We start from the raw sequence: 57671 nt of genomic DNA, 5'->3' as shown, positions 1-57671 counted from the left end.
GGTCGCGATCCGCGTGACCAGACCGCGACCGCTGAGCCGCCCGCGAGTCGGACCACCGGCCGACGCCAGTTCGCACGGCGGCGGTCAAGGGAGCGGCAGCTGTCAGTTGGACCAGCAGCCGCCGGCCGGACGCGGCGAGCGCCGCCTCGACGCACTCGGCGCCGAACCGGGCGAACCGGTCCCGGTGCTCGACGACGATCGTCGTCACCCGCGGGTCGCGTAGCAGCGCGAGGAACTTCCGGCGATGGCCGTTCAACGCCGATCCGACCTTGGTGCCCACCTCATTCCGTTGGTTTGTTGTGCCGTCGGCGGGTGGCTCCGGGATCCGGGTGGCTCAGGATCGACGACCCGCCGCGTGCGGTCCACACTCTGACCCGCAATCCTTAACGGATTCCGGGTCGAAACCTCTGGGAGTTCTTGGGGTGTTCCGCGGGGATTCGCGTCGAGATTCCTGTGAATGGGCTGTGGATTTACTGTGCGCGGGCCTCCAGGTGTGCGCGCATTCGACGCAACACCGGCCGGGCGAGTTCGTAGACCGTGGTCGCCACCTTCAACCACACGTGGTCACCGAGGTGGTAGTCGTCTGCCGGCACCATCCGCGCGGCAAGGTCCGGACGCTGGCGGAGCAGGTACCGCCGACCTCGGGCGGCGTGCAACGGGTCGGACGCGATGGCGACGGTGCGCGCCGACTCGACGAACGGCTGCGCGAAGGCGATGTTCTCCCAGGTCGTGCTGGCGGCGGTCTCCAGCCGGATCCGCTCGGCTGGAACGCCGAGAACCTCGCGCGCGTACGTGGCCATCGCCTCCGCCTCGGTGGGCGCGCCGGGCGGCCCGCCGCCGGTGAAGACGAGCCGGCCGTCCTCGCCCGGGGCCAGCGACCGCACCGCGATCTCGGTACGCCAGCGCTGCAGCGGGTGCGGCTCTCCGTCGCGCCCCGACGGAAAGCCCAGGACGATCACGGCCTGGGCGCCGCCGCGCGGTCGACCCTGGCGGAGGTCGAGATGACGGCGGGAGGCTCGCCAGTGCAGCGCCTCGGCGACGGCGATCGTTCCCGCCGCACCCGCGGCAGCCACGCCCACGGCCTTGCCCAGGCCCGCGCAGCCCAGGCCCGCGCAGCCCAGTCCTGCGTGGGCCGATCGGCTCCGCCGCCGCGCACGGCGGTGACGGGGTCTGATCGCGGCCATTTTCCCATCCAACTCCCAGCGGCAGTCGACCGTGCCCAACCATGCGGACGATTTGGGCACAGGCCCGCGCTGGGGGCGGCGGGCCGGGCGTAGGCTGCGCCGAGAGGTGTCCGCGCGGCGTGACCGAAGGGCCGCGCAGCGCGCCCGTAGGAGCAGCGACATGCCTGTGGGAGGTGCTGTGCGCCCGTTCCGGTTCGGCGTGAACATGCTGGCGGTCTCGGAACCGGCGTCGTGGTCGGCGACGGCGCGCCGCGCCGAGGACCTGGGGTACGACGTGCTGCTGGTGCCCGACCACCTGGGCCTGCCCGCGCCGTTTCCCACGCTCGTCGCGGCCGCCGCCGTCACCAGCCTGCGGGTCGGCACCTTCGTCCTCAACGCAGCGTTTCACAATCCCGCCCTGCTGGCCAGGGACGTGGCGACCACCGACACGCTGGTCGGCGGCCGCCTGGAACTGGGGATCGGCACCGGCTACGTCGCTGACGAGTTCGCGGTGGCCGGCATTCCGTTCGGCTCACCCGGCGAGCGGGTCGCGCACCTGGAGCGGATGATCGACGCGCTCGCGGCACATCTCGCAGACCCCGCCGGACTGCCGCGCCCGGTGCAGCGGTCGGTTCCGTTGCTGATCGGGGGCAACGGCGACCGGATGCTCAGCCTGGCGGCCCGCCGGGCCGACATCGTCGCGTTCACCGGCGCGGCTGCCGATCCGACCGCGACCGGTGGGATGCGGCTGCTGTCCGCGGACGCGTTCGCGGAACGGATCGCCTTCTACGAGCAGGCCGCCGGTCCGCGTGGGGTCGACATCGAGCGGAATCTGCTGCTCCAGGTCGTCGCACCCGGCGACAGCCGGGAATCGGCGCTCGCGGAGTACGGCGCGGCGCATGGACGTGACGGCCGCGGCGAGCGCGCGACGGCGCCGACGCTGCTCGCGGGTTCGCCGGACGAGATGGTCGCCCAGGTTCACGACCTCCGGGACCGGTTCGGGATCACCTACCTCACCGTTCTACAGCCGTCGATGGAGACGTTCGCCCCGGTGATCGACGCCGTGCGCCACGGCTGACCGGATCGTTGCGCCCGGCCGGCGCGGTGGGTTTGACCTCGCGTGCGCTCGAGGACATAGCGTCCTGCCGAAAGATCACGGCTGCATGAAAGGACGAGTGACGCGACATGACGGCCGATACGCTCGCGGGAACGGTGGCGCTGGTCACGGGTGCGAGCAGCGGGATCGGTGCGGCGACCGGGCGGGAGCTGGCCCGGCGGGGGGCGGCCGTCGTGCTCGTCGCCCGCCGCGAGGACAGGCTGCGGACGCTGGCCGCCGACATCGAGGCCGAGGGCGGCCGGGCGATCGCCCTCGGCGCCGACCTCACCGAGCAGGCCCAGGCGATCGACGCGGTCGAACGGACCGTCGCCGAGCTCGGCCGCCTCGACACCGTGGTGAACAACGCCGGGGTGATGCTGCTCGGCCCCATCCTCGACGCCCCGACCGAGGAGTGGGACCGCATGATCGACCTGAACCTGCGGGGCCTGCTGTATGTCTCCCGCGCCGCCCTGCCGCACCTGGTCGCCGCCGCGGACGAGGGGCCGCGCCGGGTGGCCGACCTGGTCAACATCAGCTCGGTCGCGGGGCGGCGGGCGACGCCGATGGCAGGCGTCTACAACCTGACGAAGTTCGGCGTCAACGCGTTCACGGAGGCGCTGCGCCAGGAGATCACCCAGCGGCATGTGCGGGTCTCGGTCGTCGAACCAGGTGCGGTGACCACCGAACTGACGGATCATCTGCGCCCGGAGATCCGCGAGCCGGCGCTGCGCGCCCTGGCGGACGTCGAGAACCTGCACGCCGAGGACATCGCCGACGGCATCGCCTACATCGTGACCCGGCCGCGGCGCGTCGCCGTCAACGAGCTGCTGATCCGCCCCACCGAACAGACCCGCTGACGGGAACGACGGGAACGGTCCGGGTCAGCGCCGCACCGTCCAGCGGCGGGGGCCGTCGGCCGGCGGAATGTAACGGCAGGTCAGGCCGGTCACGATGCTGGCGGACAGCTCGGCGCCGAGATCGGGATCGGCGGTGGTGACGGCGTCGAGGGCTCGTTTGACCGCCTTGCGCACCGCCGTGCGCGCCCGTTCGGCGGACGTGGGGAACGCCCGGCTGCGCCCGGCGAGGCCGACGGCCGTGCGCAGATGTCCCAGCAGCACCTCGCGTTCGGCCGCGAGCTCGCGGGCGCGCTCGGACTCGCCGTCGGACTCGGCGTCCTGGCGGGCCTCGTCGAGGTCGCGCAGGCGCCGCCGGTAGGCGTCGGCGGCCTGGCGGTCGATGACCTCGTGATGGCCGGCGTCGAACGCGTTCGCCCCGCACAGGGCGAGGGCGGTCACCCCCTCACCGGGCCGTTCCAGCAGGACGGCGAGATGATGCAGGCCCTGCAGGTCGGGCAGGATGACCTGCCGTCCACTGGCGAGCAGGCGCCATCCGTCAGGGTCCCGCGCCAGCGTCGCGACCCGGGTGGGTGACTCGCCTTCGGACTGCCCGGTGTCGGACTGCCCGGTGTCGGACTGCCTGGGGTCGGGCCGCGCGGGGTCGGGTCGCACCGGGTCGGACACCGTGGCGGTGGCCAGGGACTCGAGGCGGGCCGACCACCGCGTGACGTGGGAGGGCAGGTCCATCGCGGCGGCCTCGTCGCGGGCGGCGCTCAGCAGCGCGCGGGCACGGGCCAGATCGTCGGGCGCGTCGCGGGTGAGCAGGGCTTCGGCCAGATCGGCGCGGGACAGCGCGGCGGCGGGGCGGTTGCCCAGGCGGCGGTTGGCGGCCAGCGCGCGCTCGTGCCGGCGCACCGCGCCGTCGGCGTCCCCGCAGGCCAGCGCGACCAGGCCGAGGGCACGGTGAGCCGAGCCGAAGCAGGCCACCGCCAGCGAGGGCATCACCGGCCGGTCGGCGAACGGTTCCACCAGCCGTCCCGCCCGCTCGGCGATCGCACGTTCCCCGAGCAGGCAGGCCGTCTCCGCGATCGCCACCATGCCCGTCAGCCAGGAACTCGACGTCGGCAGCGCGTCGGGCCGTTCCCCCGGGGCGAGCAGGCGCAGCAGGCCGTCGCGGGCCTCGTCCGCCCGGCCCGAGCGGGCGGCCATCAGCGCGGCCCCCGCGGTGAAGGCGAAGTCGCCGGCGGCGAGCTGCGGGGAGGCGGCCGCCGCGGCGGCGAGCTCGTACAGCTCCCCGTCTCGGCCCTGCACCCAGCGGATCGAGGCCAGCTGGGCGCCGAAGTAGGCCGTCGCGTCGGCGTCGCCGACGGTGAGCCCGAGCTCCAGGCAGGTGCCGGCCGCCGTCTCCGCCTCGGTCAGCCGGCCGGCCCGCACGAGCGTCATGACGTCCATCGCCGCCACGATGTAGAGGACGCTCTGGCAGGCGAGCGTGTCCGCCCGGGCGCGCAGCTCGGCGAGGGAGCGGGTGGCCCGCGGGTCACCGAGGTGGAACAGGTCGACGGTCCGCCACATCAGGCCGAGCAGGGCCAGCAGCCCGTCGTCGGCCGCCGCCGCGACGGTGATCAGCTCCTCGGCGAGCGGGAGCCGTTCGCGCAGACGCTGCGGATCGAGCATCGCGTGATGGGTCAGCGAGAGCGCCTCGGCCAGCGCGGCGGCGTCGCCGAGGCTCCGGACGTCCGCCAGGGCCGCCAGCGCGGCGGTGGGGGAGTCGCCGTCGTAGACGGCCTCACCGGCGAGGCGGACCGCGAGCCGTCCCCGTAGCGCGCGGTGCCGGCGGCGTGTCCCCTCATCCACGGCGTCGGCGTCGGTGGTGGTTCCGTCCGTGGTCAGAGCGGCCAGCGCGGCACGTTGACGGGCGAGCACGCGGCGTCGCACGACGGGGTCGCGGTGCTCGTTGAGCCAGACGCCGCCCAGGCCCAGTGCCGCGCGGGCGAGCAGACCAGGGTCGGCGGCGTCGCCGAGGGACTCAGCCGTGGCGTCGGCCGTTGCCAGGCTGCCGGCGGTGTCCAGGCTGCCGGCGGTGTCCAGGGCGTCGGCTGCCCGGGCGAAGGCCGCGCGGGCGTCGGCGAGCCGGCCGCAGGCGAGGATCGCCTCGGCCCGCTCGACGAGCAGCCGCGCGCGGCCCGCCGTGACCGGCCACGGGTCGGAGACGGCGACGGCGGCGTCGAGCAGCGCGGCGGCCTGCTGGTAGTCGGATCCGCGCCGCATGACCTCCGCGGCGGCGCGGCAGGCGGCCACCGCGATCCGGGTGTCGTCGGCGGACCGGGCCGCCGCCCGCAGCGCGTGGTGGGCGTGCAGGGCGCGGCGGTCCGTCCGGTCCGACGCGCCGAGCAGTGCCGCGGCGGCGGCGTGCGCGTCCAGGCGCTCGACGGGGCTGAGAGTCGCCTCGGCGGCGGCGACGATCACGTCGTGCCCGAACCGGAACCCATGCTCGCCGGCCGGTTCGACGAGCCCGGCGCGGTGTGCCTCGGCGAACGCGTCGAGGACGGCGTCGAGCGGATGGCCGGCGAGGGCGGCGACGTCGTGCGGGGCGACGGTGCGGCCGAGCACGGCGGCGAGCGCGAGTGTGCGGCGGGTCCGCGCGCCGAGCCGGGCGACGCTGTGCGCGACCGCCTGCTCCACGCCGGCGAGACCCGCCCGCGGCGAGCCGTGCGCGAGCAGCCGCCGGACGAACAGCGGGTTGCCGCCGGTGACGGCGAGCACGGTGCGGGCCAGGTCCGCGCTGTCGGCGGCAAGGGCAGCAGGGGCAGCAGGGGCACCGTGGGCACCAGGGGCGCTGCCGGCGCCGCCCCACGCCGCGAGGTAGTCCTCGGCGTCGGCGAGGGAGAACCGGTCGAGGGCGATGACGGTCGCCTCCCGCTCGACGTCGGCGGCGAGGTCTGCGAGCAGCGGGTCGGGCTGCCCGTCGGGCCGGCGGGCGAGTACGAGCAGCAGCGGCACCCGGTCCAGCGTCCGGGCCAGGAACCGGGTCAGCAGCAGGGCGTCGGCGTCGGCGGCGTGGGCGTCATCCAGAATGATCATGATGGGCTGGTTGGTGAGCCGGCGGGCCAGCAGGTCGGCGACCGCCTGGAAGCGGGCGAAGCGTTCCGGCGCGGCGGCGGGTCCGGTGCGCCCGGCGGCGAGCGGATGGCCGTCGGGTGAGCCGGTGAGCTCGGCGAGCACCGCCGGCCACGGCCACAGCGGCGGCGCCCCGCCGTACGGCCAGCAGCGTCCCCACACGACCCGCAGTCCCGCCTGTTCCGCCTGGGCGGCCGCCCGCTCACACAGGACGGTCTTGCCGATCCCCGCCTCGCCGGACAGGACGGCCACCTGCCGCCGTCCTGCGGCCGCGCGCTCGGCGAGCCCGGCGAGCAGCGCGAGCTCGCGGCGCCGGCCGACGAACGGCTCCGCGCCCCCCGCGACCGACCCGGACCGGACGTCCAGGTCGGGCGCGGTGACCAGCCGCGCACCGCCGTGCGGGAGCGCCTGGGGGGACGGCCGGTCGAGGAGCGCCGTCGGTATCCGGCCCGGACAGGTCGGCTCCGTCCTGCTGGCCCCCATGCCGTCGTCTGCCAACCCTGCCCACTCCCACCCATGCCCCGGGGCCCGTCGAGGCGGCCCCAACCGGGGCACCCGAAGAAATCCTAGGAATGTCCGGGGCCGCCCGATCCGTCCTGTCGGCAGGATGACGGACCGTACGACGCCGCCCGCCCTCGCGGCACGAGCGCGGCACGAGCGCGGCACGCCCAGTGGGTCGACGGAGTCAGTGCGCAGCAGGAGGACTTACCCGTGACGCATCCCCGATCGGCCATGGTGGGCACCTTCGTCGAACCCGTCGGAATGATCCGTTCCACGGTCGGCAGCGCCATCGGTGGCGCGGTGGGTGCCGCGGTGGCGGGCGGTGGGGACCGCGGCGGGGCCGTACTCGCCCGCGGCCAGCTCGGCTACCTGGGCGTCTTCACCACCGACGTCGTCCTGTTCGCCGCCCGGCGCGGCGCGCTGCGTCCGAAGCCGACCGAGTCGGTCATCGCCGCCGCCGACCGGTCCATGGTGCGGGGGGCGCATCTCGAGCGCGGCCGGGTGGCCGGTGTGCTGGTGGTCCAGCTGACGGACGGCACGTCGTGGCGCTTCGAGGTGCCCCGGGTGCACCTCGGCGGCGCCCAGCGCATCGCGGCGCTGCTCACCCCCGGCATCTGAACGCCCGGCCGCCGGGCGCCGCCGCCGGCGGGCGCGCGCCAGAGCCGACCGGTGGTGGAGCATGCGCAGCGCCGTCCGGGTGAGCAGGAACAGGACGCACAGCGTGCCGGCCGCGGGCAGCGCCACCACCATGGCGGCGACCGTGTCGGCGGCGGCGCTCAGCAGCCGCCCGTCGCGGATCGCCGGGCCGGCCGGGGCCAGCTGTTCCCGCACGGCGCGTGCCGTGCGGGGCAGCACGAACGGCGCCGACACGACGAGCGCGACCAGGTTGACCAGGATCGTCGGCACCGCGAGCAGCGCCCAGGCGGTCACCAGCAGCCGGGCTCGCCGGGTGAGACCGGTCGCCACCGCGGGCGCCCGCGCCCGGTCGCGGTGGCGGCCTCGGGACGGGCGGCGCAGCGTGTGCCGCAGCGCCGGGCCCATCCGGCTGAACAGGTCCGGCACCCCGGCGAGGTCGGCGACGATGTAGTACCCGTCCAGGCGGACGAACGGTGCCAGCTGACGCGTGGCGTCGAGATGGGCCAGCACGATCGCGGTGACCAGGACCTGGGCGTGGGTGAGAGCGAGCGCGCCGGCGAGCGCCAGCGAGTACAGCCCGTTGAAGTAGATGCCGCCGAGATCGGTGCGCAGCCGGCCGCCGCGGCTGAGCCGGTAGGAGTCGGTGACGTCGGTGAAGAACGCCGGCCAGACCAGGTACATGCCGACGCCGATCACGCCGGGCGTGGCGCCGCCGTAGCGGCAGGCGGCGGCGTGCCCGCACTCGTGGACGAGCGCGCCGAGCAGGGTCAGTGCGACGATCGTGGCCAGCAGGGACGGCGCCGCCAGCACCGCCGCGGCGCTCGCGGCCAGGCTGTGCCGGCCGAACACCCAGATGTCGGTACCGACCAGCGCCAACAGCGAGACGACGATCACCGCCGGCCGCAACAGCCCCGCCAGCCTCGCGCTGAGCCGCGCCACGGCCGGCGCCGGCAGCAGCGTGTGCCGCCCGACCAGGGTGAACCGGGCCGCCGCCCGGGGCGCCGGGCCGGCCTCGCCGTCCGCCGGCGCGACGAGGCCGAGCGGGATGAGCCGTTCGGTGACCAGCAGGGCGACGTCGGCGCCGGTCACCGCCCGGCCGTCGAGGGCGGCGACAGCGGCGGCGATCGCCGCGACATCACGGGCGCCGTCCGCCGCCGTGAGGATGTGGGCGAGCAGGGTGGTGAGCGCGACGACCTGGCCGTCGGCACGGCGGGCCAGCTGGACCGGCCGGTCCAGGCCGGAACCGGCGAACTCGCCGAGCAGGACCAGCCCGTCGGCCCGGCGCGGCCGCGGCGGCACCGTCGGGCCGATGGCGTGGCCGGCCGGTGCCGGTCGCGTCACCGGTCGTGGTGGGTGTCGATCTGAAAAATGATGTTGATGCTGGGTATCAGCGAGATGAGGATCGGCAGGATGCCGCCGAGGATCGACGGCTCGCCGTGCGCGTCGATCTGGCCCATGTTCGACCATGGCGAGTTCACCGGAAAGAATGTCGGGTCGAATTCCCGGCGGCCGATCTCCACGGTCGCCAGGGTCAGTCGGTCGGGTAGCAGCTCCGCATTTTCCAGGGCGAGCAGGGCGGGATCCGCGTCACTGGTGGAAAACGATGTCTTCGGCATACTCTCCCCCGCGTGGATCTGAATCTCTCCGACGTTCGCGTGCGAGGGAGACGCTAGTCGGCGAAAAAAACTTCGGCGAGTATCGGGCGCCGGCGTGTCGCTGGATATTCCGTGTGATGATCAGATCGGCGCGGCGGCAACCGGTCGAATCACCACTGGTTCACGTAGTTCCAGGCGTTGACGATCGACTCGACGAATCCGCCGGAGCTGTAGGCGATCTCCGGTTCGGAGTGGTTCTCGATATAGGAGTTGTTGCTGCCCGGCGAGTTCACCGGATAGTTGCTGGGGTCGAACTCGGTCCGGTTGAACTCGACCGCCGCGAGGGTCAGTCGATCGGGCAGCAGCTCCCCCTGCTCCCGGGCCAGCTCCGCGGCGCTCAGCCCACAGCCGGTGGTCATCATCTGGCTCCGTTCCGGTCGCGCGGGTCTTTCGGCCCGCGGGCTTCCCGCCGCGTGGATTTCCGGTGGCCCCGGTCCGGCGGCAACGCCGGGCACTGCGGACTGTAGGAGCAGTCGTCATCCCTCGCAACATGATGGTGACTGTTGGTGTTCACCGGTGGCCGCCGTGACCACCCCGGCGCGGGAGGGTCAGCGTGACTCGGACGCGGCCGGGCGCGGCCGGGCGGGATCGGCTCCATCCCCACCGCCCTGGGCGGGCAGCGCCAGGCCGGGCGACGGCGGACCGGGTGGCGGACCGGGCGGTGGACCGGGCGGTGGCACCGCGGCGGTGCCGTCCGTCGCGCGGATGGACGGTGGGGTGCGCAGACCGCCGGCGGCGACCCCGACCAGGCAGGCGGCCCCGGCGATCGCCAGCACGAGCCACGGCGTCCACCCGGCCGGCGGGGACCATCGCGCGTGCCCGGCGAACCACACCGGACCACGCACACCGACCGCGTAGCGCCGCGCGTTCGCCCACAGGCCCACCAGCTGCACCGTCGCCACCACCAGCGGCAGCACGACCGGGATCGGCCGCAGCAGCGCGGCGGGCAGCCGCCCCGCTCGCCGGGTCAGCAGTTCACCCGCGGCGAGGGGGAGCAGCACGGCCAGCGGCAGCAGATACCGCCCATACACCGGGAAGCGCGTCTGCCGCAGGACCAGCACGTCGAGCCCGACGGCCACCGCCGCCGCCCCGACCACCACCGCCACCAGCCCGAAGCGGGCGCGCCACGGCCCGACGGCCACCGCCACCAGGACGAGGACGCCGACGGCGATCCACCACATCCGGTAGGCATAGGTGGGCATCGGCAGGCTCGCCCAGCCGAAGACGCCCACCCACTGCCGGGCCCAGGCGTGGGCGTCGGCGGGCAGCGCGTGCAGGCCCGCCCTGGCCAGGTCGGCGCGGGTGTGCGGGTGGGGCTGGACGGCGCGCTCCCAGGCGAGGGTCGCCGCCACGCCCAGCGCGGCGAGCCCCGCCCAGGCCACCCGGCGCAGGGGCGGGCGGCGGCGCGGCGCCTGGGCGAGGGCGAGGCCGACCAGCGGCGCGAGCAGCACCCAGAGCGGTCCCGTCGCCCGGGTCAGCGCCAGCAGGGCGCCGACCGCGCCGGCGGCGGGCCAGGTCCAGCGCGCCGCGCCGTGGGCCCGTCCCATCCGCAGCACCAGCGCGAACAACGCCAGCGCGGCGGCGATCTCGATCCCGTTGGTGCCCAGCACCGAGCCCATGAACAGCACCATCGGGGACGCGGCGAGCAGCAGCCCGGCGAGGCAGACCGGCCCGGCCCGGCTGTCCCAGACGGCCGCGGTGGCGACGGCGAGCAGCGCGGCGACGATCGCGGCGCTCACCGCCCGCCCGGTGTACAGCGCGGCGAGCGCGCTGTGCGTGCGCGCCATCGCGGCGCCCGGCAGGGCGTACACGTATGGCTCGTAGGTGCCGACGTAGCTCAGCGCCCTCCTCGGGGGCGGGTGGACGTGCGCCCGGTCCAGGCAGGCGGCGGAGCGCCCGTTGCGGAACAGGTCGCAGGGGAATCCGGCCGCGCCCGGATCGAGGCCCGCCGGCAGCCGGAAGACCCTGCTGTTGCCGTTGATCCAGGCGATGCGCTCCGCCGCGCCCGGCTGGCTGCCGAACGCCGGATGGGCGAGCCGGCCGGGCGTGCCCGTCCACTGGCCGGTGCCGGCGCCGACCTCCTTGATGAAGTTCGCCGGCTCGTCGGGACCGAAACCGGGCGCGTTGCCGCCGACCCAGGACGCGAGCAGCAAGGCGAACCCGGCGACCAGCAGCAGCCGCGTGAGCCGGCCGTCAGCACGCATGCGCGACGCCCCCCAACCGGCCGGCGCGGCCCATCATCCCCGGACGGGTGCTGTTCACCCCATGTCCTGACACGTACTGTCCCGACAAGTATGCGCAGCGGGAGCGCCGGGCGTGCGGCAGGCCGACCGGCGTGAGACCACATCGTGATACTCCCACCGGCTGGGATGGCCGCCGGTGCGCCGCCGGCGTCGCGCGGTGCGCTGTCGGCGAACCTGGTGCCGCCGATCGCCCGCCGCCCGTGGTGATCGGCGGGGTGATCGGCGGGCGGGCCCCGCGGGAATCCGGTCTCCCCGTTCGGGTAGGCACGCACGCGACAAACCTGATCCTCTATTGCATTATGTCCTTTATGCGGCTTACCTGCGGTTGAGAAGCTCTGGGTGCTTTTTCCCATCCCAGCGGGCCGGTCGCTCCCTGGGACACCTTCGGACGTTGCTGTCCAATGGTTACGCGGAATTGGGTGGACGATCACGGAAAGAAACTTGTCGGCCCCTCGGCTCGTTGGTGAGGGTGCGCATCCTGTCACCACGCGCGATCGGCGAGGTGTCGGCAGCCCGGGCAGTTCCGGCCGCGAGCGGCAGTCGGCCACCAAGGGACAGCGTTGTCCCGCCATGGTCCAGATCCGCAGGACCACCTCGTCTCACAGGGATATCCCGTCCCGCAGGGCCACCTCATCCCACAAGGAGTGGACATGACCGCACCGGTCTCCCCGCCGACCCCGTCGCGGCACAGTCATTCGCCGCCCGCCGTCGCGGCTTCCGCGGACGGGCCGGCTCCCGCGGCGCCGCGCGGGGGATGGCGCCCCGACCTCCAGGCGTCGCTGGTCGTCTTCGTCGTCGCCCTGCCGCTGTCGCTGGGCATCGCCGTCGCCTCCGGCGCCCCGGTGGCCGCCGGGCTGCTCGCGGCCGCCGTCGGAGGGCTCGTCGCGGGTGCCCTCGGCGGTGCCCCACTTCAGGTCAGCGGGCCGGCCGCCGGCCTCACCGTGATCGTCGCGAACCTGATCGACACCTACGGCTGGCGGGTCACCTGCCTGATCACCGCGGCGGCCGGGCTGCTGCAGATCCTGCTGGGGCTGTGCCGGGTGGCCCGGGCGTCGCTCGCCGTGTCACCCGCCATCGTCCACGGCATGCTCGGCGGCATCGGGCTGACGATCGTCCTCGGCCAGATCCACGTCGTGCTCGGCGGGAAGGCCGACAGCCACGCCCTGGAGAACCTGCGGGACATTCCCGGCGCGCTCCTCGACCCGCACGGCCCGGCGACGGCGGTAGGTCTCGCGACGATCGCCGTCATCCTGCTGTGGCCGCGGCTGCCCCAGGTGGTGCCGGCGGCGATCCGCAAGATCCCGGCGTATCTCGTCGCGGTCGTGGCGGGTACGGCGTTCGCCGGCCTCGCCGGGTTCGATGTTCCCCGCGTCGACCTGCCCGCCTCCCTGGCCGACGCGGTCGCCCTGCCGGAACTGCCCGATCACGCCTGGTCGGGTGTCGTGCTCGGCATCATCACGGTCGCGATCGTGGCGAGCGTCGAGTCGCTGCTGTCGGCGGTCGCCGTCGACCAGCTCGCCACCGCCCGCGGCTGGCGCGGCCCCCGGCTCAACCTCGACCGCGAGCTGGTCGGGCAGGGCTCGGCCAACGTCGTGTCCGGCCTGATCGGCGGCCTGCCGATCACCGGCGTCATCGTGCGCAGCTCGACGAACGTCGCCTCCGGCGGGCGCACCCGCGCCTCGGCGATCCTGCACGGCGTCTGGATCCTGGCGTTCGCGCTGCTGCTCGGGTTCGCCGTCGAGTGGATCCCGCTGGCGGCGCTGGCCGGCCTGCTCGTCATCGTCGGGGTGCGCCTGCTCGACGTCTCACATCTGCGCCACGTCCGCCGGCACGGCGAGCTGCCCGTCTACGTGGTGACCCTGACCGCTGTGGTCGCCCTGGACCTGCTCAAGGGCGTCGCGCTGGGGCTGCTGACCGCGCTCGCGCTGGTCCTGCGCCGCGTGCTGTGGTCGAGCGTGCGCCTGGTGCGCTCCGGTGAGCTCTGGCAGGTCGAGGTGGAGGGGACGCTCAGCTTCCTGTCCCTGCCCCGGCTCGCCCGGGTGCTCGGGCGGATCCCGACAGGTGCGTCGGTGTCCATCGAGCTCATCGTCGACTTCCTCGACCACGCCGCCTACGAGCATCTGCGTGGCTGGTGCGCGAACCACGAGGCCACCGGCGGGACGGTCGACATCGACGAGATCGGCCAGATCTGGTTCCGCCGCGCCGATCCCGGTGAACGCCGCCGCACGGTCGTCCCGCAGCTGCCGCGCTGGTTCGCACCCTGGTCGCAGTGGCAGGAGGTGGAGCAGGCCGGTGGCCTGGCGCCGCACGGCGCCGGGCTGATCGAGCACGGCCGGACGACCTCCGTGGACGCGCCGGAACCCGCCAGGGGAACGGTCTCGGCCCCCTGTCCGACGCCCGGCCGCCTGCCCGCCCACGGCACCGTCCCCGTCGGTGGCGCGATGTCCGCTGATGGCGCGATGTCCGCTGGTAGCACGGTGTCCGCTGGTGGCACGGTGTCCGCTGGTGGCACGGTGTCCGCTGGTGGCACGGTGTCCGCCAACGGGAGTGGGCCCGCCGCCCTGACGGGACCGGCCGATCCGGCGGGACCCGCGGGGACGGTGGCGTTCGACGAGGCGACGGCCCCGCTGCCCGCGGTGGCGGCGCCGCGCCGGCCAGCGTCACCCGAGAACGGGGACGCGCCCGACGAGGATGCCGCGGGCGTCGCCGTCCGGGTCGGCTCGATGCTCGTCGGGATCAACGAGTTCCACCGCCGGGCCGCCCCGCTGCTGCGCGAGACCTTCGACGACCTGGCGGCCGAGCAGCGTCCCGGGGCGCTGTTCCTGACCTGCGCCGACTCGCGGATCGTGCCGAACATCCTGACCAGCAGCGGTCCCGGTGACCTGTTCACCGTCCGCAACGTGGGGAACATCGTTCCCCGGCCGGACACACCCGCGGTGAGCCCGCCGGGGTCCGCGTCCGACGCGGCGCCGGGTTCCGGGTCGCCGTCGGGCGCCGGGATGGCGTCGGGGATGGGGATGGCCTCCGGGGTGGGCGTCGCTCCCGGCTCCGCGCCCGTCGCCGCCGGCCGTGCCCCGTCCGGCGATCTGTCGGTGACGGCCGCCCTCGACTACGCCGTCGAGGTGCTGCGGGTGCCGACGATCGTGGTCTGCGGCCACTCCGGCTGCGGTGCGATGAACGCGCTGCTCGCCGGCGCGGCCCACGGCGCCGCGGACTCGGCGCTCGCGGGCTGGCTGGCGCACGCCGCGCCGTCGCTGCGCCGGCTGGCCCCGCCGGGGACGCAGAACCTGCCCGCGGTCGAGCGGCTGGGCCGGGCCAACGTCGCCCAGCAGCTGGAGAACCTGCGTGAGCACCCGGCGGTGCGCCGGGCACTCGACGAGGGGACGCTCGAGCTCGTCGGCATGTACTTCGACATCGCCAGCGCGCAGATCTCCATCCTCGAGGAGGAGACGGGCGGGTTCGTCGACCCGGTGGACGCGCTGACGAAGGCTGCCGCCGGGCGCGCCACGCGCCGGCGTTGGGACACACCGGCGAACGGCAGTCCGGTGACCGTGCCGGCCGCGGCGGCGACACCGCCGAACGGCGGCGGCCGACGTCGCGGCCGGCACGCGTCGACCACCCGGTAGCCGCGCGCGACCCGTCGTGAAGCTACGTCCCCGGCGCCGATGACGCCGTCGGGGACGTGGACGCCGGCGCCGTGCCCGCGGCCGGGTCGGAGTCCGTCGTCGGGCCCGGCGCGGCCGCCGAAGCGTCGCCCGGGGGCGCCGGCCTCGTCCGCGGCGCGTCGGCGGGAGACAGCCGGGCCAGCATCGGCGGCACGTCGGCCGTGTGCAGAACGCCGAGCGTGCGCGTCGACCGGGTCAGCGCGACGTAGAGGTCGTGGGCGCCGCGGGCGGACTCGGTGAGGAGTGTGTCCGGATCGGCGATCAGGACCGTGTCGAACTCCAGGCCCTTGGCCTCGCGCACGCCGAGGACGACCACCGTTGCGGTGAGGGCCGCACCCGGGCCGCTCTCGGCGGTGGGGACGACCGCGCGGACCGCCGCCGTCAGCTCGGCGATCCGCCCGGCGGGAACCAGCACGGCGAGCCGCCCGCCGCCGCTGCCGCCGGCCGTGGGGGAGCCGACCGGGCCGGGCGCGAGCCGGGCGAGTTCGGCGAGGACCGCCTGCCCCACCTGGGCGCCGAGATCGGCCGCGTCGACGCGCAGCCGCCAGGGGCGCTCGCCGACCTCCCGCACCGAGCGCGGCGGCTGCTGCGGCGGGCGCAGCGTGGCCAGCACGTCGGCGGCGACCGCCATGATCTCCGCGGGGGTGCGGTAGTTGACCGTGAGGGTCTCGCGCCGGGCCGGCGCGCCGACGGCCGGGTAGGGCGCAAGGACCCGCTCCCACGACGTCGTCCCGGCGGGATCGCTGGTCTGGGCGACGTCGCCGACGATCGTCATCGAGCGGGTCGGGCAGCGGCGCATCACCATCCGCCAGGCCATCTCGGACAGCTCCTGCGCCTCGTCGACGACCACGTGGCCGAAGGTCCAGGTCCGGTCGGCCAGCGCGCGTTCCGCGACCGTGCGCAGGTCGGCATCCTCATGCCGGTCCGCGAGCCGGGTGGCGTCGATCAGGTCGGTGGCCATCATGATCTCGGGGTCGTCCTCGATGTCCCGGGACAGGATGTCCAGGACGCCCTGGGCGTAGGCGACGCGGGCGACCCGCTCGCGCAGGGCGGCGGCCCGGGCCGCCTGGTCGTCGTCGCCGAGCAGCTCCGCGGCCTCGTCGAGCAGCGGGATGTCCGCGGCGGTCCAGCCGCCCATCGGGCGGGGCCGCGGACGGGCGCCGTCGGGTGCCGGCGCGTCAGCCCCGGCCGTCTCCCCCGCGGCGCCCACCCCTGCGCCGGTGTCGCCGGCTGCGGTCGGGGCGGTGGCGGCGCGCAGCTCACGCAGCCAGTCGTCGTCCGGGTCCGGATCGTCCTCGGCGAGGGGACGGTGCAGCAGGCGGCGCTCGGCGGCGGTGAGCCGCGGCGCGGCGGCGGCGAGCGTGCCGGGGTCGGCGTAGAGCTCGGCGACGAGCTGGTCGGGACTCAGGATCGGCCACAGCTCGGCGAGAGCCGCCTGCACCGCCGGGTCGGCGCGCAGCTCCTGGCGCAGCTGGGCGAGGTCGTCGTCGTCGAGCAGGCTGGTGCCGCCGGAGCCGGCGGGGGCGAGCAGGTCGAAGGCCGCGGGGTCGGCCTCCAGCACCTGCGCGGTGATGGTCTCGGCGGCGTAGCCGTCGGCGACCTGGCGGGCGAGCGCGTCGATCACCGCCCGCACGAAGATCGCGCGCGCGTCGTTGTGCAGCTCGCCGGACTCCCGGGCCAGCGCCCGGGCCCGCGCGCAGGTGCTCCGCTCGAGCAGCAGCAGGCGCTCCTCGGTGTGGATCTCGAAGGTCTGGCCGACCGGCAGCCGCTGGCGGTCGCGCACGGCGGCGGCGATGACGTCGGCGAGCCCGGCCCGCCCCTTGAGCTCCGCGACGGCCGGCTCCTCGGCGCGGCGCACCGTCACCCCCGGGTAGAGGACCTCGACGGTGGCGCTGACGACGCTGGTCTCGCCGAGAGAGGGCAGCACGTTCTCGATGTAGCGCAGGAACGCCTGGTGCGGGCCCACGACGAGCACACCGCTGCGGGCCAGCCGGTCGCGGTGGGTGTAGAGGAGATAGGCGGCGCGGTGCAGGGCGACGGCGGTCTTGCCGGTGCCGGGACCGCCCTGCACGACGAGGACGCCGCGGTGGTCGGAGCGGATGATCCGGTCCTGCTCGGTCTGGATGGTCGCGACGATGTCGCTCATCCGCCCGGTGCGCGCCGCGTTCAGGGTGGCGAACAGCGCCGGCTCGCCGACCAGCTCCGCCGGGGTGGAGCCGGGCGCGGCGCCGGGCGCGCGGGAGCCGGTCTCGAAGACGTCGTCCTCCAGCCCGGTGACGTCGCGCCGGCGGGTCGCGATGTGCCGGCGGCGGCGCACGCCGAGGCGCACGGCGCCGGTCGCCGCGTAGAACGGCCGGGCCGCCGGGGTGCGCCAGTCGATCAGGAGGGGCTCGTAGTCGGCCGCCTCGTCGAAGATGCCCAACCGCCCGATGTAGCGCCGCTCGCCGTCGTCGAAGTCGAGCCGGCCGAAGCACAGGCCGTTCTCCGCGGCCCGGATGCGGGCGAGGGTGGCGGCGCAGTCGGCGCTGGCCGCGTCCCGTTCGAAACGGGCTCTGGGAAGGCTCTCGTGCTGTCGGAGAACGCCGCGCAGCCGCGTCGTGGTACGGCGGCGCAGCTCGTCGAGTCGGTCGTAGAGAGCGGAGACGTACGCCTGCTCGGACCCAATGTCCTCTATTGACAAACCGGCCACATCCCTGCTATTGTGACGCCGCTTTCCGTGTCCTGTGTTCAGTCCCGACAGGAAGTCTAGCCGGGAAGCCCAGTGGGTCCGCCGTGGGCTTACCTGGAGCGATGGTGCCGGTGGCCGGTGCCTGCTCGGTAAGCTTGGCGGTCGGTAATGAAGACGGGGCCCGGCGGGGGAGATTTCCCGCGCTTCTGGATGACGGCGGTCCAGAAATCCGGGTCTTCCTGTGGACCGGTATATCCCGGCCCGGGGCGCCGTCGACAGACGAGAAAACCGTGGATTCCCGGGAATGCCCCCGGAAGACCATGCGGACACCGCTGAAAACGACGTGCGCGCCAGGACGGGCGCGCACACTGCGCATCGTGGAGAACGAGATCGCGGGCGGCGGCCCGATTCCCACCCCTCGCGAGCCCCCGGCCTCGACGGCCGACGCCCCGCCCGCCGGTGACCCGCCGGCGGAACGCGCGGCGCAGGCGGCGCGGACGGCGGGTGAGCGGGACACGGTGCTCACCTACGGGCGGGTGGACGAGAACGCCGTGCGGTCGTGGGAGCGCCAGGAGCGCACGCTGCAGCGCACCGGCGTCCGCACGATGGCGCGGCGGCTGCCGGGGCTGCTGCGGCTGGCCTGGTCGGTGGCCTGGGAGGCCGACCGCGCCGGCCTCGTCGTCATGGTCGTGCTGCGGGTGCTCGCCGGGGTCGTGGAGGCGCTCGGCCTGCTCGCCGTCGCCGGCGCACTGACGGCGGTGCTGCGCGACGGCCCAACCCCGCAGCGGCTGCGTGACGCCGTGCCCGCGGTGATCCTCGTCGTCGCGGCCGGCGTGGCGCGCAGCGGGCTGGCGGCGGCGACCAGCCTGATCCAGGCCCGCCTCGGCCCCCGGGTGGACCGGGCGAGCCTCGTCCGGCTGCTCGACCTGGCCACCCGCACGTCGGTGATGGCCTTCGACGACCCGACGTTCGTCGACGACCTGGAGGCCGCAGAGCGGGGCGCGGCCAGCGGGCGCCAGCTCGTCGACAACGCCATCGAGGTGCTCACCGCGGCGATCCGCATCGCCGCGGCCGGCGGTGTGCTCGGCGTGCTGCACCCCGCGCTGCTGCCGCTGCTGGTGCTCTCGATCCTGCCGGACGGCTGGGCGTCCCTGCGCTCGGCGCGCCTCGCCCATGCCTCGTGGCTGCAGCGGCTGCCCCAGGTGCGGCGGCAGTGGATGCTCCGCTACCGGATGACCGACCGGGACTGTGCCGCGGAGATCCGGTCGTTCGGCCTCGGGCCCTTCCTGCTCGGCGAGTACACGGCGCTGGCCCGCGAGCAGGAGGCCGAGCAGGTGCGCGTCGGGCGCGGCCAGGCGCGCTACCGGCTGACCGGCGAGGCGATCTCGGGGCTCGCGCTGGGCCTCGTCTACGGCGTCCTCGTCGCCCTGCTGGACGCGGGCGTCATGCCGCTGGCCGCGGCCGGCACCGCGGTGCTGGCCATCCGCACCGGGCGCGGCGCGATGGAGTCGGCGCTGACAACCCTCAACAGCGCCTACGAGAACTTCCTCTACTTCGGCGAGTACCGGTCGTGGATCGCCCAGGCCGAGGAGCGGGTGCCCGAGGAACGCACTCCCCGCGCGCCCGGCGCGCCGGCGCTGATCCGTGCCGAGAACGTCACCTACACCTACCCGCGCACCGACAAACCGGCGCTGCGGGGCGTCACCATCGAGCTGCGCCGCGGCGAGGTCGTCGCCCTCGTCGGCGTGAACGGCAGCGGCAAGTCGACGTTGGCGAAGGTCGTCGCCGGCCTGTACGAACCGGACGGCGGCGCGGTGACCTGGGACGGGGTCGACCTCGCCGCCGTCGATCCGGACAGCGTCCGCGAGCGCATCGCCGTGATCCCGCAGGACTACACGCAGTGGCCGATGTCCGCCCGGATGAACATCGCCGTCGGCCGGGTCGGGCGGCTGCGCGCGGACGGCCCGGACAGCGTCGTGCCCGCCGCCCGGGCGACCGGCGCCGACGAGGTCATCGAGGGCCTGCCGCACGGCTACGACACGTCGCTGGCCCGCCAGTACACCGCCGGCCATGATCTGTCCGGCGGTCAGTGGCAGCGCATCGCCTGTGCGCGGGCCGTCTACCGGGACGCGCCGCTGCTCATCGCCGACGAGCCGTCGGCCGCCCTCGACGCCCGCGCCGAGCAGACCCTGTTCACCCTCATCCGCGAGCTCGGTCACGACCGCACGGTGCTGCTGATCACCCACCGCCTGGCGAGCGTCCGCTCCGCCGATCGCATCTACGTGCTCGACGGGGGCGTCGTCGTCGATCAGGGCGACCACGAGGACCTGATGACCCGGCCCGGCATCTACCGGGACCTGTTCACCCTGCAGGCCAGCCAGTTCGTCGACACGACGTCTGGTGACCCGTCAGCCGCGTGATGACCTGGGCCGTGTGCGCAGTTGTGACCTTCCCGGCCATGCGTGGGAACGGGTCCTCCTGTGAAGATCACAACTCGAGTCGCGACCTAGGTGCAGACGCTGTCGGGGTGACCGAAGCCGGGCTGGGCGAGATCGAAGTCGACGGTGGCGGCGCCGCGGACGTTGAAGCGGTCCAGCACGCACCGGTGGCCGGTGGCCTGGTCCAGCACGGTGATGCGCTGCGAGCCGGCGTAGAGCGGGGTGCTGGCCCAGGTCGGCGCGCCGGTGCCGGCGTACACGGCGAACGAGGAGATCGGGTGGCCGCTCGACGAGCGGGCCGCCCCGCCGAAGACCTGGATCGACACCCGGCCGGGCGCGGGCGGCCGGCCGGCGACCGTCAGCCGTCCGGACAGGCGCGCCGTGTTCGGGTCGGCGAGCGTCGTCAGCGCGATCCGGCCGATGTCGGCCGCGTAGGTCCAGCCGTTGGCGTGCCGGGTGAAGCGGTCCACGTAGAAGCGGGAGTGGACGTACTCGGCGTCGTGGCGGGGATCCGGGTAGAACTCGAACGACAGCCCCGCGGTACGCGCCCCCCAGCCGGTCGCCAGGCTGCCGCCGTGCAGCAGGTCGGGCTGGGCGTTGCCCACGAAGTAGCCGAGCGGGAAGACCAGCCCGCCCCCGGCGGGGAACCGGGTGTAGGTGGCGTAGCTGCCGCGTTCCTGGCAGGCGGCGACGAAGGTGTCGCCGCCGCGGGTGCGCGGGTCGTAGTGCTGGCAGGGCAGGTACGGGCGCGCGGTCGAGCCGAGGACGAGGTCGACGCCCACCGCGCCGCCGACCGGGATCGGCCCGCCGCCCCGGCCGGTCAGCCCCTGGAACGGGACGGCCACTCCGTTGCCTCGCGACGGATCGCCCGGGTAGCCGGTGGTGTCCGCCGCGCCCGCCGACGACGGCAGCACGGTCACGACCGCGAGCGCCGCCGCGACGACGCCGACCAGCCGGGACGTCAGACCGCGTGCCGTGCGCGTCACCGCGCCGCCCACGGCGATGCCGTCCGCGCCGTCCGCGCCGTCCGTGGCCGTGCTGCCCGCCGCGTGCCGTGCGCCGCCGTGGACTCTGCGCCGCCATCGGTCGCGCACCACCGTCATCCCTGCCTCCGTTCGTCTGCGCGGCGGTCCGGAGCGGCCCGCCGTGATCACAGCAAACACAATCAGAGGAGGGTGAAGCGGATGATTTGCCCACCTGACACCAAGCTGTCGCCGGATCGTCGGTGCCGCCGGGGCGGCCCTGGCGGGCGACGAGGGTGGGTGGACGCGGGAGAGGCGGATCGACGGCAGGTGCGGGCGGTGCGCGGGAAGACGCCACCGATGAGCTGGGCCGTCGGGTGGTCGGTCGCGTGTGCGCTGGGAGAGTGGGAGTTTGTCATGTATGACTGATATCGAGCGGTTTGAGGTTCCTCGGCGGATCGCGGCCACGCCCGCGGCGGTGTTCGCGGTGCTGCGTGACCCGGCGGGGCACGTCGCGATCGACAGCTCCGGAATGCTCCAGTCGGCCGAGGGCGCGCCCGTGTCGGCCGTCGGCGACAGCTTCGTCGTGCACATGGACCGGGAGGCGCTGAACGACCGCCCGATCGGCCGCTACGACGTGACCGTGACGATCACCCAGTTCACCCAGGACGCCCACCTCGAGTGGACGGTCACCGGCGAGGGCTTCCCGCCGATCGGCCACCGCTACGGCTACCTGCTCGCGCCGGCCGACGGCGGCACCCTGGTCACCTCGTACTACGACTGGAGCGACGTCCGCGCGTCGTGGCGCGAGCGCGGGGTCTTCCCGGTGATCCCGGAGGCCGCGCTGCGGGCGACCCTCGGCATCCTCGCGCGCACCGTCGAGCGGCCCACCGCGGTCTGACCCCGCGCCCGCCACCCCACCGCCCCACCGTTCCCGCCGGTCCGCCACCCCTGGGCCGGCGGTGCGGTCGATACGCCCCGTTATGACGCCCCGAGTTGTGGCGCTGTTTTCCGTGTGGCGACCGCCACTTTCCACGGAAAACGCGCAGGTCACGTCAGGGTACCGGATGACTCTCCCCAAGATCCCGTAATTGCCCTTTTACAGATGGTGAATGATCTGTCTGTGCTGGGCGCACTTGTGACGAGCTGCGAGGGGTGTGGCTTTATGAGGCTTGGGTCACGTATGCGAGGGTCTGTGGATGCGCCCGTTTCGACGCTCCATCGCCGGTGGAATAGCCCTGTGCGCCGCCGTCGTGATGTCCGCGTGTGGCAGTGACTCCACCGGATCCGACGCGAAGCCGCACGGCGTCGTCATCACCGTGATCGCTCCCACCAAGTCCATACCCCCCACCTTCCCGGACGTCATCGCCGGGGCGAAGGCCGCCGCGACCGCCGTCAACGCCAAGGGCGGAATCGGCGGCAGGCAGATAGAGATCCAGGCCTGCAACGACAACAACAATCCGAACGACGCGGCGAAGTGCGCGCGCCAGGCGGTCGCCGACCACTCGGTCGCGGTCGCGGGCTCCTTCACCGACTTCGGGTCGTCGATCGTCCCGATCCTCGCCCGCAGCGGGATCCCGTACCTGGGCTTCGGCGCGACGACACCGACCGAGTACGCCTGCGCCACGTGCTACCCCATCGACGCCGGCAGCGTGCTGGCGTTCGCGGGTCTGCCGGGGGCGCTGCGGTCCCAGGGCGCGAAGACGGTGACGACGGTCACCGTCGACCTGGCCGCGGCGGCGGCCAACGTGAAGGGCGTCGAGGCCGCGGCGAAGGCCGCCGGCCTGCAGACCATGAGCGCGGTGAAGGTCGCCGCGACCTCGACGGACCTCGCCCCCGCCGTCCAGGCGGTGGTGCGGACCAAGGCGGACGCGGTGGTCGTGATCCTCTCGCACGAGCTGACGCTGTCGTTCATCAAGGCCGCCGACCAGGCCAAGGCGCCGTTCACGATCGGGGTCGTCGACGGCGCGGTGCAGTCCTCGGTGTCGAAGATCCGTGGCACCGCCGACGACAAACTGATGCTCGTGGGCGCCTACCCGCCGGTGGACGACACGGCGGCGTACCCGGGCCTTGCCCGGTACAAGGCCGAGCTGGACGCAGCGGTCAAGGGCGGCGACTCCGACGCCGCCCTGCGTAGCTCCTCCAGCCTGCGCGCCTGGCTCGCGGTGCACGTGGTGGCCCAGGTGGCCGGGAAGATCTCCGGGGACATCACCGCGGCGTCGCTGAACGGCGCGCTCAGGACGGCCAAGGACGTGGACCTGTTCGGCATCCTGCCGCCGTGGACGCCGTCGGCGAAGGGCCACGTGCCCGGGTTCGACCGGGCGAGCAGCGCCCGGGTCTTCTTCATGCGGCTCAATGACGGAAAGTTCAGCCTGGCCAAGCCGATCACCGGCGTCGACCTGAACTCCGGCAAGCCCCTCTGAGGCTCGGGTAGGCCCCCGGCGGGCCGGCGGGAAGAGCGGCGACACCGGCCCGCCGCCCGTCGCGGGGCACTGATCGCGAGAAGATTGTCCATGAAGATCTAGAAAAGCTAGACGAATGTGTCCTGACCTGCGTAGCGTGTGGCGCTCTGAGAGGCAGATCACATACGGAGGGGTTCTGGATGCGCCTGTTACGCCGCGCCACCGTGGGTGGTGTCGCCGTCTGTGCCGCAGTTGCCGCGATCACGGGATGTGGTAGCAGCGGTTCCGGGGGGACGGCCGCGAAGCCGAAGGACGGGGTGGTGTTGACAGTCATCATTCCCACTGTCTCCACACCTCCGACGTTCCCGTATGGCGTCTCGGCGGTGAAGGCGGCCGCGGCGGCCGTGAACGCCAAGGGCGGGATCAACGGCAAGCAGATCGAGATCAAGGTCTGCAACGAGAACAACAACCCGAACGACGCGGTCAAGTGCGCGCGCCAGGCGGTGGCGAACCACTCGGTGGCCGTCGTCGGCTCGTTCTCCACCTCGGGTCACCAGATCACCCAGACGCTGTCCAAGGCCGGGATCCCGCTGGTCGGGTTCAACCCGATCACACCGGCCGACTACGCCTGCGCCACCTGCTACGGCTTCGACGCCGGCAGCACGCTGGCCTTCGCCGGACTGCCCGGGGCGCTGCGCGCCTCCGGCGCCAAGACGGTGACCACGCTCAGCCTCGACCTCGCCTCCGCCGCCGCGAACGTCGCCGCGGTCGAGCAGGCCGCCAAGGCCGCCGGTCTGCGGACCGCCGCCGTGGTGAAGGTCGGTGCGACCTCGACGGACCTGGCGCCCGCCGTCCAGGCGGTCGTGCAGTCCAGGGCGGACGCGGCGGTCTCGGTCCTGCCGGCCGAGCAGACCCTCGCCTTCATCAAGGCGGCCGACCAGGCCAGGGCGCCGTTCACCTTCGGCGTCGTCGACGGGCAGATCCAGTCCGTCCTGTCGCAGATCCACGGGTCGCAGGATGACCACCTGCTGGTCGTCGGCGCTTACCCGCCGCTCGACGCGACCGCCAGGTACCCGGGACTCAAGCAGTTCGCCGCCGAGCTCGACGCGCAGGGCAGGACCGGCGACAAGGACGCCGCCACCCGCGACTCCTCCAGCGTGCGGGCCTGGCTGTCCGTGCACGCCGTGGCCCAGGTCGCCGCCGGGATCACCGGGGACATCACCTCGACCTCGCTGAACGACGCCTTCAAGACCGCGAAGAACATCGACCTGTACGGCATCCAGCCGGCCTGGACCCCGTCCGCGAAGGGCCACGTGCCTGGCTTCGAGCGGGTCAGCAACGCCCGGGTCTTCTTCATGCGGCTCAGCGACGGAAAGTTCAGCGAGGCCAAGCCGATCGCCGGCATCGACCTCAACGCCGGAAAGCCGTTCTGACGCGGTGACGAGCGCGCTCGCCCGTCAGTAAGGGGCGGCCGGGCGGGGTGTCGATCACCCGCCCGGCCGTCGAGCCGTGCGCCCCGGTCAGCTCATCAGGTCGAGTACGGTCTCGGCGGGCAGGTCCTCCAGCAGGAAGCGCCCGACGGCGGCCAGGTGGCGGTGCCAGTACTCCTCCGCCTCCGCCTCCGTTCCCTCCCGCAGCGTGGCGATCAGCCGGCGGTGGCTGCGATGCGTGCGGGACCGCTGCTGCAGGGAGTCCCCCGACTGGCGCCGGGACTGCACCGAGCTCGCGGTGGCCGTGCCGATGATGTTGTAGAGCATGCGGATGAGCAGGTCGAGCGTCGGGCTGCCGGCGAGCTCGACGACGGCGAGGTGGAAGGCCCAGTCGGCGTCGAAGAACGCCACGTCCTGGTCCTGGCCGAGGGCCGCCTCCTCGTCGCGCAGGATCTCCTCGAGCCGCTGCAGGGCCTGCGCGGACCCGCGCGCCGCGACCATGCCCGCGGCCTTCGACTCCAGGACGGCCCGCACCGCGTAGACGTCGCGCAGCGTCGCCCGCCGGTACTGGAGGATGGCGCCGGCGTAGCGCGCGGCGGCGGCCGGATCGGGTACCTGCACCCGGGCGCCGCCGTTGGTGCCGCGCCGGATCTGGATGAGCTGCTCGGCCTCGAGGATGCGGAACGCCTCGCGCAGGGTCGGCTTGGACACGCCGAACTGTGCGGAGAGCGCGGCCTCGCCGGGAAGGGTCGCGCCGGGTAGTAATTCACCGACCACGATCTGTCTGCGCAACTGCGAGGCGACGATCTCGCAGGCCTTCGGTGCTCGTACCTGTGCGACCGCCATCGCAAGGCCTCCCGTCCTACGGGTCCGCAGGCGGGAGCGTGCCGGCCGGACGCCATGAGTGTGAAAGATCAGTTCACTGTTTTCCCTCGCAGTGTAGTGCGTGACGAATCACATTGTGTGCTATGTCACGCAACGTAGATGGGCAGTTGCGGAGTTTTCACCATTTTGGGGGGATCGAGCCCCTCATGTCCCGAGTGCCGCAGCTGACCCCGTCTTCCCCGATTTGGTGGCGCCCGGTACGGTCCGGGGCCAAGCTGGCGACCACGACGCGGATGGGCGTGGAACCCGGCTGGGGCGTGCTCCCCGCGTCGGGGGAGCGCACCCGGCGGGCGAGCGTCGCGGGCGGTGTACGGGGTGAGGGGGCTGGGCTCGCGGCGGGCGAGGCGCGGGCGCCCGGATCCAGGCAACGTCAGCAAAGTATTTAAAAGAGCTAGACGTATGCTGATGCGTCGCGTATGGTTTGTTGCTCTGAGAGGCAGATCACATTGGAGGGGTTCTGGATGCGCGTTCTGCGTCGCGTCACCGCCAGCGGGATGGCGTTATGCGCCGCTGCGGTCGCGTTCACCGCGTGTAGTAGCGACAGCTCGGGTAGTGGGGGTAAACCGAGCGACTCCGTGGCACTCACGGTGATCGCTCCGACCAACTCCAAGCCCCCGAACTTCCCGGAGCTGATCGCGTCGGCGAAGGCGGCCGCGACCGCGGTCAACGCCAAGGGCGGGATCAAGGGCAAGCAGATCGAGATAAAGACCTGCAACGAGAGCAACAACCCGAACGACGCGACCAAGTGTGCGCGCCAGGCGGTGGCGAACCACTCGGTCGCCGTGGTGGGTTCGTTCTCCACCTACGGCCAGCAGGTCACCCAGATCCTCGCGGGCGCGGGGATCCCGTACATCGGCTTCAACGGGGCCACGCCGGCCGAGTACGCCTGCTCCACCTGCTACGAGTTCGACGCCGGCAGCACGCTGGTCTTCGCCGGCCTGCCGGGCGCGCTGCGCGCCTCGGGCGCGAAGACCGTCCAGCCCATCGCTCTGGACCTGGCCGCGTCCGCCGCGAACGTCGCCGGAGTCGAGCAGGCGGCCAAGGCCGCCGGTCTGCGGACCCTGCCGGCGGTGAAGGTCGGCGTCACCTCGACGGACCTGGCGCCCGCCGTCCAGGCCGTCATCCAGTCCAAGGCCGACGCGGCCGTGTCGATCCTGCCCACCGAACTGACGCTCGCCTTCATCAAGGCGGCCGACCAGGCCAAGGCGTCGTTCACCTTCGGCGTCGTCGACGGGCAGATCCAGTCGGGCGTGTCCCAGATCCACGGCACGCAGGACGACCACCTGCTGGTCGTCGGCGCGTACCCGCCGGTCGACGCGGACGACAAGTACCCGGGCATCGCCCAGTACAACCGTGAGCTGGACGCGGCCGTGAAGGCCGGCGACAAGGACGCCAGCATCCGCAACTCCTCGGGCCTGCGTGCGTGGCTCACCGTGCACGTGGTGGCCGAGGTGGGCGCCGGGATCACCGGGGACGTCAGCGCGTCGTCGCTGAACACCGCGTTCAAGAGCGCCAAGGACGTCGACCTGCTCGGCATCCTGCCGAAGTGGACGCCGTCGGCCAAGGGCACGATCCACGGCTTCGACCGGGTGAGCAGCGCCCGGGTGTTCTTCCTGCGGCTGGGCGACGGCAAGTTCACGGCGGCCAAGCCGGTCGCCGGTGTCGACCTGACCTCGGGCAAGCCCTTCACCGACTGACCCCGGGGGCCGGGTTCACGCCCGGCCCCCTCCGACCCGGCGGGTGGCGTGGCGGAGCAGGTAGCCGCCACGCCACCCACCCATAACCAGGGGTGCGCGCCAACGACGTCGCGTACCCCGTCCCCCCTGTCGATCCACCGGGCGCCGCGCGACGGCGTCCGCCGCAATCCCACCGGAGCGCGTCGTGCAGGAGTTCTTCCAGTTCGCCCTCTTAGGGCTGGGCGGCGGTGCCATCGTCGCGCTGCTCGCGCAGGGCATCGTTCTCATCTACCGGGGCTCCGGCGTCGTCAACTTCGCTCACGGTGCCTTCGCCCTCGCCGGTGCGTACATCGTCTACGAGCTTCGGACCAAGCACGGCTGGCCCGCCGTGCCGGCGATGGTCGTCTCGGCGATCGTCGCGGCGCTGTTCGGCGTGCTGGTACAGGTCCTCATCATGCGGCCGCTGCGCACGGCGCCGCCGCTGTCGCGGGTCATCGCGACCCTCGGCGTGCTGGCCACCATCCAGTCGATCGCGACCATCCGGTACGGCGGCACCAGCCTCGTGCAGGTCACCTCCTCGCTACCGTCCTCCGGTGTCAAGATCATCGGTGTGAACGTCGGCCAGGACCGGCTGTGGCTGCTGGCGATCGCCGTCGTGGTCACGGTCGTCGTCTGGGCGGTCACCCGGTTCACCACGCTGGGGCTCGCCATCTCCGCCTCCGCCGCCAACGAGCGGGCCGCGGCGACGCTCGGCTGGTCGCCCAACTTCCTCGCCTGCCTCACCTGGGCGTTCGGCGGCGCGATCGCCTCGATGGCCGGATCGCTGGTCGCGCCGATCACCGGCCTGTCGGTCGTCACGTTCTCGATGCTGCTCATCGCCGCTCTCGCCGCCGCTCTGCTGGGCGGCTTCTCGTCGATGCCGCTGGTGCTGCTCGGCGGGCTCGTCATCGGCATCACCCAGAGTGAGTTTACGAACTATGTGAAACTGACCGGCGCCGTCGACACTGTGCCGTTTGTCGCTATCATTCTCGTTCTCATCGTGCGGGGTCGGTCGCTTCCGCTGCGTAGCTTCGTGAGCGAGCGGCCCGCCGTCGCCAGCAGCGGCCGCCTCAACCCGTTCCTCGTGATCGGCCTGGCCGCGGTGGCGATCGTGCTGGAGCTCGCCGTGCTGCCGGACGACTGGCTGCAGGCAGTGACGATCTCGCTCACGTTCGGCCTGTTCGCGCTGTCCGTCATCGTCCTGACCGGCTGGGCCGGGCAGCTCTCGCTCGCTCAGATCGCCCTCGGCGGCGTCGGCGCGCTCGGGACCGGCCTGCTCGTCGCGAAGAGCGGCTGGCCGTTCATCCCCGCGCTGATCGCCGGCATCGCCATCGCCGTCGTCGGCGGTCTGCTGTTCGCGCTGCCGGCCCTGCGCACCCGCGGCATCAACCTCGCGGTCGTGACGTTCGGCCTCGGCTTCGCCGTCCAGCAGATGGCCTTCCAGCGCTCCGGCTGGACGGGCGGCGCCGACGGCCTCGCGGTCGGCGCGCAGAAGGTGTTCGGCTTCGACATCGACCCGCTGGTCAAGCCGGCGAACTACGCGGTGTTCTGCGTCGTCTGTCTCACGCTCGCGACCGTGGTCGTCGCCAACATCCGCCGCGGCCGCACCGGCCGGCGGATGCTCGCGGTGCGCACCAACGAGCGGGCCGCGGCCGCGCTCGGCATCAGCGTCTTCAGCACCAAGCTGTACGCGTTCGCGGTCTCCGCCGGTGTCGCGGGCCTCGCCGGCGTGCTGCTGGCGTTCCAGTCCTACAACATCGTGTACGGCATCACGTTCGACCCGTTCTCCTCGGTCAACGTCGTGCTGATCGCCGTGATCGGCGGCCTCGGCTACCTGTCCGGCCCGCTCTACGGCTCGCTGCTGGTGACCGGCGGTGTCGGCAGCCTGGTGATCCTCAACATCTTCGGCGAGGGCACCAACCTGGCGTGGATCAACCTGTTCGGCGGCATCGTCCTGCTCCTGACGCTGCTGACCAACCGCAACGGCATCGCCCACGCCAACAGGGAGACGGCCCAGCGCCTGCGTCGTCTTCTCGGTGCCCGCCGCCAGCCCGCCGCGGCGACCGCCGGCGCCACCGCCTCGCCTGACACCACCGCCTCGCCCAACACCACCGCCTCGCCTGACAGCACCGCGTCCGCCCAGGCCAGCCCGTCCGCCGGCGCGACCACCGCGGAGCCGGCCGAGCCGCTGCGCCACCGGGTCACGCCGCGCACCCTCACCGTGCGGGGCCTGACCGTCCGCTTCGGCGGGGTCGTCGCCGTGAACAACGTCGACATCACGGTCCGGCCCGGCGAGGTCGTCGGCCTGCTCGGCCCGAACGGCGCTGGCAAGACCACGCTCATCGACGCGATCACCGGTTTCGTCAACGCCGCCGGTGAAGCCACCCTGGATGACCAGCGCCTGCACGGTCGGTCCCCGTCCGCCCGCGCGCGCACCGGCCTCGCCCGCTCCTTCCAGTCGCTGGAGCTGTTCGAGGACATCTCCGTGCGCGACAACCTGGTCGCCGCCTCCGACGACCAGAACAAGCGGGTCATGGCGACCGACCTGGTGTGGCCGGGCCGGATCTCGATGACCGACGCCGCCACGGCCGCGGTCGCCGAACTGGAGCTCGCGGAGTACCTCGACTCCAAGCCGGACGACCTGCCCTACGGTGTCCGCCGCCAGGTGGCCATCGCCCGCGCGGTCGCCGCGGCGCCGTCGGTCCTGCTGCTCGACGAGCCGGCCGCCGGCCTCGACGAGCACGAGAGCCGGGAGCTCGGCCACCTCATCCGCCGCCTGGCCGACGAGTGGGGGATGGGCATCCTGCTCGTCGAGCACGACGTCGCGATGGTGATGCGCACCGCGGACCGGGTGGTGGTGCTGGAGTTCGGCAAGAAGATCGCCGACGCCACGCCGGCCGAGGTCCGTAACGACCCGGCCGTCATCGCCGCCTACCTCGGCACCGCCACGCCGGACGACGACGACGACGCCGACGCCCCCGCCGCGGCGCTGCCCGTCCCCTCTGCCGAGACGGTCAGCTCTGAAGCTGTCAGCTCCGAAGCCGTCAGCTCCGAAGCCGCGCCGGTCGAGGTGACGCCCGCCGAGGCGACGCCCACTGCGGATGAGCCCGCCGGGCCGGCGGAGGCATCCGCCTCGGAACCCGCTCCGGCTGACGCCGCTCCGGTCGACGCCGCGGAGACCGAGTCCGCGGAGACCGAGTCCGCGGAGACCGGCGCCGCGGAGACCGAGTCCGCCGAGACCGAGTCCGCCGCCACGGCGCGGACCGCGGGCGACAAGTCCGAGGTCGTGACGACCTCGACCGAGGCGGCGCCCGCGACCGCCGAGGAGGCCAAGCCCGTGCCGGCGACGCCCAACGGCAGCCATTCCGCGAAGCCCGCCGTCGCGGAGGGGGCGACGAACACCGCCTCCGTGCCCGAGGATGGGGCGAACGGGGCGACCGCCGGCCAGTCCGCCGGGGATCGTTCCGGGGCGCAGGTCGGAGCCGAGAGCGTTCCGGGTGGACAGGGGGCGCGTCCTGACCGCGGACCCGAGCGTCCCGGACGGGCGGCAGGCCGCGCGCGGTCGCGAGAGGAAGGACAGACGACATGACTGCACTGGTTGAGGCGAGGAAGCTGTGCGCCGGCTACCAGGGTGTTCCCGTGGTCCGGGATCTCGACCTCACGGTCGAGCCCGGTGAGGTGGTGGCGCTGCTCGGGCCGAACGGCGCCGGCAAGACCACCACGCTGCTGACCCTCGCGGGTGAGCTGCGGCCGATCTCGGGGGACCTTCTGGTCGACGGGGAGCCCAGCAAGGCGCCGTTACACAAGCGGGCGGGTGGCGGGCTCGGGTTCGTCCCGGAGGAACGGTCGATCTTCATGTCGCAGACGACGGCGGAGAACCTCCGAGTCGGCCGCTGCGACGTCGACCGGGTCCTGGAGCTCTTCCCCGAGCTCAAGCCCAAGCTGAAGACCACCGCCGGACTGCTGTCCGGTGGTGAGCAGCAGATGCTGTCGCTCGGGCGGGCCCTGGCCCGCGGCCCCCGGCTGCTGCTCGCCGACGAGCTCTCGCTCGGCCTCGCCCCGCTCGTCGTCGCCCGGCTGCTCGCCGCCGTGCGCGCGGCGGCGGACACCGGCGTCGGCGCGCTGCTCGTCGAGCAGCACGTCCGCAAGGTGCTCGAGGTCGCCGACCGGGTGTACGTGCTGCGCCGCGGCGTCGTCGACTTCGCCGGCACCGCCACGGAGGCCAAGGCCCGGCTCAGCGAGCTGGAGGGCAGCTACCTCTCCGGCGGCGCCGCGGACGACGGCGCCGAGCCCCTGGCGACATCGGCCTGAGCGAGGCCGGCCTGAGCTGGCACCACGAACGCCCGGCGGTGACTCCCGCCGGGCGTCCGTGCGTCCGGGATGGTCGAGACGACGGACTATCGCCGAAGCATGTCGAGCGAGACGTGCCACAGGCGGGTGGCTGAGGCCGGGTCGAGGGCATACGCGGCGACGCCGTTGCGGGCGCCGAGGACGCCGGTCTCCGCCTCGTGGCAGTCCTCGAAGTAGCGCCCGGTCACGCCCTCGACGAGTGGGGACGCGGCGAGCAGCACCGAGGTCGCCGCGCCCTGCTCCACCGACTTCCAGCGCAGCGGCGGCGCGCTCGTACCGTCGCCCGAGGTCCTGGCGGCTGCCGCCCGCAGACGCTCCAGGTCCTCCTCGGAGACGTAACGCTGCAGGTTCGTGCGAATGCCGCCGGGCATGAGCGCGCCCGCGACGATCCCGTCGTCGGCCCAGCGCCGGGCGGCCTCGACGGCGAACAGCACGTTGGCCGTCTTCGACTGCCCGTACGCCGACCACGGCTCGTAGTCGCGGTGCAGGAAGTGGATGTCGTCGAAGACGACGGGGGAGTTGTGGTGGGCGCTGGAGCTCACCGAGACGACCCGTGCTCCTCCGGCCGCGGCCAGTGCCCGGTGCAGGCCGGTCGCCAGGGCGAAGTGGCCCAGATGGTTCGTGGCGAACTGGAGCTCGAAGCCCTCGGGCGTGCGCCGCAGTGGCGCGGCCATAATGCCCGCGTTGTTCACCAGGATGTGCAGCGGACCCTCCCAGCGGTGGGCGAACGCCGCCACCGACGCCTGGTCCGCCAGGTCGAGGCGTTCGACGGCCACCCGCGTCGGGGCGCCGGTCGCCGGCCGCCCGAGGCCGGCACTGATCTCGGCGGCCACCCGTTCGCCCGCCTCGACGTCGCGCACGGCGAGGGTGACCCGGGCGCCCGCGGTGACGAGGGCCCGGGCCGTCTCGACGCCGATGCCGGACGCACCGCCGGTCACGACGGCCCGCTGGCCGGTGAGGTCCACCCCGGCGATCACCTCGGCGGCGGTCGACGTGGCGGTGAACGGCGTAGTGATCAGATCGGTCATGGCGGCGTGCCCCTCTTCACTTCTCCGTCGGCGGCGGCCGAGTCGCGGCCGCGCTACGGGGAGACAAGTGGAGAATCCTCCGGTTCATTCCCCGTCAGACCGGACGTGCCGCACCCGCGCCGTCAGCCGGGCCGGTTCGTCGGCCGGAATCACCCCCCGGCAGCTCGCGCAGAGGATCGTCCCGGACGGGGCGCCGGTCCCCGAGTCCGGCTGGCCGGGCGCGGCGTGGGACGACGAGGGAGGCGCGGTGTGGGGAGGCACACCCGGGACCGATCGCGGACGACGTCCTGCGGCATCCGATGAGCTGGGCGGCCATTGTCCCCCACGGCGCCTGACCGGCCCCCGCGCGTCCCGTCGACGCCGGGCGGAGACCCGCCCGGGGAGCGGCACGAACGTCCACCGTAAAGTCAAAGTGGGCTTTTTCGTGTCCTTTCCAGACGAGGGGGAGTCGGTGGCGACGACAGATGGGCAGGCCGGTGGCGCGCGGGGATGGTGGACCTCGGTCGCGCCGAGGCCGACTCCGGTCGACCTGGCGATCGACCAGCCGCATCCGGCTCGCATGTACGACTACCTGCTCGGCGGAAAGGACAACTTCCCCGCCGATCGGGAGACCGCGGAACGGGCCCTCGGTGCGTTCCCCCGCGCCCGCGCCGCCGCCCGGCAGAACCGCGCCTTCCTGCTGCGCGCCACCCGCCACCTGGCCGAACACCAGGGCGTCCGCCAGTTCCTCGACATCGGCACGGGGATGTTTGTCGAAATATACTGAACGTATGGTGATTGCGGCGGACGGCGGTACACGTTCCACTCTTCCTGACCTTGCCTTTCACACGAGCCACGGGAACGTCGCGTTGTCGTTGACGACGTTCAGTGGTCGCAGGTGGGGTCTGTATCTGCGGATCTCTGATGATGCGAAGAAGGACGAGAAGGGTGTCGGTCGTCAGGAGACCGACGAGCGTGCGTGGGTTGCATCGGTCGGGGGCATTGTCGAGCAGGTTTACAGCGAGAACGACACGTCCGCGTTCAAGAAGAAGCGTCTACGCCTCCCCGATGGCACGGTGGTGTGGCGGGTGGTGCGTCCTCTGTGGCAAAAGATGCTTGCCGATCTGCGTTCCGGTGCCATTGAAGGTGTGGTGGTGTACGACCTCGACAGGCTTGCGCGTGATCCCCGCGACCTGGAAGACGCGATTGAGATCGTGGAGCATCACCGTTACCCGGTGGTGGGCCTGACCGGCGGTTTTGATCTGCTGACGGACAACGGCCGGTTCGCGGCCCGGATCCTGGTTGCCAGCGCGAACAAGGCGTCCGCGGACACCGCGCGGCGGGTGACCCGTACACACCTGGACTTGCAGGCGGAGGGGTCGACGGGATCCGGGCCGCGCCCGTTCGGATGGAACGAGGACCATGCCACGCCGCACCCGGTCGAGGCCCCGATCGTGCGGCAGATCTGCCGGGACGTCGCCGAGGGCATCCCGGTGGACGCCGTCGTCAAGGGCCTTAACGCCCGGGGGATCACGGGGACCCGCGGAGGGGCATGGCGGGTGAGCACGCTCAAGCCGTACTTGCGCAACCCGCGGCTGTGCGGATGGCGTGGCCGGATCGTGGCCGAGGTAAACCCGCGCACCGGCGAGGAATGCCGCCACGTCGAGATCGTTCGTGACCCCGAGGGACAGCCGGTCATCGGCCAGTGGGAACCGATCATCGAGCCGGAGGTGTGGGAGAAGATCGTGGCGAAGATCGGTCGCCGGAAGCAGCCCGGCACCGGTCACAACGCGCGGCGCTATCTGCTCAGTGGGATCACCCGGTGTGGGGAGTGTGGGCGGAAGCTGTCCGGTATGCCCAGGCCGGATGGGCGCGGCTTTGCCTACCGGTGCAATCCGCAGAACCTGGGATGCTCCAAGATCGTACGCGATGGTGCGAAGGTGGACGCCTACGTGACCGCCGCCCTGATCTCCAAAGTTGAATTGGAACTAGGCCGGGCCGCCGCCCAGGTGGACACGACGTGGCCGAAGGAAGAGGAACTGTCGTTCACCCAGGGGCAGATAGCCGAGCTCACCGCCCGTTACCGGAAGCGGGAGATCACCCCGGACCGCTATTTTGCTGATCTGCGTTTCTTCGAGGAGCAGGAACGGGAGTTGCTGGCCGACCGGAAGAAGCATCTGTCCGTGGTGACGGCGGTCCGGGCACGTCCCGCGAACATCCGCGCCGAGTGGAAGGACTACCCGTTGTCGCGGCAGCGCGCGATCGTCGAGGACTACATCAACGCCGTGATCGTCCTCAAGGCCCGGTACAAAGGCAGCCGGTTTGACCCGGATCTGATCGTCATCGAGTGGCGCGAAGGCGACGCGGCATAGCCCGGCCGAGCCGGACGGCCCGCCCCCGGGTGGTGTGGCCGTCCGGTTCACGACGCGGGAGACGAGCCGTCCGGATCAGGAAGCGCCAGCCCGAACATGCCCGCCGCGTGCGCCCGCTGACCGGCAGTCCACCGCGGCGCCCTGGCCGCCTGTTCACGGCCCCACTCCTCAGGCGAGGGGACGCGCCGCCCAGCGACACGAGCCCCGGCCGGTTCCCGTCGTACCCGCCGCCCACCCCCGCCGCCCACCGGGGACCGTGGTACCGCCGCGCGGTCCGCTACCCGGTTGACGGCCTGCTCAGAGGGATCGGAGCCTACGGCGCTCACCTCTTCCGGCACGGCCACCCCGGCATCCGGCTCCCGCTGGCCGCCATCCGGTTCCCAGTCGTCGAACAGGGTCGGGGCGGTGGTCATGATCCGTCCGCCCCGCCGTCCGAGACAGCCGCAACCGCCCCGGGCGGTCCGGTTGTCGACATCGAGCCGCCAGCCCCCACCGCCGGACCGCGCCCCGCGTACGCCCACGAGCCGACGACCACCGTCCGCGGGTCACCATCCGGCCTCCCGAACGCGTCGACCACGAGCCCGCCGGACAATGCCGCCGCCACGGTTCGGGCGTACACCCGCCGCGCGCCCCGCAGCGCCCCGAACGTCGTGGAATACCGCCTACTCTTTGTGATCCAATGGCCACCGAAGGCAAACGCGTGGGACCAGCGGAGCAGCCCCGGCAGCCGGCCGGGGTTCCTGCCCGCCGCGGTGTCGAGCGCCACCGCGAAGCCGTCGAGGGCGCCCAAGTTCCAGCAGGTTTCGACCATCCGCCGCGCGTGGCCGTCGACAGCGAGCCGGGCCAGGTGCGCCAGGCTCCGGACCGGCCGGTCCAGCGCACCGGACGCGGTAACGCTCTTCGTCAGATACTTCGCCAGATAGTTAGCGATCTTCCCGGAGCTGTCGGGACCATCGACCGCGACCGCGCGCAGGTCGTGTTGCGCACCCCAGCGCACCGCGACCACACCGGCCGGATCGGTCGGGTCGGGCGCGTCGACGCTCACCGCGCCCAGGACCTCCCGCAGACAGTCCGCGACCATGTCGACCGTCGCCCAGCCCGGTGGCGCCTCGACGTCCTCGGGTGTCGCGCCCCGTCCGTCCAGACGGATCACCACGTGCAGGTGCACCAGCCCGCGGGCCTGCATTTCCGCGGCTTTGACGAAGGTGACCCGCAGTTCGCGGCGCATCCTGGCCACCGACAGACCGGCCGCCGCCGCGATCGCCACCTCCAGCCGATCCCGCGTGGCCTTCCACAGCATCGGCAGCATCGCATTCCAGATCACCGCGCCGCCGTAGTCGAAGCAGTCCGCGCACAACGGCTGTCCAAGCTGCCGGTCACCGTCGCCGTGTCGGGCGTGGCAGCCTGCCGGACGTCCGTGCGGACACAGTCCCCGCCGTGGCCGGCACGCCCGCGCCTCCCCGTGCTTGCCCGCCGAGCGACGGGAGTGCACCGGCCCGAACGAGGGTGCGGTCAAGGTGACGAACAGCGCCGGATGACCCCCGACCGTCGCCGGCAGGCCGTCACCGCCGGCAAGACCAGCCAAGACCAGCCGCCGCGCGTCCCGCTTGTAGGTCGTACTGCACGTCGGGCACACCGACTCCCGCCGGTTGTTACACCGAACATGGATCACGTTGCCGGGCTGCCCCGCGGACGAGAACGCGCGACGCACACGGCCGGTCTGGCGGTCCACATGATCCGTGTGGCCGGTCAGACGGATCGGGGACGAGCAGCCGCCCGCCACCACCCCACCATCCGACTGTGCCTGTTCTGTCACTGTGCGTGCCCCGTTCGGGTCAGGGGTCAGCGCCCGGCAGGACGAGCCGGGGTGACCAGAGGCAGAAGGAAGAGAGAGGGGCCGCAGGGTCAGCGGTCGCGGAGACGGGTTTCCCAGGCGCGCCACGCCGCCTCAGCGGCTGGACTGCCGTCGTCCAGCGCCGCAGGTGGGGGAAGCGGGGGGAGTTCGCGGCGCTCTGGTGCGGGGGGAAGCGCGGGGGGTGGCGGCAGTGGCCAGCCGCGGAGCGGAATGGTCGGATCGTCCGCCGCCGCCGGCTTCGCATTCGGCCCCTGCCACCACGGCGCGGCCGGTTCCGCGACGGGCGGGACGGTGGGCGTCCAGCCGCCCACGGACGCAGCGGCAGCGGCGGCCGGAGTCGACGCGGGTGCGGCAGGCGGATTGTCCGCTAGGGGTGGCCGGTGGTCGCCGGCCATGGCGCGGATGTCGTCGTCCGTCAGCCACCCCGCCCTGACACGCACCGGGGTCGGGTCGCCGTCAACGAGGACATAGCCGACGCCGGGCAGGCCCCGGGGAATCCGTTCACACAGCGCGCCACGAGCGTGCGCGCCGTCACCGAGGACCATGTCAGCCTGCGATTTCGCCGTCATCCGCAGGGCAACACGGATCGGGAACAAATCCCGCAGCGGCAACACCTCTTTACGCGGGTCCTGGACCGCGCCGACCACGACCACGCCAGGCGCGCGCCCCTGACTCAGCAGCAATGACAGCGAGGCACCGATTTGCTTCTTGCGGTCCGGGTCGGTGACGTAGGCGGTCAGGCTCGCGATCTCATCGACCAACACCACGATGAGCGGGTCACCGGGGGTCGGCTTGTGCAGTCGAGAAACCCCGCGCAGCCGGCCCGTGCGCCGGGTCATCCTCTGCACCGCATCGGACAGAAGCTCATTGATGCTGTCCGTGTCCGTCGCGAACCGGGCGAACAGCGGCTCCCCGAACGCCAGTTCCATCCCACCTTTCGGGTCACACGCCCACACCTCAACCAGGCCCGCGCGGATCGCCGGGGCAAGCGCCCGGACGATGCTCCACAGCACCGAGCCCTTGCCGGCACCGGTCGCCCCCGCGACCAGCACGTGTGAGCCCCGTAGCGGCAGCCGCCAGGCCGTGCCGTCTTCCCGAGCCCCAACGGGCAGCCGGTCCAGGTCATTCGGATCACCCGCGGGAAGAAGGTCCGCGCGCACCGGACGGCCGAGGACCTCACGGCGGACGAGGACCAGCCCGACGCGGTCGGCCCGCTCCAGGTCCGGGGATATCCGCAGCTCCCGAAGACGCAAGGTTGCCGTCAACCGGCCCGCGGCCTGATGCAGATCATCGACCGACTGACCGGACGCCAGGGTGACCCGCAGATGCCAGCCCGCCAGACCCCGCCGCGCCCAGCGCACCCGCGGCGTACGGGACACGACACGACCGGGGGTTTCCAACCGGCACGCCCGGCACGCCGCCGCCCACCGACGTCGCAGCCGACCCCCCAGCAGCCAGCCCAGCGCCACCCGACGCCAGGACGGAACCATCGCGACGAGGACCGTGACCGCGACGAGCAGCCACGGCCCGCCGGTCGGACCGGCCAGCCCGACGGCCCGCCGGTAAGCCACCAGCACGGCCAGCAAGGTGACCGCCTCTCGGTGCCACGCCCACAGATGCACCCCCACGTGCCGAAGGAGCAGTTCCGGGACCGATGGGCGCAGCGCGAGCCGGTACTGATCAGGCCGGAGCCGGCCTTGACGGATCTTCAGTACAGCCATGGGAATCACCCCTTTTCCGACCTCAGGCACGACAAAGGGGGGTGGTGCGAGGCCAAAGCACCACCCCCCAGGCCCGCCGCCCAGACCAGGCGCCGAGCGGTCCGACGGGGCCTAGTTCTTCGCGGGCGGACTCGCCGGGGGCACGGTCACGGACGCCGCCGGGCGGATGGCCTGCGCGGACCAGGCGATGCCGTGCCGGCCCGCCATCTGCCACTGGAGCCCCACGAGGCCGAGCAGTGTCACCGGGGCGCCGACGGCGACCTTGGGAGCCTCCCCGGCGACCTTGACCTTGACCAGGGACACGGCCCCGTCGAAGGTCACCGCCACCTGCACCACGTGCAGCGGCTCACCGTCCCGGTTCGCCTTCGGCTTACCGTCCAAGTCGACGTCCGGCGACGCCTCCGACACCGCGACAACATTGGTCAGCCGGTTCATGTCCACGGGAAACGAACGCATAACAGCTTTCTCCTTATCGGGAAGAGCGGGAACCGCAGGGGCGCAGATTCCCGAAAAGCGCCGGCTGAACGCCGGATCCAACCGCCGCGCACACAGGACGCGGCGGGGGGTCGAGATGACGGTTAACAACGCCGAACAGCACGGTCATGCCGAACGCGGCCCAGAACAGAGCGAGGATCCAGCCGGTGAACGCCAGGACCAGCAGCACGGCCAGACGACGCCGGATCGTCTTCTCGTTCATCGGCGTAGCGCCGCCATCACGAGCCACACCACCGCGGCCACGACCCCCACGACGACGAGGAACGCGACCGCCGGACTCAGGTGGGACAGGAAGAACGCGCCCAAGTACAGCGCCCAGAAGAAGAACACGAACCGCAGGAACCAGTTCCGACGGCGGACGTACATGGCCATGGCGAAATACACCTCTTGGAAAGGTGGGCGGGATCGGAAGGCGCCGGTAATGCTGTCCGGCAACGCACACTCTGCCCCTCGCGTCGGCCGACGGAAAGTAGTGGAGCCGGAGCCACCACGGAATTTCCCGTTGCCTGAGCCGGAGTCAGCTCGGAGCCGACTCGGAGCCAGCACGGAGCACCCCACCCGGAGTGGAGTCGGAGCGGACACGGAGTACAGCCGGAGCGACCCGCTCAATGGCTGACCAACAAACACCAATCCGCGGAACGTGACGATGCGATCACGATGACGATGCGGGTACGGAGCAGATGCGGACTCAGCCCGGAGCGCAGCCGGAGCCCACGCGGAGTCCACCCGTGTCCGACACGGAGTGGACCCGGGGCGTACCCGGACTGGGCTCGGGGCAGGAAAGAGGCGACGCCATGGCCAGCACCCCCGATCCCGATCTTGTCGACGTCCTACGGGCCCAGATCACCGCCGTGTACAAGCGCGGTATCTCCCACGCCGCCGACCTGATCGAATACCCCGAGGCCCGCCCGTTGCTCGACACGCTCAGCCCACCCGACGGGCAGACCGGCGAACGGCAGCGCGCCCGCGCCGCCCTCAAGATGATCCATCTGGCCGTTGATGCCCTGGGCGGTAGGCGCGCCGACGCCGCCGCCGCGATGCTCGACCTGGGCGCCGCCCACGCACGAGCCACCAGCATCACCGCCCGCAAGAACGCCGCAGGCGCACACCTGGAACTCTCCGGCGACTGGTTCGGCCGCGACTACCTCAACGCGATCACGCTCGCGCTCGCCATGGAACTGGACCAGCAGATCCAGCGCCGCGCCGGACGCACGAACTCACAGCCGTACCGGCCGCATGATCCGTCCGTCCTGCCACCACCACCGCCCGCCTCCAGCTACCGGCCCGCCACAGCACCGGCCCGCAAGCCGACGACAGATCGGCCATGACCACCAGCCACCCGACCGCCGCACCGCTTCAAACCGGCGACCCCCTCCACGTCGGGCCCTACACGCTGCGGGGACGTCTCGGCGCCGGCGGCATGGGCAGGGTCTACCTCGCCACCGACCCCACCGGCGACCTTGTCGCCGTCAAAATCATGGCAGCCGAGTTCGCCGACAATCCTGTGTTCCGCGACCGATTCCGCCGCGAAGCCGACGCCGCCCGCCGCGTCCCCCGGTTCTGCACCGCCGCCGTCCGCGACGCCGACCCGCACGCCACCCCGCCGTACCTGGTCACCGACTACGTCCCCGGACCCACCCTCACCGCCGCCGTCCGCGACGGACCGCTACACGGCGCCGACCTGGAACAGCTCGCCATCAACATGGCCACCGCCCTTTCCATGATCCACGCGGTGGGGGTGGTTCACCGCGACCTCAAACCCGGCAACGTCCTGCTCTCCCCAACCGGCGCCCGGGTCATCGACTTCGGCATAGCCGTCGCCCACGACATGACCGTGATCAACGGGCCTGATATCGGCACCCCCACCTACATGGCGCCCGAAGCGTTCCAGGGCGCCCCACCCAGCCCGGCCATGGACGTCTTCGCGTGGGGCGGAGTCGTGCTGTTCGCCGCGACCCACACACCCCCGTTCGAGCCCGAACCCGCCGCACTTCTCCCGCACCGCATCACCCACGACCAGCCCGCACATCTGCACCGGCTCACCGAACCACTACGGTCCGCCGTCCTCGCCGCCATGGCGAAGGACCCCGCCGCCCGACCCGACGCCGCCCAGCTCTACCGCATGCTCACCGGCCCCACCCCGGCCCCGGCACCCACGTCGCCGTCCGGCAACGGCCGATCGTGGACGCCTGACCTCACCCGGATACCCCCACCACCGCCCCGACAGCCCATCCGACCCCCCGCACCGTCGCCACCCGCACCACCGGCAACCGTCCGACGCCGCCCCATCGTGCGAGGCGCGGCCGTCGCCGTGGCAGCACTCGCCGCCGTCACCTACCTCGCCACCACCGCTTTCCACCACGGCAACCGGTCGACGTCGCTGACCGTCGCGCAGCGCAGCAGCGCCGCACAGACCCTTACCGCCGCCGCGCGCACCACCTCTGATCCGGCACTCGCGATGCGACTCGCCGTCGCCGCATGGCACCTGGCCCCCACCAGCAGCGGTGACACGCTGCTCGCCACCGTCGCCGGCAGGCTGCCACCTCTCCTCCAGGCCGGGCACGCCGGCCCCATCACCAACCTCGCCCTCAGCGCCGACGGGCAGACACTCGCCACCGCCAGCAAGGACGGCACCGCCCGCCTCTGGGACCTCACCCACCCCACAGCCCAACCCGCACCGCTGGCCACTCTGTCGTCCCCACCCGTCGCGATCAACGGAGTCAGCCTCAGCCCCGACGGCCGCACCGCCGTGACCACCAGCGACGACAACACCATCCGCCTGTGGAACATCAGCAACCGCACCGCACCCACCCCCACCAGCACCTACACCCTCGCCGGCGCCGGCCGGATCCACGGCGCCACCCTCGACCCCACCGGGCACACCGCCGCCGTCACCACCAACAGCGGACAGTTCCTCCTCCTCGACGTCACCGGCGGTCAGCTCTCCATCCTCGCCACCGTGCAGGCCCACGACGCCGTCGCGGTTGCCGCGTTCGCCCCCCACCGCAACGTCCTGGTGACCGCCAGCTTGGATGGCACCGCCCGCCTGTGGGACCTCACCAACCCCCACAGCCCCCAGCCCGCCGGCCGCATCAGCCTGCCCGCCGCCCTCGCGAACATCGCGGTCAGCCCCAACGGCGCAACTCTCGCCATCGCCCACACCGACGGCACCGTCAGCCTCTGGGACATCACCGCCCCCGCCAGCCCCCAGCCGCTCGCCACCCTGCCTCCCACCGCGTCGACCGCCGCCACCGCCGCCGCATTCGACGCCACCAGCCGCAGACTCGCCGCCACCGACAGCGCGGGCACCCTGCACCTCTGGGACCTCACCAACCCACACAACCCCCGGACACTCACCACCATTCACGCACACAACAACATGATCTACGATGTCGCTGCCGATGGCGCACACCTGATCACCGCGGGCAGTGACGGCACCGCGAAACTCTGGGACCTCGACCCCGGAAGCTTGTACCACCGCGCATGCCTCACCGGCGGAAGCGCCGTGCTCACCGCCGAGGAATGGTCACGGCTACTCCCACACGTGCCGTACCAATCGCCCTGCCCCCTATCTGCGGCGGCCACCAGGCCAGGCACCGGCGAACGTGGGTGACCGCGTGCGGGAAAGAACGGACCCGGGCCGGCAGGCTCGGGGGTTTGCCCACCAGCCCGGGGGCATTCACCACCTTTACCTACTGTTCGCGTCAACGGCGCGCAGCACCGCGGACGGCCCCGGGAAGTCGGACGGAATGGCGTCCATGAGTGTTTCGTTCGTTGGCTGACCGAGCCAGTATCCGGAGTTCCGGCGTTCTCCGATCGTGCGGAATCCGGCCTTCTCGTAGGCCCGGATCGCACCCACGTTTGGAGACAGTACCGACAGGTAGACGCATCGTAGGTTCGTGATGTGAAAGGCATAGTCGAGTGTCAGCCGCGTGGCCTCAGTACCGATACCCTTGCCTCGGCTGTCCGGGCCGAGCTGGATCACGAATTCCCCCGTGCGAACGTGATGATCAATGAGTACGGCAGTGGTACCCGCGGGCACCGGAGGACTCGTAGTCACGTCGTAGACGGTGAACCTCAGTTGATCATCGGTGCCGCGCGCCTGATGTTGGAACCCCTCGCGTCGGTTCTCCAGCGAGTCCGGCGTCTGGCGACCATAGCCGACCAGGACGGCGGGATCCTGCTCCCACTGCCAGTACAGATCCACGAGATCGCTAGCGAACGGGCCGAGCCCGGCACGTTCCCCGCGGATCCACACGATCGGTTCATCAGGCACGCTGGTTCTCGCTTTCGTCGCCGCGTTCAGGGATGGTGCGCAGGACAGCGAACCGCGCGGTTGACGACGGTTCGGCCACCCGATACCCGGTGCCAGTCTCCACCCAGGCATGCAGCCGGACCGGATCGGCCGCTGCACCGTGGCACCAGGTCGCAGACTCCCGCTCGAAGGCCAGCACGAGCACGGCCGCCGCCGATTCTTCGAGGCAGGCCACGCGGCCCGGCATGAACCGCGCCGCCCGCCGCACGGCGTGCACCGCCTCCCGACCGTGATCATCCGACGCGTTGATCGTGGTGTGGTGGTTGGCCCAGGTCAGCAGTCGCAGGAGCCGCGCCATGCGTCGGTCACCGCGGCCTGCCGCAAGGACGCCGAACACGACGACGAGGGCCACGCTCGCGCGCACGGTTGCGCCGAGGGGCACCGGTACGGCGTCCGCGCGTCCGGCCGGCATCTCCTGCGTTCCCCAGCTTGGCGCCCACGCCGGCCCCGCCGTCACCCCGCGTCCCTGGCGGTGTGTCTGCGTGGGTGTGATCAGCCCTGCCGCGAGGAGCTGGCCGCGCAGGGTCTCAGCGGTGCGCGTGTCCAGGAGTCCGGGTGGATCAGCGCGCCCGCTGGTCGTCGCCGCCTGCCACCAGCGCGCGGGTTCCCCGATCAGTACGTGGGTGCGACCGTCTCGGTAGTTCACGATCACCGTGGCCGGGCCGACGTCGACCGCGCGCACGTACTCCGGAACGGCGACGAACGGATCAAGCGTCATCCTCCGTCCTCCGTCGCGTCTTGCGCGGGCATCCATTCCACGGCCGGTGCGGTCTCCAGTGCCCGTAGCCACACCTCCGCCGTCACGGCCGGTTCCACCGAGGCGAACGGGACAGGAAGCCCGGCAGCCGTCATCGTCAACGTGCGCCGGAACTCCCTGACGTCAATGAGGTTCAGCGCCGCCAATCGGCCGTCCGCCAGGTCGTGAAGCGATGCCAGGTTTACGCGCATCCCCTCATAGTGGTCAGGGTTGAAGTCGCCTTTAGTGATTCGCGCTGCGAGCTTAGCCGGGAACAGATCAGCCATGGCCTCCCGTAGCACCGGCTTGTATTCCGCAGGCCCGGGACGTTTTCCCAAAGGTATGGACAGGTAGGTGTCGACGACGCGGGAATCCGTGAACGGGTTGTGCAACGGAACCCCGAGTGATTCGGCAATCTGGATGTCCGCTCGCGCGGAGCGGCCTACCTCCGCGATCCCCTCACTCGTCACTGTAGTTGAGAAGCAGCCGGACGCGGGTTCCTCTACCCGAGCAGTGAGAGCGGAGACACGAGCTTCTAACCGCGCTGCGGCCACTGCGGTTGCCCATGAGGGCAACGGATCCACCTCGCACCACCCTATATCGCCCTCAACCGCAGGTCGAAAGTCGCCACGCAGTCGAGCGGCCAACCCCGCCAAGGCATCCGAGCGGCGACCACGCGAGACATGGTCCGCCGACCGGAGTAGCGGCCATACCGAAATCTTCCGGAATCTCGCCCACCGCACCGTTTCCGCGATCGCCCGCCGGCTACGACCCGTAGCGAACAAGTCGGCGATGATGATGGGCGGAGAATACAGCAGGCTGTCCCCGCCGTCGCCGGTCAGGTGACAGTCCGTACCGAAGGTGTCCCGCATCCATTCGAGCTGGCCCGAGAATCTGGCGTACGCGATCGTGGATGGTGCAGGTTCGTCGGTCACCGGAATCGTGGTCAACGCGGTGTACGGGGCGTGTTCGGCACCCAGCGGCATAAGACGATGTGCGATCCCGGAATTCCTGGCCGCGAGCCGCGCATAGTCCACATCTCCGCCGGTCAACCGCTCGACCGGATGCACGGTGACCCCAGTCACGGACTTTCGATCACCGGACGACTCATGAGCGAGCAACGCGAGGGATGTTGAGTCATATCCGCCTGACATGTCCGCGGTCACATCGGTGGCCATGTCCGCCCGCACGTCCACGGCCGCCGCCAGTTCAGCCCGCAGTCGTTGACCGGCCGAGCCTGAACGCGGCCGAGGTGACCACATCCGCTCCACGCTTGCCGCCCCCGCCCGCTCCAGCGTCAGGCGGTGTCCGGCGGGAACGAGTTCCACCCCGTCGAACGCGGACCGTCCTGCGAGCAGGAGCGGGACCGACGGTGCCAGAAGCGAGACGGACAGCCGATCCAGATCCGGCCCGGCATTGGTCAGCCCGGCCAGGGCACGCGAACTTGACGACCAGTACACCCCACCGTCAGCCGACGTCATGTAGACGGGCCACGCGCCACCGAGATCGGTCCAGATCCGGATGTCACCTCCGGCCACCTCTATCGTTGTGTAGCTGCCCGGCCACCGCCATGCGACGTCATCGGGCACGCCGTACACGCCCAGCCTCGACAGAGCGTGCTGATCGATTCCGCATGGACCGATCAGCGCCACGATTCGGTTGCCGCCATGCGCCGTGCGGACCTCGTTCTCCGCCCACCGGCCGACCGTCCAGAATCCGGAAACATTCGGCCAGACTTTTACACCATTCGCAGGGGCCCGCGGAGGCAAAGCGGCGTCGCAGAACCCACCGAACCAGCGCATGCCGACCGCCCTTCCGTCTTCACACGACCGTGCTGGTGCCTGATTCTTTGAGGACCAGGCACCAGCCGGATGCGGATTAGCTGTTGTACGCCCGCCGCTTGTCCTCCGCGCTGCCCTTGCCTTGGCCGAGCGTCACCACCGACGCCTCCCCGATACCGACCAGCAGCACGGGCGCCGCCTCCGTCGACTCGTCGGACGACCCGACGTCAACCGTCTCCATGTCTGCCCTACCTTTCTCGCGACTCTCGCCGCCTTGTGATCACCCGATGCGGCCGATCCACACCGGGAGTTCCTATGCGACCCGCCGCCGCCAGCCCGCAGAAGAGCGACGCGGGCATAGCACCGCCGAGCACGGTCATGGACCGTTCAGGCCCAGAACACGCCGCCGGCTTATCCACTCCCCATAGCCATCCGGTGTCATGGCCTCCCACACCCGGTGCGACTCCCACAGATCGCCGTGCCACAGCAGCACGTCATGCACCGCCAGCCGCCGGCCCCGCGCCGTCACGTCGGCATCCAGAAGCGGACTACCGTTGACCACCAGGCCGCGCCGGCCCGAGCGCGCCGCGTGCCGCAGACCCACCACCGTCGCCAACCGGGTCGGCAACCGGCCAGCCTCCCGACGGTGCACCGTCACCATCAGAACCCCGGGTTGCATCGCGGAGCACACCGCCGCCTCAACCAGATCCGCCGCCGCGATCGGCCAGAAGTCCGCGCCCAACCCCAACCGGCCGGACTCGTCCGCACACGGCTGCTCCCAGACCAAAACCCCATCCGCGTCCGGAATCGCCATCTCCGGCAGCCACCAGTAACGCCGGTCCCCCGGCCCTTCCCCCTCGATCAGCGTCACCGTACCGACGCTTCCTCATTGTCGGTCACGTACTGCATTGGTACGGCCGTCCACCGTCCGACGCAGTGCGCCCGCGCGTAGTCCCTCGCTGCATCCGCCGAACCGAACGGGCCGATCATGCCCACCACCGCCGCCGGATCGACGCCGAACAGCGCAACACCCCACGCCATCGCACCCCGCCGCACGGTCGGCGCCGGTTGAAGGGTCGTGGACCGGTCTTCCTCCCTGCCCAGAGCCGGCCCCTCGCGACAGCGCCGACGCAGCAGCACGCCTGCCATGACCGGACCTCCTTCTCCGCGTGGTGTGGGGGACCTGCCCGCCCACCGTTACGCGCCCACGCAGCGACGAACGGGCAGGCCGATCAGGGAATCCAGACGGTCCCGGCTTCGGGTGACACCCGGGCGTGCACCATCGCCGCCGCCAGCCGCGCGGAGACATCCTGGTACACGAACGAGATGCGTCGGATCTGGTCGGCGTCCAGCTCACGGACCCCGCTCATCCGATGCCGCACCCAGGTCCGGCCCAACTCCAACGCGTTGTCCGCCCAGCCCGTTAGCAGCATGTCCACCGCTTCGAGCTGGACACTCGACGGTCGTACCGGCCCGTACATGATCCCGTGGACACGGGACACGTCATCCACCATTCGCACCATCAGCGTGTCCGAGTCCGCCGTGTATACCGTGCAGGACTCCACCAGCGACGGTATCTGCTCCGCCGCCAGGCCCACCGCACTGGCGGCGTGCAACTCCCGCGCGAACAACTGACCCGACGGCACCAGCCCGAACGCCGCCGCCGGCAACACGTCCAACATCACATCACTCCCGATCATGCAGAGAAGGGGCTGCCCTACCCGCGGTTGTCTTCGCAGGAGGGAACTCGCGCCGCGGAGGCGTCCCAGTGCACCGCGCGCGCCTGCGGGCCGCGGGTAGGGCAGCGTTCAACGCCACCAGCCCGGGGGGCGAGCTGGTGGCCGTCTTCAGGAACCGTCGACCCGCTGCGACGGAACAACCAGATAGCCGGCGGCGCCAGGCAGGTCACGGCCGTACCTCTCGGCATCGGCCACCGTCGACCACGTGTGGTGAACCACGACCGTGCCATCCGTCCACGTCACAATCACCGCGTACGACACGACCGCGCCCTCCACCACATGATCATCTGCGATGCCCGACCAGCTCACCCCCGGAGCCCGGACAGGAGGGCCCGGAGGCGACACGACGGCCGTCCCCGCTCCCTCCCATCCGGTCGGAGTCCGGTGTAAAGAGGCGCCAGACGCCGCGTACGGGAATGAACTCCGCCCGGTGCCAGCAGACCCCCCAGGCAGCGGCTCCGAGATCATCGGCATCCCTCCCTGTTCGTGGCGGTCTGCTGACCAGCCGGTACCCATATGACACACTCCGCGATGGGCCATGAACAGCCCGAAGTTCTCTCTTGCCCACGCAAGGAGACCAGCGCAAGCGACAGCGCAGGCAAGCAACGTCGCTTGCGCAAGAAAGACTTTCACCAGGAAGGCGACAGGATGGGCGACCACGAGCCGACAGGAGCGCACGCGGACCTTCTCACCCTGATGCGACAGCTCCGCGACGAGGCGGACACGAATCACACGCACATCGCCGAACGGACGGGCTTCTCCCGCCAGCAGGTCTCCGCCGCCTTCACCGGACGTGAGATACCCTCACCCGACCTAGCGGACGCCCTCGATATCGATCTTGGGGGTGCAGGCGACGTCCGGAGACTCCGAGACGTAGCGAGCCGAGAGCGTCAGGCTCGGCGTATCGGCGCCGCCCTGTCCACCCGGCAGCCACCCGCCCAGCCACACAACTCTGCGGAGCCTGTCACAAGCCAGCCGCTCGCTGGACTACGAGAGCCCCGACCGCTCACAGTAAGCACCGGGGACACGATGGAGGAGGTGAGTTCGTCGCGTCGACGCGATCTCCTGGGCACTGGCATCGTCCTTGCCGCAGGCGCCACGGCAGCGGGCACCGCAGATGCGACCACCAGAGCCGCCCGGATCTCCCGCGCCATCGCCGCATCAGCTCCTGACCCTCTCAGCATTGCCCAGCTTCAATACGGCGTACAGCGGCTGTCAGCGATCTACTCGACGACGCCTCCCACCGAGCTTCTCCCGCCCGTCGAGGCCGCGTGGGGCGACGCAGAGACCCGGCTAGAGACACGGGTGTCCGCGACCGACCGCCGCGAACTGGACCTCCTCGCGGGCCAGTATGCCTTCTATCGGGGAAGGATCGCCTTCGACAGCGGAGACGACGAGGGCGCCCTCACCTTCTTCATCCTCGCCGGACAACATGCAGAAGCAGCAGGGCACGCCGTACTCATCGGATCAGTCGCCGTAATGCGATCCGCTATCGCCTTCTTCAACCGCGAGTTCCAGACAGCCGCCGCAATCGCTGCCCAGGCCGAATCACGGGCCGATCCCTACATCGTTCCACTGCTCGCGACGGCACAGGCACGGGCACACGCACTCGGCGGACGCCGCGATGACGCCCTATCCGCCCTTCGAACCATGAATGACAGCGTTTGGACCAGCAAGCCTCTCCCCGGCCCTTCACCTCTGGACGAGGAAGCATCTCAAGCATTTAACGCCGTCGTTCTCGGCTACCTCGGTAAGGGGGAAGCAGCGGAAACACATGCCAGACGATCTCTAGAGATGCTTGCCGGGACTGGTAGGTATCGCTCTACAGCCGGGACACAGCTCGCCCTCTCGCGATCCTTCATCCATCGCACGCATCCGGATCCCGAGCAAGCGGCTCTAGCAGCTTGCGACGCCATGACGACTGTCGCAGGCAAGGAATCGGTGAACGGCCCCACTGTCGGCCGAGCTGCTGGGATACACCGGCAGATCGCCAGCCGCCCGGACTGGGCTCGCCTACCCGCAGTTCGTGATCTTGCCGAGCGCCTCCCCGTCCGCTACGCGCTTCCCCCAGGACAGATTGTGTAGGTGAACGCCTGACCTGCGCGAGCACAACCTAGACACCGCCACTGGAAGTGTGTCGCGAAGTTTCTGTACTGCTTCAAGGCGCGCCAGAGGCGCGCGGCTGTGACCTGCCGCACACGCCAGGCGCGCCACGCCGCCACGCCCGAGCAGCACGCCGCACACGATGGGGCCCCGCCTCCCGCTGGTCGGCACCCCATCGGTGCGGCGGCCGCTCGGGTGTGTCGTGCGTGTCGTCCCTGTCGGAGCGTCAGGCCCCAGCCCAACCTAAAAGCAAAACAGGAGCCTACGGCGCTCAACCATTCCAGGCACGGCCAGGCCCTCACCGACTCCCGCTGGCCACCTCACCATCCCCATTTCCCGCCCCGGAATTGTCCGTTTCCGCAACGGCCGCGTCAAGGGCGCGCATTCGCGCGTCGCAAGCGATCATCGAAGATGACCCTTGACCCAACCGCCGCTCCAACAGTTCGGAAAAGCGCGGGAAACGAAGAAAAAACGCAAGGGTCCCACGTCGCGCTCGCGGCATTTATCGTTTCCCGCCGGCGGATTTCCTCTCGGGAAAGGCGCGGCACCGATTCCCGTTTCACGTGAAACGCCGTAACCGATTCCCGCGTGCCAGGAATCGGTTACGGCGTGCCCACAGCTACAGTCCGGCCCGCTGGCGCGCGCGGCGCGTCATCCGCTCGCAGAGCTGGCCCGACGCCCTCGCCAGCATGCGCAGCCCCCGCAGGTCATCCGTGCAGGCCACCGCCTCCGCGAGCACGGCCAGGCCCCGCAGCGCCGTTGCCCGCCACGCGGAGATCGCGGAATCCATGTCGAGATCCTCCGTGCCGTACTCCTCCGGCCACATCTCCTGAGCACCCGCCTTCAGGCATGCCGCCCCGAACTGTGCCCAGTCCATCGCTCGCAACAGGTAGTGCTCGCTGTCCATCCGCACCAGCGAATCCGCGACCGCTACGGCCGCCTCCACTTCCGTTTCGTGCATCGTCGGCACGGCCACCACCCGGAACCCGCCGTCCGCTGTCACCCACACGTTGCGGAACCACGTACCCTCAGCCCGTACACTGGTCATCGGTTCACTCCTGAGTTCGCAGGGGTCGGACCAGGCCCGGAGTTCGGTGTTCCCGCACCGACCCGGGCCGCTTTCGTTTACAAGACCATCATCGCGAACTTTCTACATGTTGTTGAAGGCCAGGAAACGCCGACGGCCGGCACCCCACCAGGGAGCACCGGCCGCCCGAACCCGCCTGCCTACTACTGCGTGCGCCGCTGCCCACCGGGCCAGCCGTTGACCTGGGAGGCGTACCACTGGCCCGCCATGGTCGCGGCGACCGTCAGCGAGTCCCACCAGCGCGCCGTCACGTCGTACGGCATGTCCTGAGCCACGGTCACCCGCACGTGCCCCGGAAGAATCAACGTCGGCCGCAACACCGAGAACTCCGCCGGCACCCGCGGGAGACACAGCTCGGCATGCTCCGCCGGATGCACGACCAGATCCGCGCCCAGCACCGACCCAGCCATCACAGACCCCCGAGCATCGAACCCAGGTCCGGCAGCGCCCGGAACCGCAGGATCACCGCCGAATCCCCCGGACTCACCCGCCAGTGATCCACAAACAGCACCGGGGGAAGGGTCGCCGTCACGTCGATCAGGTCCCGCAGCGACGCACCCGACGTCATCGTCAGGTCATACACGCCACCAGCCGCAGCGTTGAGGGACACGAACGGACGGCCCTCATACGGATTGCGCCACCCGCCCCGACCCGCCGGGGGAATACTAGCCATCGGTCACTCCTGTTCACCCAGGGATGATCACGGTTCCGGCGGGTGCGCCAACACCCCCGGAACCACCTGCCCCAACAATACAGCGCGGCGCTGCATTGTTCAGGTGAACGGTAGTATTCCCCCGTGGAGGACAAGGAAGACCGCCTGATCGGCTACGCGGACATCGCCGAGCTAGCCGGAGTCAAGCCCTCCACCGTGCGCGGCTACCGCGCCCAGGGACGCCTACCCGAGCCCGACGACCTCTCCGTACCCGACCGGCCCCGCTGGCGCCTCAGCACGATCACGGCATGGATCGCCAGCCGACCCGGACGAGGAGCACGAACCGATCTTCGGGACCCCGCCGAGTAGGGCCAGGAACTAGGGTCGGATAGTGACCTACATCACATCATTCGGTGTACTTCGTGAAACCAGTGCACCGGCATCCCGACCTCGCCGAACATGCACGAGGTCGCGCAGGGCGTCGCCACCGACGCCCGCGTCGTGTACGCGGACAACGACCCGATCGTGCTCGCCCATGCCCGCGCGCTGCTCACCAGCACCCCGCATGGCCGCACCGCCTACCTCGACGCCGATCTGCACGACGTCGAGAGCATCGTGACCGCCCCGGTGCTGCGCGACACGCTCGACCTCACCCGGCCGGTGGCGCTGTCGCTGATCGCCATCTTCCACTTCTTCCCCGACGAGGACGACCCGTACAGCATCGTCCGCCGCCTCCTTGACGCGCTGCCGTCGGGCAGCTACCTGTCGCTGACCCACCTGACCGCCGACTTCGTCCCGGCGGAGATCAACGGCGTCGCGCAGACGTACCAGGCGCAGGGGATCCCGCTGACGCCGCGGACGAGGGACGAGATCGCCCGCTTCTTCGACGGGCTGGAACTGGTCGACCCCGGTCTGGTCGTCCCCTTCCGCTGGCGCCCGGACGGCACCGGCGAGGACATCACCGACGCCGACGCCAGCGGCTGGGGAGCCGTCGCCCGCAAGCCCTGAAGCCCACGCCATCGGTTGTCGGCCAGCTCGCCCGGGACAACGCCGCGCCGGCCGCGCGGCACTGTCCCGTCGGGAACGACGTCGGACCGTCCGGGCCGAAGGGAGCCAGGTGCGCAGAGCGATTCGCTCCGGCGTCTGCTCGACGTCCAGGCCGGCGAGCACCTCGTCCCGGTAGCCGCCCACCGTGCACCACAGCTCGCGCTACCCCCCACCCGAGCCGCCTGGCGGGGCCCGCCGGGCGCGAGGGGCGTGGTCGAAGTCCACGGTGGCCGATCTGTTGCGTAACCCGAAGTACACCGGCTATCAGGTGTTCAACCGGCGGGCGACCCGGTCCCGGCATGGGGCGGTCAACGGGCCGGAGAAGTGGGTGTGGTCATCCGAACCCGTCCACGAACCCTTGATCCCGAAGTGGATGTTCGACGAGTTCAACGCCAACCGGCAGGCCCGGCGCGGCTCTCGCGAGCACAACGAACTCAATCGTCACCCCGCGACCAAACGGACCTACGTGTTCCGGGGCATGATCCACTGCACGTGCGGGCGGCGGATGTTCGGAACCGTTCGCGATCCCAGCGCACCTGTCTGGTACAAGTGCTGGCCCCGAGCGAACAACCGAGGCCGTGACGACAAGTTCACCGAACACCCCAAGAGCGTCCGCATCCGCGAAGACGTCCTTGAGGCCGCGATCGCCGACTTCTACGCCGAACGCGTCTTCGGACGCGACAGAGTCGCCCTCTTGACCGCCGAACTCGCGACCTACGACGACCGGGCCGCCCGGGAACGAGTAGCCGAGCGAGGCCGACTCCAGAAGAAGATCGACGATCTTGATCGCAGGCAGGGAAACCTGCTTCGCCAGGCGCAGGACGGCGACCCCGACGACCCGTTCACCCAGGGACTGCGCAGGAGCTACAACCAGCTCGACGCAGAGCGTAAGGCTGCCCTCGGGAAGATCGAGGATCTTGACGCGGCGGACGAAACCGAACCCGACCGGCCAGGCCAAGACAGCCTCGCCCTGCTCGACGCCCTACCCGAGCTGCACCTCAAGCTCCGCCAGGCGCCGGAAGCGTTGCAGCGACGCCTCTACGAAAGCACTCAGCTCACCGTCCACCTCGATCACGAAAGGCAGGAGGTACACATGATGATCAAGATTCCGGTGGCAGACCTCGACAAGGTTGCCCATCTGGCGGAAGTGACCGCAGCCCCCGGGCCGCACGCGGCAGCCACTGGGCATCCACGGCGCGTAGATGCTGTACGTACCCCTCGTGGAGCGACTTTCGAGCCAGACATACCAGACGCAACTGGATCAACTGTACCGGAAATCACTCACCGTGATCACTGATGCACCCCAGGCTAGGGAACCGGCCGCCCCATCGATTTGCCGCTGCGGATGCGGCGAAGCTGTGGAACCGTCGCGCCATTTCGTAAGCCAAGCTCATCAGGTGGTGTAGCTACGGACACAGCGATATGCGGGAAAGAACTGCGGCCTGCGCGAAGACACGGCCACGACACCCCCGGAGTCGCGCGAAACATAGAAAATGGCTACCCCAAGCCAAAATCCAAGAATTACAAGGCTTGGCGGCGCCTCACCCCGGAGTAACAATATATGGCATGGAAGCCAAACGCCGACCCTTGAGCCGAGAGGCGAAACGTCATCCCCGGCACGGACGGGATGGTGTATATGCCTTCGACGTCAAGCACTGGTTGATTGGCTGGGGCCTGACACAGATCACCGTGATCTGGCACGAAGGCGGGTGGCGGCTGAAGGACACGCAGCGGGCCGCCCTCGGGGAACTACATGCTGCCCTGAAGGATCTGCACCTTGAGGTATGCGATGGGAGCCGGGAGAACTGTCCGGCATATGTGGGCGAGAAGGAGGAGTTTGGGGCGGGGCGTAGAAGATAGGGCGGTATCGGAGTTGTGTGGCACAGCCCGCGACGATCAGACGAGTACCGCTGAGAATGCGGGGCGGATTTCATCAAGCCAGGAGTCCAGCGGTTCGATGGGCCACCCGGAATAACTCGCGAACAGCCTCATGGCTTGGTGGAAGCCAAGGGCGGCGGTGGCGGCTAGGCGGGCGAAATACTCGTCATCGTCGGCCACTCCCACCCGGTAATCTTTCTTGCCGTCGGGGCGGGTGGTTGCCACGAGTAGTTCCTGTATCGCATGGGCTGTGGGATGGGCCGCAGCGCACAGGTACTTGTAAAGACCCCTACCGAAAGCGCGGTCCCCGATGATGACCCCGAAGCCCGCAATTGCTTTGTCTGTATGAGGCCTCCGCTCTCCAGCAAGTTTTAAGATATCACCACTATCTTGATCACACTGGATTTCGCTAGAGTAAAAAATCTTCTTTGCTTGCGCTTGCCTAAGATCATATTCCCCGCGTGCGCGATCCCGGTCTTTGGAATCGCCGAAACTCGACGCGACCCCAGACCATGATCTAGAACTTGCCAGCCCCTCAAGCTGGCCGCGAGCTATCCGCCTGCGGGCATTGCCAAGGCGCGGGTCGAGGATCCAGCTTGCGTAAGCGAGATGTTCGAGGGTGCTACGGATCAGCGCGGGAGCGGTGAGAGCCAGATCATCGGTCTCAGCATAGAGAAACAGCTTACCAAGACTACTGACCTGCCGGGCAGCCGTAATGAGATAGAGGCAGCTGTAACCAACGGCTCCAGTGAGGAACTCTGGACTCCAGCCTCCACCGGGCCCGGATTGGCTTCTTGTGGCTTCGGCATCGCGGTCGGCGGGCGAACCCCGTAGCCAGCCCCAGCCATGTTCCGCGATGACCGCGTCGAAGTACCGGCGGCTGGTGAAGAGAGCGTCGGATAGCTGGAGATGTTGATTGCTCATCTCATCCTTGAAGAAGGTATGGAGGCAGCTGCTGAGAGCCGGACGTGTGGGTCTTTACCGAATCTCTGAATACTATCCGGAAGAAGATCAGCAGGCGCGAGGTCGCCTTGGTCGCCCGCAGTATCGTTGAACAATACAAAGCTGGTGACGTTGATCTTATTTACGCTGCCCCCCTCAACCTACAGCCTTGTTATCCCGCGCCTGAGCGAGGACGAGGGCGGGCCCGTCGTTTGTGGACTCGCTCGCTATGGCGCTTAATGATCAGTACCATACTGAGTTCGTCTTCGGCTTTGACGATGCGTTTCGCAAGCACGGTTACCGCCACCGACCGCTGGATCGTAGCCCGAAGTCTAGACGTGCTTCTTAGCGTGGCTCCGGGTTCTAGCGGGACACCTGGAGAACTTGAGCCTCGGCTCAATACCCAGCTCCCTGCACCGCCTCGCCCAATCATCGATCTTCTGCTTGAGAATGATGGAGTCAATTTCCGAGATCTTAGAGATGGGAGTCGTACGAGCGAAGATAAACCACAGACAGTAAGCCTTGACCTCCTGGTCCAGCTTCTTGAGATTGGCGTTATTGCGGATGATCTCAAGCGTGAGATTCGCCTGGTCGCAGACATACCCAACCTTCTGGGCTGGGCCGCGCTTCACGGCGTACACGGTACTGTCACGCAGAAGATCCCAGGCTTCAACTTTGGTTGAGGCGCTCGTTACGATTACCGAGAAATCCTTGTCAGCGTTGACGTACCCGACCTTACCGGCTGCTTCGTTGAAGGCACCCTCTTCGCCGATGATGTATTGAAAATCTGGTTCAGTGGCTTCAAGAAAGATACCATCAACTGATGCGTGCAGTTGGTCTAGGTAATCTTCATTGAAACTCCTCCAGTGGCCCTGGGTCAGCATGACATTTTCGCCATCAACCACGAAGTCGAGCGACGCCTTGAGCGTGCCGGAGTACGGCTTTTGGCCTTCGTTTTCCACCCGCAAGCGGATGTCCAGGATCTTATCTTTGGGGATTCCTTGCTCCTGTATGTAGGTTCGCAAGTCTTCTATTCCAAGTTCACCGTCGCCAACTTCAAGCTTCTTGTATCCGCGACAGGTAAGCGTAAATCGTTCGTTTCCTCGGAAGACAAAATCTACCCCTACGACGTCGTGGCCCTCATGAGTGAACTGAGCGTCTTCGCTCCCGCCGGTGATGGCTCCGAGGAGAAGGGCATCGTAGCGGGCAACTTCATCGGGGTCTGTGATTGTGGTGGTACGAGGCAGCGTGAATCGAGCTTCTTGCGTGAGGGCATCATCGATATTGTCGAATAGATCGCCGATTCCGTCTTTCTCGATTGGTGCGTTGAGGAGAATCGAGGAACCGAACTTCGCAGAGCGACCGAACTGCGCTTGGTAGTCAAGCGCTATTTCTGTCTGGAGGTACTCGACGGCCTCTCCACTTTCCAGATCCAGGGCCGTTCCGCGGGCTAGGCTTCTGATCTGCTTCTTGCGTTTGCTATTGAACCGACGCACGGAGGTCTGAAGCGTGTTACTATCATCACCAATTCGCTTAACAATCTCAATGCCAAAGTCGTGATCGCAAAACTGGCGGATATAGAAATGCGCCTTGCCGTAACTCAGGGCATAGCATTTGTCGTCTTTTTCAAAGATGTACGCGGAGAAGTAGATGAGATTCATAGGAAGATTATTGTCCTCAAAGTACTCTGCGTACGTCGCAACCCACGGGATCGGGGCTGGTTCCGGATTCTCAAGGAAGTAGAAAGCGCTCTGCCATCCCGACATCTCGCCCTGATGGATGACCTTGAGCCCGACGTCCCCGAGCTTCACCTTGAGAGCCGCCACACCCTCGGTCGGAACAGAGAAGATGTTGAGTTTCATGCTCGCCTGCCGCCTGACACCACTGCCCGCGCCCCCGCGTTAGATCATCACTATCATTTGGTACAGTGATCCCTCTTGTAGTGCTTGTCAAGCTGTTTGTTTAAAGCGACCGGACAGGGCATCTGGCAGGACGGCCGCTCTCGACCGTCTCCAGGCCTCAACTCTCATCATCAATCCGCTACCTCTCCACGTGTCCATTCACGGGTGCGCGCTCCAGCACCCCCGGTTTTGATGTTGTTTTAGGCGGTGGTCAGGGCGGGCGCGGTGGCGCGGGGGGCGGGTAGCCAGGGCTGGCCTGCGAGGGCCATCTGGATGGC

45 protein-coding genes and 2 pseudogenes are annotated in these 57671 nt (G+C 70.8%); 18 read left to right on the top strand and 29 right to left on the bottom strand.

The annotated features are described in order from the left end of the window. Nucleotides 1-109: 109 nt before the first annotated feature. A pseudogene (locus AC6EXY_RS16800) lies at nt 110-286 on the bottom strand (IS607 family transposase); the annotation flags it as partial. A gap of 184 nt (nt 287-470) precedes the next feature. Beyond that, on the bottom strand, nt 471-1073 hold the full coding sequence (locus AC6EXY_RS16795; protein ID WP_243407898.1) for a YdcF family protein: 603 nt from the start codon (nt 1071-1073) through the stop codon (nt 471-473). 271 nt (nt 1074-1344) lie between these two features. Here AC6EXY_RS16795 and AC6EXY_RS16790 point away from each other — a divergent pair, with 271 nt between their 5' ends. Both AC6EXY_RS16790 and AC6EXY_RS16785 read left to right on the top strand, forming a co-directional pair. Beyond that, entirely contained in the window at nt 1345-2241 is an 897-nt protein-coding gene (locus AC6EXY_RS16790; RefSeq protein WP_101833662.1) for a TIGR03621 family F420-dependent LLM class oxidoreductase, read from the top strand. A 107-nt stretch (nt 2242-2348) separates the two neighbouring features. Next, nucleotides 2349-3116: an SDR family NAD(P)-dependent oxidoreductase gene (locus tag AC6EXY_RS16785; RefSeq protein ID WP_101833664.1), complete on the top strand. Its 768-nt coding sequence runs from the start codon at nt 2349-2351 to the stop codon at nt 3114-3116. A 24-nt stretch (nt 3117-3140) separates the two neighbouring features. Here the strand turns inward: AC6EXY_RS16785 and AC6EXY_RS16780 are convergent, their stop codons facing one another. The 5 genes from AC6EXY_RS16780 to AC6EXY_RS16760 all read right to left on the bottom strand — a co-directional run bounded on the left by AC6EXY_RS16780 (nt 3141) and on the right by AC6EXY_RS16760 (nt 11208). Then, the gene (locus AC6EXY_RS16780; RefSeq protein WP_165818568.1) at nt 3141-6710 is read right to left on the bottom strand and encodes an AAA family ATPase; all 3570 of its coding nucleotides are present in this window, start codon (nt 6708-6710) and stop codon (nt 3141-3143) included. 207 nt (nt 6711-6917) lie between these two features. Next, on the bottom strand, nt 6918-8690 hold the full coding sequence (locus AC6EXY_RS16775) for a hypothetical protein (RefSeq protein ID WP_243407899.1): 1773 nt from the start codon (nt 8688-8690) through the stop codon (nt 6918-6920). Next, entirely contained in the window at nt 8687-8965 is a 279-nt protein-coding gene (locus AC6EXY_RS16770) for a hypothetical protein (RefSeq protein ID WP_101833668.1), read from the bottom strand. Before AC6EXY_RS16770 ends, AC6EXY_RS16775 begins: the two co-directional genes overlap by 4 nt. A gap of 149 nt (nt 8966-9114) precedes the next feature. Further along, nucleotides 9115-9363, bottom strand: a complete 249-nt coding sequence (locus tag AC6EXY_RS16765; protein WP_101833680.1) for a hypothetical protein — start codon at nt 9361-9363, stop codon at nt 9115-9117. Between the two features lie 189 nt (nt 9364-9552). Further along, complete coding sequence (locus tag AC6EXY_RS16760) at nt 9553-11208, bottom strand: DUF2142 domain-containing protein (protein WP_207770478.1); 1656 nt, start codon at nt 11206-11208, stop codon at nt 9553-9555. 689 nt (nt 11209-11897) lie between these two features. On the opposite strand from AC6EXY_RS16760, the gene AC6EXY_RS16755 reads away from it, so the two are divergent. Next, a complete protein-coding gene (locus AC6EXY_RS16755) occupies nt 11898-14873 on the top strand; it encodes a bifunctional SulP family inorganic anion transporter/carbonic anhydrase (protein WP_243407900.1) in 2976 nt (991 codons plus the stop codon). A 22-nt stretch (nt 14874-14895) separates the two neighbouring features. Here AC6EXY_RS16755 and AC6EXY_RS16750 read toward each other — a convergent pair whose 3' ends face one another. Beyond that, on the bottom strand, nt 14896-17592 hold the full coding sequence (locus AC6EXY_RS16750; protein ID WP_207770479.1) for a HelD family protein: 2697 nt from the start codon (nt 17590-17592) through the stop codon (nt 14896-14898). A 506-nt stretch (nt 17593-18098) separates the two neighbouring features. On the opposite strand from AC6EXY_RS16750, the gene AC6EXY_RS16745 reads away from it, so the two are divergent. Then, entirely contained in the window at nt 18099-20000 is a 1902-nt protein-coding gene (locus tag AC6EXY_RS16745; RefSeq protein ID WP_101833684.1) for an ABC transporter ATP-binding protein, read from the top strand. 86 nt (nt 20001-20086) lie between these two features. Here the strand turns inward: AC6EXY_RS16745 and AC6EXY_RS16740 are convergent, their stop codons facing one another. Continuing rightward, a complete protein-coding gene (locus tag AC6EXY_RS16740; RefSeq protein ID WP_499816967.1) occupies nt 20087-21121 on the bottom strand; it encodes a hypothetical protein in 1035 nt (344 codons plus the stop codon). A 280-nt stretch (nt 21122-21401) separates the two neighbouring features. Here AC6EXY_RS16740 and AC6EXY_RS16735 point away from each other — a divergent pair, with 280 nt between their 5' ends. From AC6EXY_RS16735 to AC6EXY_RS16725, 3 genes are all read left to right on the top strand, one after another. Then, nucleotides 21402-21881: an SRPBCC family protein gene (locus AC6EXY_RS16735; RefSeq protein ID WP_101833670.1), complete on the top strand. Its 480-nt coding sequence runs from the start codon at nt 21402-21404 to the stop codon at nt 21879-21881. Nucleotides 21882-22179: 298 nt separating this feature from the next. Then, entirely contained in the window at nt 22180-23403 is a 1224-nt protein-coding gene (locus tag AC6EXY_RS16730; protein WP_101830787.1) for an ABC transporter substrate-binding protein, read from the top strand. Between the two features lie 299 nt (nt 23404-23702). Further along, nucleotides 23703-24815, top strand: a complete 1113-nt coding sequence (locus tag AC6EXY_RS16725; RefSeq protein ID WP_165818275.1) for an ABC transporter substrate-binding protein — start codon at nt 23703-23705, stop codon at nt 24813-24815. An 87-nt stretch (nt 24816-24902) separates the two neighbouring features. Here AC6EXY_RS16725 and AC6EXY_RS16720 read toward each other — a convergent pair whose 3' ends face one another. Beyond that, nucleotides 24903-25658 carry a FadR/GntR family transcriptional regulator gene (locus AC6EXY_RS16720; RefSeq protein ID WP_101830785.1) on the bottom strand — a complete coding sequence of 252 codons (756 nt, stop codon included), beginning with the start codon at nt 25656-25658 and terminating at the stop codon, nt 24903-24905. Nucleotides 25659-26272: 614 nt separating this feature from the next. Here AC6EXY_RS16720 and AC6EXY_RS16715 point away from each other — a divergent pair. The 3 genes from AC6EXY_RS16715 (at nt 26273) to AC6EXY_RS16705 (ending at nt 31723) form a co-directional block, all read left to right on the top strand. Further along, nucleotides 26273-27394: an ABC transporter substrate-binding protein gene (locus tag AC6EXY_RS16715; RefSeq protein ID WP_165818274.1), complete on the top strand. Its 1122-nt coding sequence runs from the start codon at nt 26273-26275 to the stop codon at nt 27392-27394. A gap of 184 nt (nt 27395-27578) precedes the next feature. After that, nucleotides 27579-31001: an ABC transporter permease subunit gene (locus AC6EXY_RS16710; RefSeq protein ID WP_207770201.1), complete on the top strand. Its 3423-nt coding sequence runs from the start codon at nt 27579-27581 to the stop codon at nt 30999-31001. Then, the gene (locus AC6EXY_RS16705; protein WP_101830783.1) at nt 30998-31723 is read left to right on the top strand and encodes an ABC transporter ATP-binding protein; all 726 of its coding nucleotides are present in this window, start codon (nt 30998-31000) and stop codon (nt 31721-31723) included. Before AC6EXY_RS16710 ends, AC6EXY_RS16705 begins: the two co-directional genes overlap by 4 nt. An 86-nt stretch (nt 31724-31809) precedes the next feature. Here AC6EXY_RS16705 and AC6EXY_RS16700 read toward each other — a convergent pair whose 3' ends face one another. After that, entirely contained in the window at nt 31810-32790 is a 981-nt protein-coding gene (locus tag AC6EXY_RS16700; protein ID WP_101830782.1) for an SDR family NAD(P)-dependent oxidoreductase, read from the bottom strand. 451 nt (nt 32791-33241) lie between these two features. Between AC6EXY_RS16700 and AC6EXY_RS16695 the strand changes: the two genes are divergently transcribed. Both AC6EXY_RS16695 and AC6EXY_RS16690 read left to right on the top strand, forming a co-directional pair. Beyond that, on the top strand, nt 33242-33556 hold the full coding sequence (locus tag AC6EXY_RS16695; RefSeq protein WP_499816968.1) for an SAM-dependent methyltransferase: 315 nt from the start codon (nt 33242-33244) through the stop codon (nt 33554-33556). An 88-nt stretch (nt 33557-33644) separates the two neighbouring features. Next, a complete protein-coding gene (locus AC6EXY_RS16690; RefSeq protein ID WP_499816969.1) occupies nt 33645-35141 on the top strand; it encodes a recombinase family protein in 1497 nt (498 codons plus the stop codon). 409 nt (nt 35142-35550) lie between these two features. Here the strand turns inward: AC6EXY_RS16690 and AC6EXY_RS16685 are convergent, their stop codons facing one another. The 5 genes from AC6EXY_RS16685 to AC6EXY_RS16665 all read right to left on the bottom strand — a co-directional run bounded on the left by AC6EXY_RS16685 (nt 35551) and on the right by AC6EXY_RS16665 (nt 39584). Continuing rightward, nucleotides 35551-36924: a replication initiator gene (locus tag AC6EXY_RS16685; protein ID WP_499842362.1), complete on the bottom strand. Its 1374-nt coding sequence runs from the start codon at nt 36922-36924 to the stop codon at nt 35551-35553. 122 nt (nt 36925-37046) lie between these two features. Further along, nucleotides 37047-38717, bottom strand: a complete 1671-nt coding sequence (locus tag AC6EXY_RS16680; protein ID WP_499816971.1) for an FtsK/SpoIIIE domain-containing protein — start codon at nt 38715-38717, stop codon at nt 37047-37049. Between the two features lie 111 nt (nt 38718-38828). Then, the gene (locus tag AC6EXY_RS16675) at nt 38829-39173 is read right to left on the bottom strand and encodes a hypothetical protein (RefSeq protein WP_499816972.1); all 345 of its coding nucleotides are present in this window, start codon (nt 39171-39173) and stop codon (nt 38829-38831) included. 13 nt (nt 39174-39186) lie between these two features. Then, the gene (locus AC6EXY_RS16670; RefSeq protein WP_499816973.1) at nt 39187-39414 is read right to left on the bottom strand and encodes a hypothetical protein; all 228 of its coding nucleotides are present in this window, start codon (nt 39412-39414) and stop codon (nt 39187-39189) included. Then, on the bottom strand, nt 39411-39584 hold the full coding sequence (locus AC6EXY_RS16665) for a hypothetical protein (protein ID WP_499816974.1): 174 nt from the start codon (nt 39582-39584) through the stop codon (nt 39411-39413). Before AC6EXY_RS16665 ends, AC6EXY_RS16670 begins: the two co-directional genes overlap by 4 nt. A 356-nt stretch (nt 39585-39940) precedes the next feature. On the opposite strand from AC6EXY_RS16665, the gene AC6EXY_RS16660 reads away from it, so the two are divergent. Further along, complete coding sequence (locus AC6EXY_RS16660) at nt 39941-40540, top strand: hypothetical protein (protein ID WP_499816975.1); 600 nt, start codon at nt 39941-39943, stop codon at nt 40538-40540. Then, entirely contained in the window at nt 40537-42825 is a 2289-nt protein-coding gene (locus tag AC6EXY_RS16655) for a WD40 repeat domain-containing serine/threonine protein kinase (RefSeq protein WP_499816976.1), read from the top strand. The genes AC6EXY_RS16660 and AC6EXY_RS16655 overlap by 4 nt, the downstream gene beginning before the upstream one ends. 75 nt (nt 42826-42900) lie before the next feature. On the opposite strand, the gene AC6EXY_RS16650 is transcribed toward AC6EXY_RS16655, so the two are convergent. The 8 genes from AC6EXY_RS16650 to AC6EXY_RS16615 all read right to left on the bottom strand — a co-directional run bounded on the left by AC6EXY_RS16650 (nt 42901) and on the right by AC6EXY_RS16615 (nt 48092). Continuing rightward, nucleotides 42901-43488: a GNAT family N-acetyltransferase gene (locus AC6EXY_RS16650; RefSeq protein ID WP_499816977.1), complete on the bottom strand. Its 588-nt coding sequence runs from the start codon at nt 43486-43488 to the stop codon at nt 42901-42903. Next, nucleotides 43481-44245 (bottom strand): lasso peptide biosynthesis B2 protein, encoded by a 765-nt coding sequence (locus tag AC6EXY_RS16645; RefSeq protein ID WP_499816978.1) that lies wholly within the window; start codon nt 44243-44245, stop codon nt 43481-43483. The genes AC6EXY_RS16650 and AC6EXY_RS16645 overlap by 8 nt, the downstream gene beginning before the upstream one ends. Continuing rightward, nucleotides 44242-46065, bottom strand: a complete 1824-nt coding sequence (locus AC6EXY_RS16640) for an albusnodin/ikarugamycin family macrolactam cyclase (RefSeq protein ID WP_499816979.1) — start codon at nt 46063-46065, stop codon at nt 44242-44244. Before AC6EXY_RS16640 ends, AC6EXY_RS16645 begins: the two co-directional genes overlap by 4 nt. Before the next feature lie 76 nt (nt 46066-46141). Further along, nucleotides 46142-46285 (bottom strand): albusnodin family lasso peptide, encoded by a 144-nt coding sequence (locus AC6EXY_RS16635; protein WP_499816980.1) that lies wholly within the window; start codon nt 46283-46285, stop codon nt 46142-46144. A gap of 135 nt (nt 46286-46420) precedes the next feature. Beyond that, nucleotides 46421-46915 carry a hypothetical protein gene (locus tag AC6EXY_RS16630; RefSeq protein ID WP_499816981.1) on the bottom strand — a complete coding sequence of 165 codons (495 nt, stop codon included), beginning with the start codon at nt 46913-46915 and terminating at the stop codon, nt 46421-46423. Next, nucleotides 46912-47193, bottom strand: coding sequence for a hypothetical protein (locus AC6EXY_RS16625; RefSeq protein ID WP_499816982.1), 282 nt, complete (start codon nt 47191-47193; stop codon nt 46912-46914). Before AC6EXY_RS16625 ends, AC6EXY_RS16630 begins: the two co-directional genes overlap by 4 nt. A gap of 83 nt (nt 47194-47276) precedes the next feature. Next, nucleotides 47277-47726 carry a hypothetical protein gene (locus AC6EXY_RS16620; protein ID WP_499816983.1) on the bottom strand — a complete coding sequence of 150 codons (450 nt, stop codon included), beginning with the start codon at nt 47724-47726 and terminating at the stop codon, nt 47277-47279. A gap of 165 nt (nt 47727-47891) precedes the next feature. Then, nucleotides 47892-48092: a hypothetical protein gene (locus AC6EXY_RS16615; protein ID WP_499816984.1), complete on the bottom strand. Its 201-nt coding sequence runs from the start codon at nt 48090-48092 to the stop codon at nt 47892-47894. Nucleotides 48093-48431: 339 nt separating this feature from the next. On the opposite strand from AC6EXY_RS16615, the gene AC6EXY_RS16610 reads away from it, so the two are divergent. Next, entirely contained in the window at nt 48432-49868 is a 1437-nt protein-coding gene (locus AC6EXY_RS16610) for a helix-turn-helix domain-containing protein (protein ID WP_499816985.1), read from the top strand. A 637-nt stretch (nt 49869-50505) separates the two neighbouring features. Here the strand turns inward: AC6EXY_RS16610 and AC6EXY_RS16605 are convergent. The 3 genes from AC6EXY_RS16605 to AC6EXY_RS16595 form a co-directional block, all read right to left on the bottom strand. Beyond that, complete coding sequence (locus AC6EXY_RS16605) at nt 50506-50934, bottom strand: hypothetical protein (RefSeq protein ID WP_499816986.1); 429 nt, start codon at nt 50932-50934, stop codon at nt 50506-50508. 182 nt (nt 50935-51116) lie between these two features. Beyond that, entirely contained in the window at nt 51117-51383 is a 267-nt protein-coding gene (locus AC6EXY_RS16600; protein WP_499816987.1) for an energy transducer TonB, read from the bottom strand. Then, the gene (locus AC6EXY_RS16595; protein ID WP_499816988.1) at nt 51383-51646 is read right to left on the bottom strand and encodes a hypothetical protein; all 264 of its coding nucleotides are present in this window, start codon (nt 51644-51646) and stop codon (nt 51383-51385) included. The genes AC6EXY_RS16600 and AC6EXY_RS16595 overlap by 1 nt, the downstream gene beginning before the upstream one ends. 123 nt (nt 51647-51769) lie before the next feature. Here AC6EXY_RS16595 and AC6EXY_RS16590 point away from each other — a divergent pair, with 123 nt between their 5' ends. The 3 genes and pseudogenes from AC6EXY_RS16590 (at nt 51770) to AC6EXY_RS16580 (ending at nt 53969) form a co-directional block, all read left to right on the top strand. Then, nucleotides 51770-51994 (top strand): helix-turn-helix transcriptional regulator, encoded by a 225-nt coding sequence (locus AC6EXY_RS16590; protein ID WP_499816989.1) that lies wholly within the window; start codon nt 51770-51772, stop codon nt 51992-51994. A 66-nt stretch (nt 51995-52060) separates the two neighbouring features. Next, a pseudogene (locus AC6EXY_RS16585) lies at nt 52061-52633 on the top strand (SAM-dependent methyltransferase); the annotation flags it as partial. Nucleotides 52634-52817: 184 nt separating this feature from the next. Then, complete coding sequence (locus tag AC6EXY_RS16580; RefSeq protein ID WP_279354596.1) at nt 52818-53969, top strand: recombinase family protein; 1152 nt, start codon at nt 52818-52820, stop codon at nt 53967-53969. Nucleotides 53970-54568: 599 nt separating this feature from the next. On the opposite strand, the gene AC6EXY_RS16575 is transcribed toward AC6EXY_RS16580, so the two are convergent. Both AC6EXY_RS16575 and AC6EXY_RS16570 read right to left on the bottom strand, forming a co-directional pair. Beyond that, entirely contained in the window at nt 54569-55474 is a 906-nt protein-coding gene (locus AC6EXY_RS16575; protein WP_133150595.1) for a hypothetical protein, read from the bottom strand. A 350-nt stretch (nt 55475-55824) separates the two neighbouring features. Next, complete coding sequence (locus AC6EXY_RS16570) at nt 55825-57354, bottom strand: DUF6119 family protein (RefSeq protein WP_499816990.1); 1530 nt, start codon at nt 57352-57354, stop codon at nt 55825-55827. Between the last annotated feature and the right edge of the window lie 317 nt (nt 57355-57671).

Source organism: Frankia sp. RB5, assembly GCF_059816245.1.
The sequence above is the reverse complement of the archived record's forward strand: the minus strand, read 5'-3'. Positions and strand labels throughout refer to the sequence as shown.

Bases quoted from the DNA above. Each gene is read 5' to 3' on its own strand.
- AC6EXY_RS16790 (WP_101833662.1), top strand. From the start codon at position 1,345: ATGCCTGTGGGAGGTGCTGTGCGCCCGTTCCGGTTCGGCGTGAACATG.
- AC6EXY_RS16785 (WP_101833664.1), top strand. From the start codon at position 2,349: ATGACGGCCGATACGCTCGCGGGAACGGTGGCGCTGGTCACGGGTGCG.
- AC6EXY_RS16770 (WP_101833668.1), bottom strand. From the start codon at position 8,965: ATGCCGAAGACATCGTTTTCCACCAGTGACGCGGATCCCGCCCTGCTC.
- AC6EXY_RS16765 (WP_101833680.1), bottom strand. From the start codon at position 9,363: ATGACCACCGGCTGTGGGCTGAGCGCCGCGGAGCTGGCCCGGGAGCAG.
- AC6EXY_RS16760 (WP_207770478.1), bottom strand. From the start codon at position 11,208: ATGCGTGCTGACGGCCGGCTCACGCGGCTGCTGCTGGTCGCCGGGTTC.
- AC6EXY_RS16755 (WP_243407900.1), top strand. From the start codon at position 11,898: ATGACCGCACCGGTCTCCCCGCCGACCCCGTCGCGGCACAGTCATTCG.
- AC6EXY_RS16740 (WP_499816967.1), bottom strand. From the start codon at position 21,121: ATGACGGTGGTGCGCGACCGATGGCGGCGCAGAGTCCACGGCGGCGCA.
- AC6EXY_RS16735 (WP_101833670.1), top strand. From the start codon at position 21,402: ATGACTGATATCGAGCGGTTTGAGGTTCCTCGGCGGATCGCGGCCACG.
- AC6EXY_RS16730 (WP_101830787.1), top strand. From the start codon at position 22,180: ATGCGCCCGTTTCGACGCTCCATCGCCGGTGGAATAGCCCTGTGCGCC.
- AC6EXY_RS16720 (WP_101830785.1), bottom strand. From the start codon at position 25,658: ATGGCGGTCGCACAGGTACGAGCACCGAAGGCCTGCGAGATCGTCGCC.
- AC6EXY_RS16705 (WP_101830783.1), top strand. From the start codon at position 30,998: ATGACTGCACTGGTTGAGGCGAGGAAGCTGTGCGCCGGCTACCAGGGT.
- AC6EXY_RS16700 (WP_101830782.1), bottom strand. From the start codon at position 32,790: ATGACCGATCTGATCACTACGCCGTTCACCGCCACGTCGACCGCCGCC.
- AC6EXY_RS16680 (WP_499816971.1), bottom strand. From the start codon at position 38,717: ATGGCTGTACTGAAGATCCGTCAAGGCCGGCTCCGGCCTGATCAGTAC.
- AC6EXY_RS16675 (WP_499816972.1), bottom strand. From the start codon at position 39,173: ATGCGTTCGTTTCCCGTGGACATGAACCGGCTGACCAATGTTGTCGCG.
- AC6EXY_RS16670 (WP_499816973.1), bottom strand. From the start codon at position 39,414: ATGAACGAGAAGACGATCCGGCGTCGTCTGGCCGTGCTGCTGGTCCTG.
- AC6EXY_RS16665 (WP_499816974.1), bottom strand. From the start codon at position 39,584: ATGGCCATGTACGTCCGCCGTCGGAACTGGTTCCTGCGGTTCGTGTTC.
- AC6EXY_RS16655 (WP_499816976.1), top strand. From the start codon at position 40,537: ATGACCACCAGCCACCCGACCGCCGCACCGCTTCAAACCGGCGACCCC.
- AC6EXY_RS16645 (WP_499816978.1), bottom strand. From the start codon at position 44,245: ATGACGCTTGATCCGTTCGTCGCCGTTCCGGAGTACGTGCGCGCGGTC.
- AC6EXY_RS16640 (WP_499816979.1), bottom strand. From the start codon at position 46,065: ATGCGCTGGTTCGGTGGGTTCTGCGACGCCGCTTTGCCTCCGCGGGCC.
- AC6EXY_RS16635 (WP_499816980.1), bottom strand. From the start codon at position 46,285: ATGGAGACGGTTGACGTCGGGTCGTCCGACGAGTCGACGGAGGCGGCG.
- AC6EXY_RS16625 (WP_499816982.1), bottom strand. From the start codon at position 47,193: ATGGCAGGCGTGCTGCTGCGTCGGCGCTGTCGCGAGGGGCCGGCTCTG.
- AC6EXY_RS16620 (WP_499816983.1), bottom strand. From the start codon at position 47,726: ATGTTGGACGTGTTGCCGGCGGCGGCGTTCGGGCTGGTGCCGTCGGGT.
- AC6EXY_RS16610 (WP_499816985.1), top strand. From the start codon at position 48,432: ATGGGCGACCACGAGCCGACAGGAGCGCACGCGGACCTTCTCACCCTG.
- AC6EXY_RS16605 (WP_499816986.1), bottom strand. From the start codon at position 50,934: ATGACCAGTGTACGGGCTGAGGGTACGTGGTTCCGCAACGTGTGGGTG.
- AC6EXY_RS16600 (WP_499816987.1), bottom strand. From the start codon at position 51,383: ATGGCTGGGTCGGTGCTGGGCGCGGATCTGGTCGTGCATCCGGCGGAG.
- AC6EXY_RS16595 (WP_499816988.1), bottom strand. From the start codon at position 51,646: ATGGCTAGTATTCCCCCGGCGGGTCGGGGCGGGTGGCGCAATCCGTAT.
- AC6EXY_RS16575 (WP_133150595.1), bottom strand. From the start codon at position 55,474: ATGAGCAATCAACATCTCCAGCTATCCGACGCTCTCTTCACCAGCCGC.
- AC6EXY_RS16570 (WP_499816990.1), bottom strand. From the start codon at position 57,354: ATGAAACTCAACATCTTCTCTGTTCCGACCGAGGGTGTGGCGGCTCTC.